The sequence below is a fragment of the Leisingera sp. S232 genome (assembly GCF_049800895.1).
Classification (GTDB): domain Bacteria; phylum Pseudomonadota; class Alphaproteobacteria; order Rhodobacterales; family Rhodobacteraceae; genus Leisingera.
Genome location: NZ_JBNAFX010000028.1, coordinates 1 through 57,671 on the forward strand (window position 1 = coordinate 1; position 57,671 = coordinate 57,671).

Genomic DNA, 57,671 nt, shown 5'->3' on the forward strand with positions numbered 1-57,671 from the left:
CTCCTATTAGAAAACAATGAGTTATCTAATAGGAGGAATATTGCATGGGAACGGTATATACGCAACTGAGCTTACAAGAACGGCGCAGGATCGAAGACTGGTGGCTTGCAAAGGTCCCTGTCGCTGAGATGGCGCGCGTTTTGAAGCGTCACAAGTCGACGATATTCCGAGAGATCAAACGCAACTTCTGGGCCGATGATGCCTTTCCCAAGAAGTACGCGGGATACTTCGGCATGGCAGCACACCAGCGCACGCAGCAACGCCGTTCCACGCAACGCAAGCTGATCAGACATCCCGATCTGTGCAAGCGCGTCATCGAACGGATCAAGCAAGGATGGACGCCCGAGCAGATCGGCAACCGGATGATCTATGAAGGTGCTACGCTACGCGTCTGCCAGGAGACGATCTACCGCTACATCTATTCTAAGGAAGGCATGGACCAAGAGCTCTGGTGGTACTTGCCCGAACATCGGAAATCCCGCAGGCCACGCCGTGCCAGGAAGCGCCAGAAGCCCAAGTTCGACCGTGATGTCAGCATTCTATTCCGGCCAGATGATGTCGCTCACCGTCGCCAGTTTGGGCACTGGGAGGGAGATTTGATGCTGTTCAAACAGAAACTTGGGCAAACCAATGTCACCTCGCTGGTCGAACGTGTCAGCCGCTTCACCGTGCTGCTGAAGAACCCGAACAAGCGCACCAAGCCGGTGATGGGGAAAATTATGAAAGCCGTACGCGACCTGCCTCATCTGGCCCGCAAATCAATCACCTTTGATCGCGGTACCGAGTTCGTCAGCTGGCCACATTTGCAGGCCGAAATCGGGACGCAGACATGGTTCTGCGATCCTTCCAGCCCGTGGCAAAAAGGCACGGTCGAGAACACCAATCGAAGGGGTGCGCGCTACTTTGAAGTGCGGTTTATATATAAAATCAGCAGGTTGGCACCGCAGAAGACAAATTTTGAAATGGCGCTGCAAGCAGTTAAACCCTGTCAAAAAACCAACCACCATGATTTCCAAAAGAAAATGGCTCCCTCTGAACCAGAGGAAGCCAGTTGTCACCGGTCAGGCTCCTTCATTGACTGCCCGAAAGTATTTTCTTACCTGGGCCTTCCCGATGTTCAGAACGGGCGCACCCGTTCCTGATCATTGTCCAAGCGGACCACAGCCCGCTTACGGTGTTTTTTGCGGCACCGCCGGGGGTAAGCCGGTGCCGCAGGCAGAGGTGCCTCAGCTGCAGCCGGAGGTTCCCCCGCAGGTGTTGCATTTCATGCAGGTGCCGTTACGCACCAGTGTATAGTTGCCGCACTCACCGCAGGCTTCCCCCTCATAGCCTTGCATTTTTGCCTTAGTGCGCGCGTCCATGCCGCCTGTGGATTGCGCCAATGCCTCGGATGTCTCCGGTACAAGGGTTTGCAAGGCCGCCACCGGATCGGTGCCGGTGCCAAGCACACCGGCGTCGGTCTGGCCACCTTGCAGGACGACCAGGTCCTGCGGCAGACGTTTGCGCAGATAGCCAGTTGAGGAGATTTGCTTCAGCACTTCCAGAGACCGGGTTGCAGCGGTTTCGCTCAATTCGGTCAGGTTCGAGACGCCTTCTTCCTCGCCGCGGCCGAGATCGTCAAAGGTTGCGCCTTCAGGCTTCACATGCGCCAAATCGGTGCGGTCCAGATAGCTCACCGCCAGTTCGCGGAACACATAGTCAAGGATCGAAGTCGCACTCTTGATCGAGTCATTGCCCTGAACCATGCCAGCAGGTTCGAACTTGGTGAAGGTGAAGGCATCGACAAACTCCTCCAGCGGCACCCCGTATTGCAGGCCGACCGACACCGCAATGGCAAAGTTGTTCATCATCGCCCGGAAACCGGCGCCCTCCTTGTGCATGTCGATGAAGATTTCGCCGAGATTGCCATCCTCATACTCGCCGGTCCGCAGATACACCTTGTGGCCGCCAACAACAGCCTTCTGGGTATAGCCCTTGCGTCGTTGCGGCATCTTGGTCCGATGCGATTTGATGACTTCCTTAATGACCACCTTCTCGACGATCTTCTCGGCCAGAACCACGGCTTTTTCCTGGTTGGAACCGCTCTCCAGCACTTCGGCAGCCTCGTCGTCATCCTCCACCAGCGCCGCCGCCAGTGGCTGGCTCAGCTTGGAGCCGTCGCGGTACAGCGCGTTGGCCTTGACGCCCAGGCTCCAGCTCAGCTCATAGGCTTTCTGACAATCCTCAATGGTGGCATCGTTGGGCATGTTGATGGTTTTGGAAATCGCGCCCGAGATGAAGCTCTGTGCTGCCGCCATCATGGTGATATGGCTGCCAACGCTCAGGAAACGCTTGCCTTTTTTACCGCAGGGATTGGCGCAGTCAAAGATCGCATAATGCTCCTTCTGAAGATGCGGCGCACCTTCCAGAGTCATGGTGCCGCAGACATGGTCGTTGGCCGCCTCAATGTCCTTTTTGGTGAAACCCAGATGGCGCAGCAGATCGAAGGTCGGATCGTTCAGCTTGGTGGCCGGGATGCCCAAAACACCTGTGCAGAAGTCCTCACCCAGGGTCCATTGGTTGAACACAAACCGGATGTCAAAAGCTGCCTCCAGCGCCGCATCCACTTTCGCCAGCTCATTGGGGCCGAACCCGTGACCGGCCAGCGATGTGTGGTTGATGCCCGGTGCATTGCCAATCGAGCCATGGCCAACGGCGTAAGATACAATTTCCTCGATCTGAGAGGAGCTGTAGCCAAGGCCTTCCAGCGCCGATGGGACGGAGCGGTTGATGATTTTGAAGTAGCCGCCGCCGGCCAGCTTCTTGAATTTCACCAGCGCAAAGTCCGGCTCGATGCCGGTGGTGTCGCAATCCATCACCAGCCCGATGGTACCGGTCGGCGCAATCACTGTGGTCTGGGCGTTGCGATAGCCGTGTTTTTCACCCAGTTCCAGCGCTTCGTCCCAGGCGCTGGCCGCCAGATCGGTCAACAGCGCATCAGGACAATTGGCGATGTCCAGTGGCACCGGTTTGACCGCCAAAGCCTCATAGCCCTCGGCCTCACCCTTTGCAGCATTGCGGTGATTGCGGATCACCCGCAGCATATGGTCCGCGTTTTTTGCATAGCCCGGGAAGGCACCCAGCTCCGCTGCGATTTCGGCAGAGGTCGCATAGGCAACACCGGTCATCAGTGCGGTCAGTGCACCGCAAAGCGCCCTGCCCTCATCCGAGTCATAGCCGTAGCCCATGTTCATCAGCAGCCCGCCGATATTGGCATAGCCCAGACCCAGCGTGCGGAAGTCATAGGACCGCTGTGCGATTTCCTGTGACGGGAACTGCGCCATCATCACCGAGATTTCCAGCGTCAATGTCCACAGGCGGCAGGAATGCATGTATTCATCCGCCTGAAACTGCCCATCCTTCAGAAAGCTCAGCAGGTTCAACGACGCCAGGTTGCACGCGGTATCGTCCAGGAACATGTATTCCGAACAAGGGTTTGAGCCGCGAATTTCACCGTCTTCCGGGCAGGTGTGCCAGTCATTCACGGTATCATGAAACTGGATGCCCGGATCAGCGCAGGCCCAGGCCGCATGTCCGACCTTTTCCCACAGGTCGCGAGCCTTCACCACTTTGGCAACCTTGCCGTCAGTGCGGTTGATCAGCTCCCAGTCGGCGTCCTTTTCGACCGCGTGCAGGAAGCTGTTTGTAACCCGGATCGAGTTGTTCGAGTTTTGCCCGGAGACAGAGCTGTAGGCCTCGGAATCCCAGTCGGTATCATAAGTCGGAAACTCAATCGACGTGTGGCCCTGTTTGGCGTAATCCAGCACCCGCTTGATGTAGGTTTCCGGGATCGCGACCTTCTTGGCCTCACGGACCGCCTTTTTGAGCCCCTCGTTAACCGATGGGTCATAAGCATCGGCTTCGGCGCCGTCCCAGCTGCGGATCGCCTCAAAGATACCGTTCAGCATCTTTTCGTGCATCTTGGAGCCTGCAACGATCGACGCGACCTTCTGCTCTTCGATCACTTTCCATTCGATAAACTGTTCGATGTCCGGGTGATCTGCGTCGACAATAACCATTTTGGCGGCCCGGCGGGTCGTGCCGCCGGACTTGATCGCGCCTGCCGCGCGGTCGCCGATTTTCAGGAACCCCATCAAGCCAGAGGATTTGCCGCCACCGGACAGTGGCTCGCCTTCGGCGCGCAGATGGCTGAAGTTGGTGCCGGTGCCGGAGCCATATTTGAACAGCCGCGCCTCGCGCACCCACAGGTCCATGATGCCGCCGTCCTTGACCAGATCATCCGAGACGGATTGGATAAAGCAGGCATGCGGCTGCGGGTGCTCATAGGCGCTGTCCGACTTGGTCAGCACACCGGTCTTGTAGTCGACATAGTGGTGGCCCTGCGCCGGGCCGTCGATGCCATAGGCCCAATGCAGGCCGGTATTGAACCACTGGGGCGAGTTCGGCGCCGAGCGCTGGGTTGCCAGCATAAAGCGCATCTCGTCGTAGTAGGCGCGGGCGTCCTCCTCAGAGGAGAAATAGCCGCCCTTCCAGCCCCAATAGGCCCAGGCGCCCGCCAGACGGTCGAACACCTGCTTGGAGGACGTCTCGCCGCCGAGTTCTGCGCCTTTGTCAGGGACAGAGCGCCACAGGAAGTCAGGAACACCCTTCTCGCGGACTTTCTTCAAACGGGACGGCACACCGGCCTTGCGGAAGTATTTCTGTGCGATGACGTCGCTGGCCACCTGGCTCCAGGACGCGGGAATTTCGATATTGTCGAGCCGGAAAACAATGGTCCCGTCCGGATTGCGGATTTCCGAGGTGGCGGAGACAAAAGCCAGATCAGCATAAGCATCCTGCCCGGGTTTGGTGAATTTCCGTTCGATCTTCATGCTCTGCCCCTTCATCAAGCACACATCGGTCAAATGTCTCAGTGCCCCAGCACCAGCCATCCCGGCTACGAAACACGCAAAGACCTGTCGCACGCCACATATGGTGTGCTTGCGGCCCTCGCCGGCCTTTCTTCACAGGACTGTTTGCTGTTGTCAGCGTAGTTGCTTCGACCTCTGGACCTACCAGATTTAGTGTCGCCGCAACCGGTGTCCACAATTTGACGTATTCATACACAAAGGGTCAACGTAAAATTTACTCCTTCGTAACGATCTTTGCTGTTGACGCAATCCGCGTGTTGAAGCTTCCGGCCGGGCGCATTGATTCATCCACAGGCAGACAAACATGTCCCTCATTTTTCCATGGACGCGGCCAATTCAGATTTCCTTCGCTGACTGAGTGACTTGGCGTGTTGAATGGGGCGAAAACCTGCAGAGCTCCTGTCGAAGATTCACAACTTATGCAGGCTGAGCGTAGGTGCTCTGTCCTTGCCATTTTGCGGTGAAAGATTTCCCGTTTCGCTGCGCCTGTTTTGGCCAAACTCGTGTTGCCGTTAATCATCTGACGCGGGTCCGCAGCAGTTGGTTAAGGGTGTGTTAACAACACATTAAGAAACTATTAATATCTTAGGGTGAGTGGCAGGACTGACCACAACTATAGACACAATGCGATTCCCCGGGATGATTTTCATCAAACCCGGTTCTCACATTTTTTGTAGAGTGAAGTGGTCGGGGCGGCGAGATTCGAACTCACGACCCCCTGTACCCAAAACAGGTGCGCTACCAGACTGCGCCACGCCCCGGACCGTGCGCCTTCCTATCTCCGGCAAAGTGATTTGAAAACCCCTAACAGGGCCAAACTGCACCTTGAGCGGAAAAAACTTTGTGACGCATTTGGGTACCCGCTGAAATTCCATACCGCCGGGACAGCCCACCGTTGATTTCGAGCACTGCGAACACCTGATCACCGCCCGGTATTGGGGTCAGATCGCCGGGTTTGGCGTTTTCGTGAACAGAAGTCACAAGACCGCGTTCATCCAGGAAAATGATATCCAGCGGGATCAGCGTGTTCTTCATCCAAAACGCCGCTGGCTGCGGTTGGTCGTAGACAAACAGCATCCCTGCCCTGCTCGGCATCGATTCCCGAAACATCAGCCCTTGCGCGCGTTCCTGTTCGTCATCAGCTATTTCCACAGAGAATACGGTCTGACCCCAGCTGCCGCGGAGGTCAACCTTGTCTGGCCGACAATCCCCGGCAGAAACCGGGGCTGCAAAAACGGCCATGATTGCGGCGGAACTCCAGGCAAGAAGATGCCGCCGCATGGCTTTATTCCGCGTCTTGGTCGGCCATTGCGGCCTCCCAGGCCAGGACTTCAACCGCCATACGGCCGCGCTTGCCCTCGATCACCCGCATTGCCAGTGCTTCGCCCGGCTGCAGATCGGCAAGGCCCGATTGGCGCAGCACTTCGACATGCAGGAAAACGTCTTCGCCGCGGCCAAAGACATTGGCAAAGCCAAACCCCTTGCCTTTATCGAACCATTTGACCCGTGCCGGCTCCAACGGCTCATTCTGCAGGCTGATCATGTCCAGCTCTGCAAAGTCGCTCAGAACCGGCGTGTCTTCGCGCTCCGGCGGCTGGATGGCAACAACCTCCACGGCCTGAACGCCGCGACCGGTCTGATGCGTCACGATTTCGATCCGGGCGCCGTCTGCGACAGAGCTTTGCCCGAAGTTCCGCAGCACGTTCACATGCAGAAGAATATCCGGTCCTCCAGTGTCGGAGACAACAAATCCGTACCCTTTCGCCGGGTCGAACCACTTCACCAGCCCCTGAACCTGCTGCAAGCTGCTGAGATCTTCTGCCACTGAGTCTTTCCTACCGCATTTCTTGTTTTTTGATGGTGACCTGATGCGCCAAACTGACCTAGGATTTCAAGCAAAAAAGTCTTGAAATTGTCAGGTAAACCCCCTTGACCCTAGGTAAGTTGACGATTCCGGTCAGGGATTCAGACGAATGGCTTTCCAGGCCGCAAATTCGTCATCGCGAAACCAGCGAAATCGGTCATGCAGTCGGAAGGCGCCATCGGCCCAAAACTCAATTTCAACCGGCACCAGCCGGTAGCCGCCCCAGAACGGCGGCCGTTCAGGATTCGGCCCTTTCAGGGCTGTCACTTTGGCAACTTCCGCCATCAGCGAACCGCGGCTGTCCAACGGCTGCGATTGCTTCGAGGCCCAGGCGCCCAGTCGGCTCTTCAGCGAACGGGACTTGTAATACTCATCCGCCTGCGGCCCGTCCTCGCGGGTGATCGCGCCACGGACGCGGATCTGCCGCCGCAGGGATTTCCAATGCATAACGAAAGCAGCCTTGCCTGCATAATCCAGTTCCTGGGCTTTGGCGCTCTCGTAGTTTGTATAGAATACAAAGGCCCTGTCCTCGATTTCCTTCAGCAGCACCATGCGGTTGTTGGGAAGCCCGTTTTCATCCACGGTTGCCAGGGCAATTGCGTTTGGATCGTTGGGTTCGGACTGTTCCGCTTCTGCCAGCCAGGCCCTGGCAATGGCAAACGGATCGTCACCTTCAAAAATACCTGTACGGTCGGACATGTGCACCTCAGACGGGATTTGAGCGCAAACTAGGCAGCTTCCTTACCGCCTGCAAGGGTAAGCACCCTTGAAGCGCCCCGCCCGGCATTATAAACACCGCTAAATTATCAGATCACAGGCGGAGAACCTGCATGTCTAGTCAACTGATGGCCGGTAAGCGCGGCCTCATCATGGGCCTGGCCAACGACAAATCGATTGCGTGGGGCATTGCCAAGGCCTGCGCCGATGCTGGCGCCGAGCTTGCCTTTTCTTTTCAAGGCGATGCGCTGAAAAAGCGTGTCGGGCCTCTGGCCGAACAGCTGGGCAGCGATATCGTCCTGCCGTGCGATGTGTCGGATGAGACGTCGATCGACGCGCTGTTCGCCGCGCTCGAAGCAAAATGGGGCAAGCTGGATTTCGTGGTTCACGCCATCGGCTTTTCTGACAAAAATGAGCTGCGCGGACGTTATGTCGACACCAGCCGCAGCAATTTCCAGATGACGATGGACATTTCGGTGTTTTCCTTCACCGCTGTGGCCAACCGCGCCGAGAAGATGATGGCTGAAGGCGGTTCGCTGCTGACCCTGACGTATTACGGTGCCGAACAGGTGATGCCGCATTACAATGTGATGGGTGTCGCCAAGGCGGCGCTGGAAGCATCGGTCAAATACCTGGCAGAGGATCTGGGTAAGGACGGCATCCGCGTCAACGCGATTTCTGCCGGTCCGATCAAGACGCTGGCCGCCTCGGGCATCGGCGATTTCCGCTACATCATGAAGTGGAACGAGTACAACTCGCCGCTGCGCCGCAACGTGACCATCGATGATGTCGGTAAGTCAGCTCTTTATCTGCTGTCCGATCTCAGCTCTGGTGTCACCGGCGAAAATCTGCATGTGGATGCGGGCTATCATGTTGTTGGCATGAAGGCGGTGGATGCACCGGATATCTCCAAGTAACTGAAATCAGGGGCGCTCGGATGAATTTCCGGGTGCCTGCAAGCTGACGCGACACCGCGGGGAGCAAGAAAATGACCGATCGTCTGCCGCACGAAAAAGGCTTTCATATCAGTTGGGATCAGATCCACCGCGACAGCCGCGCGCTGGCGTGGCGTCTGGACGGGCAAGGTCCCGATGATGGTGCTTGGCGCGCAGTGGTTGCGATCACCCGCGGTGGCATGGCGCCCGCGATGATCGTCAGCCGCGAGCTGGACATCCGCACCGTGGACACCATTTCAGTACGCTCTTATCACCACCAGGCCCAAGGCGAAGCCGAAGTGCTGAAAGCGCCGGATGCAGGTCTGATGGGTGACGGCGAGGGCGTTCTTGTCATCGATGACCTGGTCGACAGCGGCAAAACCCTGGAGCTGGTGCGCCAGATGTACCCCAAGGCCCATTTTGCCACCGTATATGCCAAGCCCAAAGGCCGCCCGATGGTGGATACCTTCATTACCGAGGTGAGCCAGGATACTTGGATCTTCTTTCCCTGGGACATGGCTTTGCAATATGTGGAACCCTACCGCGGCAAGGATTGATCCTTGCCCTGAAGCAGGCATCAAAGGCGCGCTTTACAGTGCGCCTTTTTTCTTGGGTTTCTCATCCCGGACCATTCTTGCTTGAGCCGCACGGGTCACCATGTCAGACATTGCGCGGCACCCTAAACGCCATGTTTGCTGTCTCGCCTCTGCTCCGGAGCTGCCCATGTCCCTGCCCCGCACTCAAACAACTTTTGTGTCTCCCATCGTCGAATCCCGGCGCTGGGTCGATGGGGTGAAATTTCCGCCGGACCGCCCGCTTTTGAACGTAAGCCAGGCAGCGCCGGCCGAAGCGCCGCCCGAAGGGCTGCGTCATGCCCTGGCAGACGCCGCGTTGAACGATGTGAACACCCATCTTTATGGCCCCGTGCTTGGCAATGACCCGCTGCGCCGCGCGCTGGCCCAGCAGATGTGCCGCCACTATCAGGCTGAGATCCGGTCGGAACAGGTGGGTATCACCTCCGGCTGCAACCAGGCCTTTGCCGCCGCCATTGCTGCGCTTTGCGGTGAAGGGGATGAGGTGATCATTCCGGTGCCCTGGTACTTCAACCACAAAATGTGGCTGGATATGGCGGGTGTCAGCGCTGTGCCACTGCATGTTGGCGCAGGCATGCTGCCTGACTTGGCCGCAGCTGAAGCCCTGATTACTGACCGCACCCGCGCCATCGTGCTGGTCACCCCCAATAACCCCTGCGGCGTGGAATACCCGTCCGGGCTGGTGCAGGCTTTTTTCAGCCTTGCCCGAAGCCACGGCCTGGCGCTGATCGTGGATGAAACCTACCGTGACTTCGACAGCCGCGGGGGCGCGCCGCACGGGCTGTTCCGGATGACGGATTGGGACAGCACCCTGATCCACCTTTACTCTTTCTCCAAGGCCTACCGGCTGACCGGCCACCGGGTCGGCGCCATCGCTGCCTCTACAGACCGTCTGTTTGAAATGGAGAAATTCCTGGACACTGTCACCATCTGCCCTTCACAGCTGGGCCAGGTCGGCGCGTTGTGGGGGATCGAAAACTTGCACCACTGGCTGGCAGGTGAACGTCAGGAGATCCTCGACCGTCGCCTCGCGATCGAAGAAGGCTTTCCAGTGCTGGCCGCAAAAGGCTGGAAGCTGTTGGGCTGTGGCGCCTATTTTGCCTATGTCGAACACCCGTTCAAAGACCCTTCCGAACAGATCGCCCGCCAGCTGGTCGAAGCGGCGTCAATCCTGATGCTGCCGGGATCCATGTTCATGCCCGCAGGCGACCCCGACGGCGCCCGTCAGTTCCGTATCGCCTTTGCCAATGTGGATCGCGCGGGCATTCAGACGCTGTTTGAACGCTTGTCTGCCTTTAATCCCTGATCATCCAGCAGTTTGCGCCGCAATCATCTTGCCCCTCTGCGGGCAGCCGCGTATTCAGTCAGCGGCATTTCCCGTCGCAAGGCACTCCCTTGCCCGGCAGAACAAAAAAGAGGGCATCATGGCCGCAGGCATGAAACATCTATCCAAAACCTTTGTCTGGATCCTGATGGGGATGCTGATTGTCGGCCTTGCCGGCTTTGGTGCAGTGAACTTCTCCAGTTCCTCTTCCTCCATCGCACAGGTCGGCGACGAGGATGTCAGCATTGGCACCTATGTGCGTGAACTACAACAGGAACAGCGCGCCTTGCAGGCACAGACCGGCCAAGCCATGCCAATATCGCAGATGACCGCATTTGGTTTGGACCGGGTGGTTCTGAGCCGCTTGATTTCGCTGGCGTCGCTGGATCACGAAGCCAAAAGCCTCGGGCTGTCGCTGGGAGATGACAACCTGATCAAGGAACTTGCCGCCATCGATGCGTTTCAGGGGGTGAACGGCCAGTTCGACCGCGAGACCTACAGTTTTGCCCTGCGCAATGCCGGTCTTTCGGAGAAGGAGTTCGAAGACGACCTGCGCCGCGAGGCAGCCCGTACAATCGTGCAAGCTGCAGTTCTGTCCGGTGCAAAGATGCCGAAAACCCTGACTGAAACCCTGACCGGTTACATCGGCGCCCGCCGCAGTTTCTCCTATGTGCAGATGATGGCATCCGACATTGCACTGATCACTCTGGCGCCCTCGGACGTGGATCTGCAGGCCTTTTATGAGGACAACCAGAATCAGTTCATGCTGCCTGAAACCAAGCGCATCACCTATGTTGCCCTGCGGCCCTCTATGCTGCTGGATGAGATCGAGATTGAAGACGCTCAGCTTCAGCAGCTGTTCCTGGACCGCTCTGATCAGTATCAGGTGCCAGAGCGCCGTCTGGTCGAACGTTTGGTGTTTTCTGACACCGAAACCGCATCCAGCGCCAAGGCGCAGCTGGAAACCGGCGGTGCCACCTTTGAAAGCCTGGTTGGAAACCGTGGCCTGACCCTGCAGGACATCGATATGGGGGATGTCACCATGGGCGACTTGGGCAAGGCAGGCACGGATGTCTTTGCTGCCGAAGTCGGCACAGTGGCAGGGCCCCTGCCCTCGGATCTTGGCCCGGCACTTTACCGTGTCAACGGCCGCCTCGAAGCGCAAATCACCACCTTTGAAGATGCCAAGCCTGAACTGATCGAAGAGCTTGCGTCCGACCGGGCCCGCCGTCTGGTGGAAGCGCAGGCCGAAGACATCGACGACATGCTGGCAGGTGGCGCGACATTGGAAGAACTGGCAACCGAAAGCGGCCTGGAACTCGCCCAGATCAACTGGACCAGCGAGACCGGCGGCGAAATCGCGGCCTACGAAGGTTTCCGCGCCGCAGCCGAAGCCGTCACCATGGATGATTTTCCTGAGGTCGGTTTCCTGGCCGATGGCAGCCTGTTTGCGCTGCGCCTTGATGACGTCCTGCCAGAGCGCCCCGAACCTTTTGCAGATGCCAAGGACAAGGTTCTGACTGCCTGGAATGCCGACCTGCGGGCCAAAACTCTGCAAAAGCAGGGGAATGAACTGCTGGCCCAGTCTGAGACCGCTGGCGCGTTCTCCGAGGATGCGGCGGTAACGGCCGAAACGGGTCTGACCCGCACGGCGTATATTGAAACTGTTCCGGCAGGTCTGCTGGCTGAGGTGTTTGAAATGCAGAGCGGCGAATTCCGCCTGGTGCAGGATGCGGAGTCGGCGGTTGTTGTGCGTCTGGATGCCATTCTGCCGCCGGAGCAGAGCGACGACATGGCGCTGTTGCGCCAAGCCCTTCAGGCACAGTTGGACCAAACCTTGGCACAAGAACTGTTTCAGGCCTATGCGCAGGACACCCAGACCCGTTCCGAACCTCGTGTTGACCAGCAGGCGCTGAACGCAGCGCACGCACACTTCCAGTAACCAAGGCACCTGACACATGGCCCTGACCCCCGATTTCGACACCTTCTCCAAGGCCTATGAGGCCGGCGAAAACCAGGTCGTCTACAGCCGTCTTGCTGCAGACCTCGACACCCCTGTGTCTCTGATGCTCAAGCTGACGGGCGCCCAAAAAGACGCTTTCATGCTGGAATCGGTCACTGGCGGCGAGGTGCGCGGACGCTATTCGATCATCGGCATGAAACCGGATCTGGTCTGGCGCTGCGATGGCGAACAATCCGCCTTGAACCGGTCAGCGCGGTTTGATGCGGATGATTTCGTCCAGCAGGATGGCAATCCGATGGACAACCTGCGGGCGCTGATTGCCGAAAGCAAAATCGACTTGCCGGATGATCTGCCCCAGGCCGCCGCCGGCCTCTTTGGCTACCTCGGCTATGACATGATCCGACTGGTCGAACATCTGCCGGATGTGAACCCCGATCCGCTCGGCCTGCCGGACGCGCTGATGCTGCGCCCCTCTGTCATCGCGGTTCTGGACGGCGTCAAAGGCGAGGTGACCGTGGTCTCCCCGGTCTGGGCCAGCGACGGCCAGACCGCCAAGGCCGCATACGCCCAGGCGGCGGAACGGGTGATGGATGCGGTGCGCGATCTGGAACGCGCCATGCCTGCCGAAAGCCGCGATCTGGGGGATGCCCATGAAGTCGCGCCGCCGGTCTCCAACTTCACCAAAGACGGCTACATGGCCGCCGTGGAGAAGGCCAAGGATTACATCCGTGCAGGCGACATCTTTCAGGTGGTCCCGGCCCAGCGTTGGACCCAGGAATTCCGCCAGCCGCCATTTTCGCTTTACCGCTCGCTGCGGCGCACCAACCCGTCGCCCTTCATGTTCTACTTCAATTTCGGCGGCTTTCAGGTTGTCGGCGCCAGCCCTGAAATCCTGGTCCGCGTTTTCGGGCAGGAGGTCACTATCCGCCCGATCGCAGGCACCCGCCCGCGCGGTGCCACACCCGAAGAGGACAAGGCGCTTGAGGCGGATCTGCTGGCGGACAAGAAAGAACTTGCAGAGCATCTGATGCTCTTGGATCTGGGACGCAACGACACTGGACGCGTCGCCAAAATCGGCACCGTGCGTCCGACTGAAAAATTCATCATCGAGCGCTACAGCCACGTTATGCACATCGTGTCCAACGTCGTGGGTGAGCTGGCAGAGGACAAGGACGCGCTGGATGCCTTCTTTGCCGGCATGCCCGCAGGAACGGTCTCTGGCGCACCTAAGGTGCGGGCGATGGAAATCATCGACGAGCTGGAGCCGGAAAAACGCGGTGTCTATGGCGGCGGTGTTGGCTACTTTTCCGCTGGCGGCGATATGGACATGTGCATCGCGCTGCGCACGGCCATCGTCAAAGATCAGAACCTGTATATCCAGGCCGGCGGCGGCGTCGTATATGACAGCGACCCGGAGGCAGAATATATGGAAACCGTCCATAAATCCAACGCCATACGCCGCGCAGCTGCTGATGCTGCACGCTTTGCCGGCAACGGAAACAGCTAAAGCCGGCCGCTAGCCCACGTCTTCCTGAAGATACTCCAGACAGAGCAAACGGCGCCCGCTTTGGGTGCCGTTTGCCAGCGCCGCCAGTCACTCTTGCGGCAGCAGCGCTTTCAGGCTTGCAGAAACCGGTGCCAGGGCAACGCTCTCTGCCCGGTCCTGAAGCCCCCACAGCAAAAGCGCGGTGATCGTTTCCGGGCGAAGCCGGCCGAGCATGATCACCACCCCTTCCTGGCCGGCCCGGAACGCGGCCTGATCCAGAAACCGCCTGATCGCCCGCGCGTTCTGTCCCGCGCCGTCAAAATCCCGGAAGACCACGCCGGCAGGCACACCGTTTCGCAGCGCCAGTTTCTGAACAGTGTTGAGCCCGCTGTTCTGTGTCACCAGCCCGTAACCAGCAGAAGCCGCCGCAGCCGCGACTTGATCCGCCAGCGGCCTGTTGCCTTGAACACCGGTCTCCACGCCCTCCAGAATTGCCACGGCCTCTGGCAGTTTGCCGCGCCAAACTTCCAAAGCAGTTTCCGCATCCTGCGGCGTTGCCTGCCGTGCCAGATCAGCCAGCATCAGAACCTCGAAACCCGCGGATCGTCTTGCAGCCATTTTTTCAAAGGCGTCCGGTGCGTCGGGATCGATGGCAAACGTCAACGGATATGGAAACTCTGCCAATTCTTCCGTGATGGCCGCATCGCCATCATCGATCAGCACAATGGACATCAAAGGCCGGTCTTCGGGGTTCAGGAATGGCTCTGAATGGGCGGTGAAGGGCGTGCTCTGCGCGCCGGTGGCGTCCGCGTCTGCACCGGCTTCCTGATTGTCCCGCTCTGTCAGCGGCACCACCGGTGTTCCGACCCTGGGTGTCAACGAGGCAGGCTCCGCAGCCACAGTATCCGTAGCCGTCGCATCCACATCTTCGCTGCTGTCGGTGCTGGCCTCAGCAGATGCGTCAGGCGCCGTGCCAATGACGGGCAGCGTGGTCACCAGCGGGGCGCTGCCGATATCCGGAGCCAGCCCGGATCCAGCCACAAGCGACGGCGCAGGTCGGACGGTCGGTTCCGGCGCAGGCTCAGCTTGGACATTCTGTTGTGCCGCAGCGCTGCTTTCGGGAACTGCAGCAGGTTCGGTGGCCGCAATGACCACGCTTTCCGTGCCCGGTGTTTCAGGAGCCGGGGGCAGGTCTGCCTGCGGCTGGCTTTCCGACGGCGCCTCTGCGGCCTCCGGGGCTGGTGCCAGGTCAAGCTGACTTGTCTCCTGGCTGGCATCCAGCAGTCCAACTTGCGGCTTTTCCGCAGGGGCGTAATCCGTGCCTTCCAGAGCGTTCAGATTATCTGCGCCGCTGGCAGTTGGGACATCTGGCTGTGCTTCAGCCAAATCCGCATCCCGGCTTGCATTATTGCCGGGAACAGCCAACTCTGTTCCGCCTCCATTGGGCATGTCCGGCGAACTGCCCGGGTCATTGGCCGCAGGTGCAGGCGCCGCATCAACATTCCCTTGCAGCGGCTTGGCATGCGGCGAGACAGCCTTGTCCGTCAAAGGCACCGACAACGATAGCATCGCCAGCCCGCCCGCGGCCAGCAATGCCCCGACACTCACGCCGCCCAGAAAACCCTGCATGCCCGTTTTGCCTCTCAATCTTTCTGCCGTGCTGCGCCGTACCGGCCTGCCTGCGCGACCCGTATGCCGGTTCGCAATGCATTTGCCTTTCCTGCCCTTGACGCTGCCCCGTATCCCTGAACAAGTATGTTTCAAACACTATACTGCGGCGCGCCCCCTGCCCGCCACCCATAAAAGAGCCCGCAAGATGCTGCTGCTGATCGATAACTATGATTCCTTCACTTACAACCTCGTCCACTACTTGGGTGAGCTTGGCGCTGAAATGGAAGTCCACCGCAATGACGCAATAAACGTGCAGGACGCAATGGCGATGAAGCCCGCAGGCATCCTGTTGTCACCAGGGCCTTGCGACCCGGATCAGGCCGGCATTTGCCTGGCGCTGACAGAAGCCGCAGCAGAAACTCGCACACCGCTGCTGGGCGTCTGCCTTGGCCATCAGACCATTGGCCAGGCGTTCGGCGGCAAAGTGATACGCTGCCATGAGATCGTACATGGTAAGATGGGAGCGATGCACCACAAGGATACAGGTGTTTTCAAAGGTTTGCCGACACCTTTTGAGGCTACTCGTTATCACTCTTTGGTGGTGGAGCGCGAAACCCTGCCTGATTGCCTGGACATCACAGCCGAACTGGAAGATGGGACCATCATGGGCCTTCAGCATAAGGAGCTGCCAATTCACGGTGTTCAGTTCCATCCGGAATCGATTGCCTCTGAACATGGCCACGCATTGCTGAAGAACTTCATCGATGTAATGCAGGTGCCGGCATGAGCGACCAGCTGAAACCGCTGATCGGTGCGGCCGCCGAACGCTCCCTGACCCGCGGCGAAGCCGAAGCAGCCTTTACCCTGCTGTTCGAGGGCGAAGCCACCCCCAGCCAGATCGGCGGTCTCCTGATGGCGATGCGCACCCGCGGCGAAAGCGTCGATGAATACGCCGCCGCAGCTGCGGTCATGCGCGCGAAATGCAATGCAGTCTCAGCGCCGGCTGGTGCGATGGATATCGTCGGCACCGGCGGTGACGGCAAGAATACCCTGAACATTTCCACCGCCACCGCTTTTGTGGTGGCTGGCGCCGGGGTGACGGTGGCCAAACACGGCAACCGCAATCTCAGTTCCAAATCAGGCACGGCAGATATGCAGTCGGAGATGGGCATCAACGTCATGGTTGGGCCAGAAGTCGTTGAAAAGGCAATAAATGAGGCCGGTATCGGTTTCATGATGGCCCCGATGCACCATCCGGCAACCGCCCATGTGATGCCGACCCGTGCGGAATTGGGCACCCGGACGATCTTCAATATCCTGGGCCCGCTCACAAATCCGGCCGGCGTCAAACGTCAGCTGACCGGTGCCTTCAGCCGCGCAATGATCCGACCGATGGCAGAAACGCTCAAGGCGCTTGGCTCTGAACGCGCCTGGCTGGTGCATGGGTCCGATGGCACCGATGAGCTGACCATTACCGGCGTCAGCTGGGTGTCCGCACTGGAGGAGAACGGCGAAATCCGCGATGTGGAACTGCACCCCGAAGACGCAGGCTTGCCGGTGCATGATTTCGAAATGATCATTGGCGGCACCCCGGCAGAAAACGCCATGGCGTTCCGGGTGCTTCTGCAGGGCACGCCCTCAGCCTACCGCGACGCGGTGCTGCTGAACTCGGCTGCTGCGCTGGTCGTTGCGGGCAAGGCTGCGGATCTGAAGACCGGCGTCGCGCTCGCGGCGGAATCGATCGACAGCGGCGCGGCCAAGGCCAAGGTAGAGGCTCTGGCGCGGATCACCTCAGCCGCATGACCAATCTGCCTGACGGGCTGGGCGCCTGGTCCAGTCTGCCCTTTTTCAGCAGCCACTGGCCCGGGATCGCCACCGCGATTGCGACGGATGACCGGGACATCCTGCCGCCAGCGCACCAGCGGTTCGCAGCGCTGGAATTGACCCAGCCGCAGGAAACCCGCGTGGTGATCCTCGGTCAGGACCCCTATCCAACGCCTGGCCACGCTCATGGGTTGGCCTTCTCTGCTGAACCTCAGGTGCGCCCTTTGCCTCGATCTTTGTCAAATATTTACAAGGAATTGCAAGCCGACCTTGATGTCAATCGACCAACAGCAGACCTGCGCGGCTGGGCGTGCCAGGGCGTGCTCTTGCTGAACACCGCGCTCTCTGTCCCGGCCGGAGAGGCAAATGGTCACAAACACCTAGGATGGAAGCATCTGGTGCATCAGGTGCTTGCGCTGACGTCGGAAAAACCGACGGCCTATATTCTCTGGGGAAATTCGGCGCAGAAGCTTGAAAACCATATCAAACCGGGCGATCACCTGATCCTGAAAACCGCCCATCCCTCGCCCCTGTCGGCGCGGCGCGGTTTCTTCGGGTCCCGGCCCTTTTCAAAAGTGAACAATTGGCTCGCCGCCCGCGGTGAAACTGCCATAGACTGGAACGCATGAACGGAGGCACTGGTATGACCCAAAATGTGCTGGACAAGATCAAGGCCTATAAGCTCGAGGAAGTGGCCGTAGACAAGGCCACCAAGCCGCTGGAGGCGGTTGAGGCCGAGGCGCGAGACGCGTCGCCAGTGCGCGGTTTTGCAGACAGCTTGATGCGTGCAAACCGTGATGGCTACGGGCTGATTGCCGAAATCAAGAAGGCCAGCCCCTCCAAGGGCCTGATCCGCCCGGATTTCGCACCGGCGGCATTGGCAAAGGCGTATGAAGACGGCGGCGCAGCTTGCCTGTCGGTTCTGACCGATACACCCAGCTTCCAGGGCGCCAAGGAATTCCTGGTCCAGGCCCGTGACGCCTGCTCTTTGCCGGCTTTGCGCAAAGACTTCATGTATGACACCTATCAGGTGGCCGAGGCCCGCGCGCTTGGTGCCGATTGTATCCTGATCATTCTCGCCTCAGTGTCCGACGCGCAGGCTCAGGAGCTGGAACAAAGCGCCTTTGAGTGGGGCATGGACGTGCTTCTGGAGGTCCATGACGCGGAAGAGCTGGAACGCGCTTGCAATCTGAAATCGCCGCTGATGGGCATCAATAACCGCAATCTCAAGACCTTCGAGACCACATTGGACACCACCCGGACCTTGTCGCGCATGGTGCCGGCAGACCGCACCATCGTCTGTGAAAGCGGCCTGTTCACGCCTGCGGATCTCAGCGATATGGCCCGCTACGGCGCCCGCACTTTCCTGATCGGTGAAAGCCTGATGCGTCAGGACGATGTCGCCGCCGCCACCCGCAGTCTGCTGGCCAACCCGCTGATGCCGGGTGCAATGTAATTCAAGGAGTTAGGTCATGAGCCTCACCCATTTTGACACCAAGGGCGACGCCCATATGGTCGATGTCTCGGACAAGGCCGTGACCTCCCGCATTGCCACGGCAGAAGGCCATGTCACCATGGCTCCGGACACTTTTGCGATCATTTCAGAAGGCCGCGCCAAGAAGGGCGATGTCCTGTCCGTCGCCCGCCTCGCTGGCATTATGGGGGCCAAGAAAACGCCCGACCTGATCCCGCTCTGCCACCCGCTGCCGGTCACCAAGGTCGCAGTAGAATTGACCTTGGACCCGGACTTGCCCGGCGTGCGGATCGAAGCCACCGTCAAGACCACCGGCCAGACCGGGGTTGAGATGGAGGCGCTCACCGCCGTCTCCACTGCCGCGCTCACCGTCTATGACATGGCCAAGGCAGTGGACAAAGAAATGCAAATCGGCGGCATCCGCGTCACGCTGAAAGATGGCGGAAAATCAGGCAGGTACGAGGCGTAGATGATCTCTGTCAGCGAGGCCCGCACGCATCTTCTGTCGCTTGTGCAGCAGTTAGAAACCGAAGAGGTTCCGCTGGCCAAAGCCGCTGGCCGTGTTCTGGCCCGGCCTCTGCAAGCCCGCCGCGACCAGCCGCCGTTCTCTGCCTCTGCTATGGATGGCTATGCGGTGAACGCCGCCGAGGTCGAAATGCACGCCATGTTCAAAGTGATCGGCGAGGCTGCTGCCGGACATGCGTTTGACGGCCGTGTCGGCGCTGGACAGGCGGTGCGGATCTTCACCGGGGCGCCGGTGCCACAGGGCGCAAGTTTCGTGGTTATTCAAGAGGATGTGTCGCGCAGCGGAGATCTCATCACCATCACGGATGAACCGGGCAGCAATCACAATATCCGGCCTCGCGGCGGCGATTTCACGGATGGTCAGTCCATAGCGGCGCCCCGTTTGCTGACGCCGTCCGACATCGCCCTTCTCGCAGCGATGAACATTCCAACGGTCCCGGTCACCCGCCGTCCCGAAGTCGCCCTGATCTCCACCGGTGACGAACTGGTGATGCCCGGCGGCGCGCCCGGGCCGGATCAGATCATCGCCTCCAATACCTTTGGCCTGAAGGCCATGCTCGAAGCACATGGCGCCCGCGCACGCATCCTGCCCATTGCACGCGACACCGAAAGCAGCCTGCGCACCGCGTTTGAGCTGGCGGAGGGCGCGGATCTGGTGGTGACCATCGGCGGTGCGTCTGTCGGCGACCACGATCTGGTTGGCAAGGTCGCGCAGGATCTGGGCATGGAGCGCAGCTTTTACAAAGTCGCCATGCGCCCCGGAAAACCGCTGATGGCTGGCCGTATGGGGGGCGCTGCCATGGTCGGCCTGCCTGGAAATCCGGTTTCAGCCATGGTCTGCGGCCATGTTTTCCTTGCACCGGTTATCCGCGCCTTGCTTGGCCTTCCGGCAGAAACAGATCAACTTAAAACCGCGACCCTTTCTGCTCCGCTGGCCGCCAATGGCCCGCGTGAGCATTACATGCGGGCGAAGGTCGAAAACGGCCACCTGGCCGCCTTTGACAATCAGGACAGCTCTCTGCTCACCATCCTTGCCGAAGCCAACGCCCTGCTGATCCGCGCGCCTGGCGATTGCGCCCGTTCTGCAGGCGAAACCGTGCAATACATGCCGATCTGATTTCACCTCTTCTTTGCAGAAATACATGATCCGCAGGTGCAGACCTGCGGCATTGCTTTTTGCATTGATAAGATACAGATATATTGACACAAAACGTGAACATGCGTAGAACAAAAGAAAACATGAGGCACGGAGGGAGCGGCGATGCTCACAAAGAAGCAACTTCAACTGCTGGAATTCATTCACAAACGCCTGCAGCGTGACGGCGTGCCGCCCAGTTTTGACGAGATGAAGGTTCAGCTGGATCTCAGGTCGAAATCCGGCATCCACCGCCTGATCACCGCATTGGAAGAACGCGGGTTTATCCGCCGCCTGCCGCATCGCGCCCGCGCCATTGAAATCCTCCGCCTGCCGGAGAGCCTGGGCGGCAGCGCAGAACCGCGAGGCTTTGCGCCCAAGGTGATCCAGGGCGGCCAGAGCAGCTCCACCGCTCCAGCAAAGGCTTCGGCAGATCCGCTCCGTCAGGCCGCGGTTGAACTGCCGGTGATGGGCCGCATCGCGGCCGGTGTGCCGATTGAAGCCATCAGTCAGGTCTCCCACCAGGTTACGGTTCCGGGTGGCATGATTGCGCCGACCGGCCAGCATTACGCGCTGGAGGTCAAGGGCGACTCGATGATCGATGCCGGCATCAATGACGGCGACATCGTGGTCATCCGCGAAACCGCTGCCGCGGACAATGGCGACATTGTTGTTGCCTTGGTTGAAGGCCAGGAAGCCACGTTGAAGCGGTTCCAGCGCGAGGGCAGCCTCATTGCACTGGAAGCGGCCAACCCGGCCTATGAAACGCGGCGCTACCCGGAGGATAAGGTGAAGGTTCAGGGCCGCCTTGTCGGCCTGATCCGCACCTACTGATCCGCACCTACTGATCGGCAGCCTGTAGCCACAGCTGCCTCAGGCGGCGGATCCCGGCGCCCTCCGGCTGCCAGTCCGTCCAGGGTCTTTCACCAGCCAGGTCCCGCGCGGTCACCAGCTTACCGCCGCGGGTCAGGGCAAGACTGCCAGTTTGCCGCATAACTTCAGGCGTCAGCAGCAGGCAATGGTTGTCACCTGGAACAGTGGAGACGACAACATCTTCTTCTTTGCAGGTGCTTAGCAGTTGAAGCTTACGTTTGCCCGGCGCATGCACCAGCCGAAACCCTTGCCCCTCCCAGGCCGGTAAAGGGCCCAGCCCGCCGACCCAGCGAGAGGCGGCAACGGGCTGAGCCGACCGGTCGCCATCATTCTCCAGCCAGATTCTGGCCGTAAACCCCTGCCCCTTGGCCCGCGACAATGCACGGCCCTCTGATGTCATCACGCCAACAAGCCCGCCGGAATCGGCAATCAGAATGTCCGGGCGCTCTGCCGTGCTCCACAGCCACATGGCCACCGTAACAGGTACCAGCCCGCCCAGCCGCAGCCGTCCCTGCCACACCACGGCAAAGATCATACCTGCGGCAAAGAGCGGCATCACCCCCGCCCCCGGCGCTGCCACCTGGGATACGGCTCCCTCAAAACCTGACACCGCTTCGGCCACCGCCAAAATCCATCCCATCCCCCAATTCATCACCGTCAGACCGATCCACTCCAATCCGAACAGGGACAGGCACAGGGTCACAACGGCTGCCGGGATCACCACCGTTCCCATAACCGGAACCGACAGTAGGTTCGCAACTAGCCCGTAATGCGGAATAGTGTTGAAATGGGCTGCGGCGAACGGGGCCGTCGCCGCACCGGCCACAGCAGATGAAATCACCAGCGCCGAAACAGGCTTCAGCCAGCGCGGCCCCGGCACGCCGCCTCTGTCTCGGAGCGCTGCAAACACCGCGACCAAGGCTGCAGTGGCCGCAAAGCTCATCTGAAAGCCGGGGCTGAGCAGGCTTTCCGGCCGCCGGAGCAGAACAATCACTGCGGCCACCGCCACCGCCCGCAGAGTGATAGCCCGCCTGTTCAGCAAAACAGCGCCAAACATCACTGCCACCATGACAAAGGCACGCTCGGTCGCCACGTTGCCGCCCGAAAGCAGCAGATACCCTGCCCCGGCGACCAGCGCTGCCGCCGCGGCCAGTTTCTTGATCGGCCAGCGCAAGGCGATCCAGGGAGAAAGGCACATCAGTGTGCGCAGTGCAGCAAAGACAAAGCCGGTCAAAAGCCCCATGTGAAGGCCAGAGATGGCCAGCAGATGCGCCAGATTGCTGCGGCGCAGTGCCGTCAGCGTTTCCGCTCCGACGCCGCTGCGGTCACCGGCGGTTACAGCGGCGGCAAACCCGCCGGTTTTCCCTGGCAGCTGCTGCTGCAGATATTCTGCCATGCGGCGGCGCAGCTGCGCGACCGGAAGCGCACTGCCGGGCGTCTCCATCAGCAGTACCGGAACCCTCGTGTAGCCCAGGCCGCCCAGCCGTTTGAACCAGGCATGGCGGCGAAAGTCGAAACCTCCCGGCTCCACAGGCCCCTGCGGCGGCAGAAGGTGGGCCGTGGTCATCACCCAGGTGCCAGGGAGCGGCGCGTTCTCTTGGGCTTTCAAGGACAAACGGACACGAAAAGGCGTCTTTTCCGGTGAAACCCTGTCCAGCCGTACCTGATCCAGAGTAAGCCGCAGCGCGCCGGTTGACGACCGGTCCACTGCCGCCACCCGCCCCTCGACGGGGCCGTAATAGCGAAAATCAAGCACCGGCGCGGCGATCAGATGTGTCCTGGCGCTGGCCAGGCAAAACCCGCCAGCAATCAATGCCGGGATCCAAAGCAGAAACGCCATGGGCAGACGCTGAACAGCGCCGGCCGCCAGAAACAGTGCCGCCCCGGCAAGCCCTGCAACAAATGCAGGGCCAGGTTCGAATTTCAGATGAAAGTACACCGCGATCCCGGCGCCAAGGAACACCGGCACCCAACAGAAGAAACTGCCGCGCTGTGTATGCAGAACCTCGCTGAAAGCAGTCCAAAGCCGCATGCTTGCCCCCCGCCTTCTGGCCCGGTAGACAGGCGGAAACACTACGCCTCACATGGTTTCCAAAAGGTTAATCCCGCACATGACCCAACCGGTTGTCACCCGCTTCGCGCCTTCTCCCACCGGCTATCTCCATATCGGCGGCGCCCGCACCGCGCTGTTCAACTGGCTCTACGCCCGCGGCCGCGGCGGCAAGTTCCTGCTGCGGATCGAAGATACTGACCGCGAACGCTCCACCCCAGAAGCCACCGCCGCGATCCTGCAGGGGATGGCATGGCTAGGCCTGGATCACGACGGCGAGGTGATCAGCCAGTTCGAACGCGCGGACCGCCACGCCGAAGTTGCCAGACAGCTGCTGGGCGAAGGCAAAGCCTATAAATGCTTTGCCACCCAGGAAGAAATCGCCGCCTTCCGGGACCAGGCCAAGGCTGAGGGCAAATCAACCCTTTATCGCTCTCCCTGGCGCGATGTGGATGAGGCCAGCCACCCGGACGCGCCTTATGTGATCCGCATCAAGGCACCGCAGGAAGGCACCACCGTGATCAAGGATGAAGTGCAGGGCGATGTCTCCATCCGCAATGACCAGCTTGACGACATGATCCTGCTGCGCTCTGACGGCACCCCGGTCTATATGCTGGCAGTGGTGGTGGACGACCACGACATGCAGGTCACCCATGTGATCCGCGGCGATGATCACCTGAACAACGCCGCCCGGCAGATGATGATCTATGAAGCAATGGGCTGGGACATTCCGGTCTGGGCGCATATCCCGCTGATCCACGGCGCCGACGGCAAAAAGCTCTCCAAACGCCACGGCGCGCTGGGGGCGCAGGAATATCAGGCGATGGGGTATCCGGCTGCCGGTATGCGCAACTATTTGGCGCGTCTTGGCTGGTCGCATGGCGATGACGAGTTTTTTACGGACGCCCAGGCCAAGGACTGGTTTAACCTTTCCGGCATCGGCAAAAGCCCCGCCCGGTTCGACACCAAGAAGCTGGAGAATCTCTGCGGCCAGCACATAGCCGTCAGTGATGATGCTGCACTGCGGCAGGAAATCTGCGCCTATCTGGCCGTTGCAGGGGAAACCGCTTTGACTGACGCGCAGTCACAAGGGCTTGAACATGCGATGTATTGCCTCAAGGATCGGGCGCGCACCTTCCCTGAACTCATTGAAAAAGCGCATTTTGTCCTTGCTTCACGGCCTCTTGATCAGGATCAGAAGGCACAAAAAGCACTGGCTTCTGTATCCGACGGTATACTGGAAGAATTGACGCCGCAGCTGCAAAATGCTAGCTGGGTCCGTGACGATCTGGAGGCGCTTCTGAATGCATTTGCAGAAGCCCATGATACCAAGTTCGGCAAGCTGGCCGGCCCTTTGCGGGCTGTGCTTGCAGGCCGGTCGGTAACGCCTTCGGTGTTCGACATGATGTTGATTCTGGGCCGTGAGGAAACCCTCGCCCGGCTCCAGGACGCAACAGGCTGATAGCGGTATTAACACCCGGTAAAGCCTGTTTTGATACGACAACTCCTGCGCGAATCCGCGCAGGCGCTGCCTGCATGAGCGCACTCGAACCGGGTGTCTCTTATGCCCGCAACAGGAAGGGACAATAATGACCGACACACAGAAGTCAGCAACGCTCACGCTTGATGGTGAAAGCTATGAGCTGCCCATTTTCTCGCCGACCGCCGGACCCGATGTTGTCGACATCCGCAAGCTTTATGCCCAGGCGGGCGTGTTCACCTACGATCCGGGCTTTACCTCGACTGCCAGCTGCGACAGCACCATCACCTATATCGACGGTGACAAGGGTGAGCTTTTGCACCGGGGCTATCCGATCGACCAGCTGGCCGGCAAATCGCATTACCTCGAAGTCTGCTATCTGCTGCTGTACGGCGAATTGCCGACCGCCGCGCAGCTGGAGGATTTTGAGGTCCGTGTGACCCGTCACACCATGGTGCATGAACAGATGCACAACTTCTTCCGCGGGTTCCGCCGCGACGCGCACCCGATGGCCACCCTGGTGGGCGTTGTGGGCGCAATGTCGGCCTTCTACCATGACTCTCTGGATGTGACCGATCCCTGGCAGCGCGAGGTGGCTGCGGTCCGCCTGATCGCCAAGCTGCCGACCATCGCCGCGATGGCCTACAAGTATTCGATCGGCCAGCCGTTTGTGTACCCGCGCAACGATCTGGATTATGCTGCCAACTTCCTCCACATGTGCTTCTCTGTTCCGGCAGAGGAATACCACGTGAACCCGATCCTCAGCCGGGCGATGGACCGTATCCTGACCCTGCACGCGGATCATGAACAGAACGCTTCCACCTCGACCGTGCGGCTGGCGTCCTCCTCCGGCGCGAACCCCTTTGCCTGTATTGCAGCGGGCATTGCCTGCCTGTGGGGTCCGGCGCATGGCGGCGCCAACCAGGCCTGCCTGGAAATGCTCAAGGAAATCGGCACCGTCGACCGCATCCCGGAATATATTGAACGCGCCAAGGACAAGAACGATCCGTTCCGCCTGATGGGCTTTGGCCACCGGGTGTACAAAAACACCGACCCGCGCGCCAAGGTGCTGAAGCAATCCGCAGATGAAGTGCTGGAGCTGCTGGGCGTTGAGAACAATCCGCTGCTGCAGGTCGCCAAGGAGCTGGAGCAGACCGCGCTCAACGATCCCTACTTCATCGAGAAGAAGCTGTTCCCGAATGTCGACTTCTACTCCGGCATCATTCTGGAGGCGATGGGCTTCCCGACCTCGATGTTCACCCCGATCTTTGCGCTGTCGCGCACCGTCGGCTGGATCTCCCAGTGGAAGGAAATGATCGCCGATCCGCAGAACAAAATCGGCCGCCCGCGCCAGCTGTATCTGGGCGAAACCATGCGCGACTACACTGATATCGAACAGCGCTGACCGTCTCCTGTTCCAAGTAACGAAACGCCCCGCCGGCCGCGGGGCGTTTTCTTGTCTGCCCCCAGCGAACTTCCGGCTGAAGGATTGGGTAAAGTCCGTGGAGTAGGCAATAAAACGGAAACAATACCGCAGAACTGCGGGAATCGTTCTTCCAAAAAGTTCAATATTTAAGAGTATTTGACCGAGCTGGCACAACCGAATAGTGATCTGTTGAGCTTTCTTTTTTGGCGGTCCAGCCTGCGCCTTGATTGCACAGCGCGGCCCGCCAGACAGCAATGGATTGGTGACATGGAACTTTTGATTTTGCTAGGCATCGGCCTCACCATTGGCGGCGTGGCACTGGCGTTGGACGATGACGATGATAGCATTGAAGGCGATAAAATTACCGGCACTGAGGAAAACGACGATATTGCCGGAGCAGAGGGCGACGACACGGTTTTTGCCGGAGACGGCATCGACATTCTCGACGGAAACGGAGGCGATGACCGCCTCTTTGGCCAGGATGGGGAAGATTTTCTGGTCGGCGGCGAGGGGGATGACTTCCTGCGCGGTGGTTCAGACTCCGACCTGATCATTGACGGTAGCGGCAATGACACCTTGATAGGTGACCTGGGGCATGATCTGATTGTTGCCACCACAGCGGTTGATCCGGACGACACCATTCAACTTGTCAGGGATTGGATAGACAATGAAGACCCTGATGAAACGATACAGCTGCAACGCGACCTAAGCTCCCCGGATACAGACGATGATGCGGATGTAATTCAGGCGGGCTATGGCAACGATGAAGTTTACGCTGGCAACGGCGACACTGTAAGCTTGGGCGAAGGGAACGATGAACTGGTTCTAGGCGATTGGATCGAAGCCGGAGATGAGCCTGTGGTCTTGACCGACTACAGCCCGCTCGAAGACATGATCGTTTACTATTATGACGGTTCCGGTCCAGCCCCTGAAATCACAGTTGAAACCACGGTGGACGAACTGGGTGATGAAGATGATGCTCTTCTTATGGCTGACGGAAACGTCTTTGCCCGGATCGAGGGTGCCGGTGGCCTGATTGCGCCGCACAACATCTGGGTTCTCGAACGCGAGTAACGGTTGCCGAAAGGTGGCTCCGGCAACCCCAGTCCTTTTTCTTCCTCAGCGCCCCTCAAACTTCGCGGGGCGCTTTTCCATGAAGGCGGTGACCCCTTCCAGAAAGTCACGGGTCTTGCCGCATTGCCCCTGCAGATGCGCTTCCTCCGACAGCTGTTCCGCCAGCGTGCGGCCATAGCTTTCGCGCAGGGCGGTTTTGGTTGCAGCCAGCGCCTTGGTCGGCCCTTCTGCCAAATAGGCCGCGCGTGCGCGCCAATGGGCGTCGAACTCCGCGTCCGGCACCGCTTCCCAGATCATGCCCCAGTCGCTGGCTTGCTGCGCGCTGATGCGGTCGGCAAACAGCGCTGCCCCCATCGCCTTGGCCAGACCGATCTGGCGCGGCAGGAACCAGGTGCCGCCAGCATCCGGGATCAGGCCGATCTTGGTAAAGGCCTGCATGAAGAACGCGCTTTCGGCCGCAATCACCACATCCGCCGCCAGCGCCAGATTGGCGCCCGCACCGGCTGCAGCACCGTTGACGGCAGCCAGCACCGGCACCGGGCAGTCATAGATCGCCTGCAGCATCGGCAGGTATTCATCGCGCAGCGTGCGCTCCAGATCCAGCTTGCCGCCGTTATTGCCCGCATCGCTCAGGTCCTGGCCCGAGCAGAAAGCATCGCCGGCGCCGGTCAGCACCACTGCGCGCGCATCGCCTGCGGCCATCCGCATCGCATGGGTGATCTCGGAGCGCATCCGGCTGGTCAGCGCATTCTTGCGTGCTTCCCGGTTCAGCGTAATCACCGCAAGCCCGTCCTGCAGCGTAAACAGGATTTCTTTGTATTCCATCGGATTGCCCTATCTAACAAATGCCTTGGGCCGCGCGGCAGAGCTGCCGCACAGGCCGGTTGGCAGACATCGTGACGCAAAGGCTGCAAGCCGGAAAGACAGACCCCGCGTCAATCCTCCAGGATTTCCCTCAGCCGCTGCTGCTCTTCTGCGCTCAAACCCTGCTCGGATGCCTTGGGCTTGCGGGCACGGCCGCGGACATAAAAGACGCCAATAGCTAGCGCGGCCAGCAGCATCAGGGGGCCTGCTGCCCACAGCAGCAGATTGGCACCCCGCACGGTTGGTTTCAGCAACACGTATTCACCATAGCGGTCAACAATAAAGCCGATGGCCTCGCTGTTGCTGTCGCCAGCCACCAGCCGCTCACGTAGCAGCACCCTCAGGTCGCGGGCCAGATCCGCATTGGATTCATCGATGCTTTCATTGCGGCAGACCAGGCAGCGCAGCTCTTCGGACAGCTCCCGCGCGCGGGCTTCCAGCGCCGGGTCCTGCAGCACTTCATCGGGTTCCACCGCAAACACTGGTGCCGGAACCATAACAACCGTGGCCATGATCGCGACCAGCGCAAGGAACAGAAGACGCATGTGTTTCATTCCGCAGGCACTCCTGCCGATGGTGTTTTACGCGCCCCCGCAGCCACCCTGAACCGCCGGTCGCTAAGGCTGAGAAGCCCGCCGATGGACATCAGGATGCAGCCAGCCCAGATCCAGTTCGCAAAAGGCTTGATATAGGTGCGCATGGTCCAGCTGCCGTCTGCCTGCTGATCCCCCAGCACCACATAAAGATCGCGGGTCACGCGATAGTCGATGGCCGCCTCGGTGGTCGGCATCCGAGCGACGGGATAGTCGCGTTTTTCCGGGAACAACACAGCTTCCGGCTGCCCATTGCGGGTGACCTCAACCCGGCCTCTGGTGGTGAAATAGTTCGGCCCCTGCTCGCGGCTGACGTCCCTGAGCACGAGGGTAAAGGCGCCAACGTCAAACGGTTCGCCAATACGGGCAACACGGATATCTTCCTGCTCCCAGGCTGTCAGCCCGGCGATGGCAAAGATGGTGATGCCAACGCCGCCATGGGCAACGGCCTTGCCCCAGTCGGCCCTGGGCAAACGCAGCATGCGCTGAAGACGGTTTGATCTTCCGCTGCGCAGCCACAGATCGGCCAGCGCGCCAAACACCAGCCAGGAGCCAAGAAACAGTCCCACCGGACCCAGCGCGGACTTGCCGGTCTGCAGGGCCCAGGCCAATACGCCCAGCGATACTGCAAGCAGGAACACATAGCGCAGCTGCCAGGCGGCGCGGCCAATGCGCCCGCGCTTCCACGGCAGCATGGCGCCCACCGGCAGCAAAAGCCCCAGCACCACCATGAACGGCGTAAAGGCTGCGTCAAAGAACGGCGCGCCGACGCTCAGCTTGCGGTCAAAGACCATCTCCGCAACAATCGGCCAGACGGTGCCAAAGAAGACCACAAAACAGCTCACAGCCAGCAGGATGTTGTTGGCAACCAGCGCGGTTTCGCGGCTGACGATGCCAAACAGCCCCTTGGCTTCCATCGCTTGGGCGCGTGCGGCAAACAGCGTCAGCGCGCCGCCGGTGAAAAAGGCCAGGATGAACAGGATGAACACCCCGCGTTCCGGGTCATTGGCAAAGGCGTGCACACTGGTGATGATGCCGGAACGCACGATGAAGGTGCCGATCAGCGAGAAACCGAACGCCAGGATCGCCAGCAGGATGGTCCAGCTTTTCAGCGCTTCGCGTTTTTCCACCACGATGGCAGAATGCAGCAGCGCCGCCGCCAGCAGCCAAGGCATAAAGGAGGCGTTCTCGACCGGGTCCCAGAACCAGAACCCGCCCCAGCCCAGCTCGTAATAGGCCCACCAGGACCCCAGCGCGATGCCGATGGTCAGAAACACCCAGGCGGCCAGCGTCCAGGGACGCACCCAACGGCCCCAGGCGGCATCGACCCGGCCCTCAATCAATGCGGCGACGGCAAAGGAAAACGCCATCGAAAGCCCCACATATCCCAGATAGAGGAACGGTGGGTGGAAGGCGAGGCCGGGATCTTGCAGCAGCGGGTTCAGGTCTTGGCCGTCAAACGGCGGCACGGTCAGCCGCAGGAACGGGTTGGAGGTGAACAGGATGAAAGCAAAGAAGGCAACACCAATCGCGGCCTGCACCGACAGCACCCGCGCCTTCAGCGTTGGTGGCAGTCCGCCGCCAAAGACAGAGGCCATGGCGCCGAACAGGCTGACAATCAACACCCACAGCAACATCGAACCCTCGTGGTTGCCCCAAGTTCCGGAGATCTTGTACAGCATCGGCTTGGCCGAATGGCTGTTCAGCGTCACCAGCTTCAGCGAGAAATCAGAGGTGATGAACCCCCACATCAGCGCGCCAAAGGCAAAGGCGGTAAACAGGAATTGCGCCTGTGCCGCAGGCTCTGCCACGGCCATCCAGCCGGGCCAGCGTTTATGAGCGCCGATCAGGGGAACAACAGCCTGCACGATGGCAATCATGAAGGCGAGAATTAGGGCGAAGTGTCCGAGTTCTGTGATCATGTGCCGATATGTCCATGCATGCTCAGTCAGGATGGCTTTCCTATACGCCTGTCTGCCGGCAGGGCCAATGGCAAACCCCGCGCCATGCCGCCGCAGTGGGCAAATTGTGATTAGCCCCGACTGGTTTTCCAGTCCCGCAATGCCGGGTTGGCTTCCGTTTCAGTGGCATCCAGCTGCGCGTCTGCATCGGTGCCGGTGGAAGCTGCCGCAGGAGTGTCTGCTCGCAAGGCTTCCAGCGCGGCGATGTTCCGGGTGACCCTCGGCACCTGCGCAATACTGGCAGCCAGCCCCTGCTGGAACGCCAGGCTTTTGATCTGATGACGTGCTCCGAAATAAAAGGAGACGATGACCCCAAGGAGCCACCACAAGGGTTCCGGCACCAGCGCCAGCCCCTGCATCCGGGCGGCAAACCAGACTGGATCGCTCAGAGCAGAGATCAGCAGCGCCATTGTGCCAAGCGCCAGCATGGGCCGCGGCAGCCGGTTGACGCCGTCCATGAAGTGGTCGAACCGGCTTTTGCCGCCATATTGGAATTCGGCTGCCAACTGGGTCAGCGCTGCGTCCTGCAATTGATGGTCGCGGGCAGCCCCGGCCTCGGCGTTTTCCCTGAACACTTCAACGGTTTCCCGCAACACGTTGCGCGGACTTCCAAAAACCATCCCCAGGATATCCGTGATCAGCCCCATGCCGCTGTCCTCCGCTGAAATGCCTGCTGGCTCAGATGGTATTGAGCAGAAATGAACTCCTCAGCCCGTTTGATCCAGCCGCCTTTGGTTCCGTCGCGGGCGCGGGCAAATTTGCGGCTGGCCGGGCGGCGGTCTGCCAGGCGAAAGTAGTAGTTGCGGCGGGCAATGCCGTAGGCGTCGCGCAGGGCGCTTGCGTCAACCAATGCCGCCTGCTCAGCCGCAGAGGCAGTCAGCGGGCCAATGGCGCCATCGGCTGCCACATCAAACCCCATTTCGGTCAACAGCCGCTGCAGGATACGCACCGCATTGCTGCCTGCATTCACATACATGTCAAACACCGATGCCTGCAGGCAGGCCGGCAGGGTTGCGATGCGGGGCGCCTCGAAATAATGGCGGATGAAAATCTCTACCGCCTGCGGTCTGCTCAGCGCCTGCACGTCTTGCACATTCACCGCCCCGTCGCCGGTCAGATCCAGCCCAAGGCGTCGCATGGTGGCGATGGTCACCCCGTATTTGGTGGCGCCGCCCGGATCGTCCGGATCATTCACAAAGCCGCCTTCGCGGGCCACGATTGCTTCAGCGATTTGAGTAACTGTCTGCATGCCACCTCACCGTTTTTGGTTTGGCTCATGCTGCCGTAAGGGACCTAAGATCCCCTGACACCACCGTACGCAGGCTGTGCAACACCCGCGAAATGCGCTGCCGCGCCGCGCATCGCGCGGCGCCGGGCCCAACGCAAAACGCCTCCCCAAAGGGAGGCGTATCTGCGGCGGGAGCACCCCGCTCTGACACCGCGTCTCAGGCCTCGGGCTCCTGATAGACCCCCTGCTCTTTCAGCGCATCCATGACTTCCTTGGGCATATAGGTTTCATCGTGTTTGGCCAGAATTTCAGAGGCTTCGAATACGCCGTTCACGTAACGTCCAGTGCCGACCATGCCCTGGTTTTCCTCAAACAGATCCGGCAGCACGCCGGTATAGGCGACCTGCACCGTGGCGCCGCCGTCGGTGACGGCAAAGCGCACGGTTTCTCCCTGGCCGCGCTGCAGCGAACCTTCGGCCACCAGCCCGCCGATGCGGAACACTTCCGTTGGCTGCGGCGGTTCTTCGGCCACCTGACTGGGCGAGCGGAAGTAGTTGATGCCGTCCTGCAGGGCATAGCCGATCAAAGACGTAGCTGCGATCAGGGCCACCGCGGCAATCGCGATGACCTGGATACGGCGCTGTTTCTTCAGGTTTTTCATGGTGTCCTCATATCAAGCCCAAACCAGCGCCGCGCCCCGGTCAGGGGAACAGCGGCGCCATCATCAGGCCTTCGGTCTCTTTCTCACCTAACATCAGGTTTGCGTTCTGCAAGGCCTGGCCACTGCTTCCTTTTGTCAGGTTATCCAGGGTTGCGATCACAATGGCGCGGCCGTCGATCCGGTCCTGCGCCACGCCGATATGGCAGAAGTTGGAGCCGCGCACGTGGTGGGTGCTGGGCGCCTCGCCAAACGGCAGCAGTTTAATGAAGGGCTCATCCGCATAGGCTTTGGCAAAGGTTTCGTGGATCACCTGCGCGTCGCCCTTCACATAGACGGTTGCCAGAATGCCCCGGTTGGCAGGAAGCAGATGCGGAGTGAATTGTACCTTCACCGGACGGCCTGCGACTTTGCTGAATTCCTGGTCGAACTCACCCAGATGCCGGTGGGTGCCGCCAATGGCATAGGCGTTGTAGCCTTCGCTCAGCTCTGCATGCAGCAGGTTTTCCTTCAGCGACCGGCCGGCGCCAGAGACAGCGCATTTCAGGTCCAGAATGATGTCATCCAGATCAATCACACCCGCCGCAATCAGCGGCCGCAAAGCGAACTGGCCGGTGGCGGCATTACAGCCGGTGCCGGCAACCAGCCGTGCGGATGTGATCTCATCCCGGTAGAATTCGGTCAGCCCGTAGACCGCCTCTTCCTGCTGCGCCAAAGCGCTGTGCGGATTGCCGTACCATTTTTCATATTCCGCCGGGTCGCGCAGCCGGAAATCGGCGGATAGGTCAACCACCTTCAGGTTCTTGGGAAGTGCTGCGATCACTTCCTGACTGGTCTTATGCGGCAGCGCGCAGAAGCACAGGTCGATACCGGCAAAATCGATCTCGTCGATTTTGCACAGCACCGGCAGCTCCATATGGCGCAGATGCGGGAACACCTGGGCCATGGTCATGCCGGCCTTGCGGTCGGCGGACAGGGCCGCAATGTCGATATTCGGGTGCTGGGCAATCAGCCGCACCAGTTCGGCGCCGGTATAGCCGGAAGCACCAAGGATAGCCACTTTGTGGGTCATGTCAGACCTCGTCTTTCGATGTGATATGCCGGTTCCGCAGCCATCTGCGGAGAGAACTATGGGAACATGCGCCGCAGCGCTTTGACCTGGAACAAGGTTCCGGGTCCTTTGCGCTCAGGCTGCCTGAAAGGTGATTTCCCGTCGGAGAAACTGCGCCGCACGGTCACTGACACGGCCGGGATCTCCGGTGGTGAAGAACCCCCCTTCGCCGTCGCCGTGCATGCCGGGATGGCGCGTCAGGTAATCGGCCAGACTGTCCGCCACCAGGCTGCCCTGGCTGAACACCTGGACATTCGGGCCAAGTGCTGTCTGAAAGGTCTGCTCCATCAGCGGATAATGGGTGCAGCCCAGAATCGCGGCCTGCGGATGCGGCATCTTGCGTTTCAGAGCATCCACATGGGACCGCACCAGCGCCTCGGCCAGGATCATGTCGCCGTCTTCAATGGCATCGACAACGCCGCCGCAGGCCTGCGCCTCGACATCCACACCAATGGCGCGAAAGGCAAGCTCGCGCTGAAAGGCACGGCTGGCGACGGTGGCCGGCGTGGCAAACAGCGCCACATGCTTCACCTCAACCTCGCGGGGGGGCGAATTGTCACCCCACTGGCGTTCGGTCAGTGCCTCAATAAGCGGTACAAACACACCCAGCACCCGCTTGCCCTGGGGCAGCCCGCCTTCCTGCATCCGCCGCAGCGCAGCGGCAGAGGCGGTGTTGCAGGCCAGGATCACCAGATCGCAGCCCTTGTCCCACATGTCATGAACGGCGGATTTTGTTAGCTGATAGACATCATCTGCATCGCGCACACCATAAGGCGCGCGGGCGTTGTCGCCGTAGTAAAGAAAATCCACATCCGGCAGGCGCCTTTGCGCCGCGTCCAGAACGGTCAGCCCGCCCAGGCCTGAATCAAAGATGCCAACAGCCATTTCTGTTTTCCCGCGGTGTTCTGCTTCGCGCCCAAACCCTGGAATGCCGGATCTGAACAGTACTGAAAATGCTCTTACGTGGCTTTTTGCGGGAAATCCATCATTGCTTTTGAACTTTGCACAGGCAAGCAAGGCGCAACGCCCGGCGCCGCGCGTCAGCGCGGCGCCGGGCCCAACGGCTCTGGGCCTTTCTTCGAAAGGATCGGAGCCGGCGGGAGCGCCCGCCTGCCCCGGTTACTCCGCCGCCTGCTTGAGCGGCACAGCCCCCTGACGCAGGGCAGCCAGCAGTTCTTCGCGGCGTTTGGCGGCCTTTTGCTCGTTTGCCTGTTTGACCGGACCAAAGCCGCGGATTTGCAGCGGCAGTTCGGCCAGTGCTGCCAGCTGCTCCATGATCTCAGGTGCTGCCTTGGGCAGCCATTCTTTCATGTCGCGCTCAAACTGCTTGATCAGGGCACGTTCCATCTTGCGCTCTGCAGTATAGCCAAAGACGTCAAGCGGCGTTGCGCGCAGGAATTTCAGCCTGGCCAGCAGGCGAAAGCCACGCTCCATTCTGGCGCTGAATTTGCGCTTTTTCGGGCGGCCATCCGGATCGGTGCCGCCCAGCATCGGCGGCGCCAAATGATAGGACAGCGTCAGATCGCCCTCGAACTCCGCTTCCGCCTTGGCGCGGCTGCCAAGAAGCAAACGGGCAACCTCGTATTCGTCCTTATAGGCCAGAAGCTTGTGATAGCCCTTTGCAACCGCCTCTTTCAGTATGGGGTCGCTGATGCTGTCCAGAAGCCTGCCATAGCGTTTCGCCAGCCCTTTGCCCTGATAGGCAATCAGATGATCCTTGCGGAAGGCAATTTTCTCTTCCAGCGTTTTGGGTTTGTTGGAAACCTCGGGCGCGGTCAGCTTGGCAGCTTCCTGCGGATGCAGCACCGCCCAGCGGCCAATGTCGAAGGCACGTTTGTTGCGTTCCACCGCAGCGCCGTTCATCTCGATCGCCTGTTCGATCGCTTCAAAGCTGACAGGCACCAGCCCCATCTGCCAGGCTCCGCCGAATACCATCATGTTTGAGAAGATCGAGTCGCCCATGGCGGCGCGGGCCAGTTCTGATGCATCAAACAGGTTCAAACGCTCGCGCAACCGCGCCTGCAAGGCCACCTCCAGACGGTCCACCGGCACCTTGAATTCGGTGTTTTTGGTGAATTCACCGGTGATGATTTCATGGCTGTTCACAACCGCCCCGGTTTTGCCAGTGGTGGTCAGGCCCAGCGTCTTGGCGCCGGCACTGACCACCAGGTCGCCGCCGATCAGCGCATGCGCCTCGCCGGTGGCGACGCGGATTGCCGAGATGTCCTCGGGGGCATTGGCGATCCGGCAATGAATATGCACCGCGCCGCCCTTTTGGGCGAGGCCCGCCATTTCCATCAGCCCGGCACCCTTGCCGTCAATCTGGGCAGCTTGCGCCAGCACCGCGCCGATGGTCACCACACCGGTGCCGCCGACGCCGGTGATCACCACATTATGTGTGCCGTCGATGGCCGGCAGCTCCGGCATCGGCAGATGCGGCAGGTCGATGTCGGCGGTTGCTTCCTTGCGGATCTTGGCGCCTTGGACGGTCACGAAAGACGGGCAAAATCCGTTCAGGCAGGAGAAATCCTTGTTGCATGACGATTGATCGATGGCGCGTTTGCGGCCCAATTCGGTGTCCTTGGGCACGATGGAAACACAGTTTGACTGCACCCCGCAATCGCCGCAGCCTTCGCAGACGTCGGTATTGATGAACACCCGTTGATCCGGGTCCGGGAACAGGCCCCGTTTGCGGCGACGGCGTTTTTCGGCGGCGCAGGTCTGGATGTAGATGATGGCAGAGACGCCTTCGACCTGTTCGAACGCGCGCTGGACCGTCATCAGCTCGGCGCGCTCATGCATTCGCATGCCGGCCGGGAACTGCGCGGCGTCCACGTCTTCCTTTTCGTCATAGACCACGGCCATGGTCGCCACCCCCATCGCCTTCAATTCATGGGCGATCCGGTAGGCGGTCAGCCCGCCTTCAGCCTGCTGGCCGCCGGTCATCGCAACCGCGTCATTGAAAAGGATCTTGTAGGTGATATTGGTGCCTTCGGCCAAGGCGGCGCGGATCGCCTGCACACCGGAATGGTTATAGGTACCGTCGCCCAGGTTCTGGAACACATGTTTGCGGGTGGAGAACGGCGCCTCGCCGATCCAGTTCGCCCCTTCGCCGCCCATATGGGTAAAGCCCACCGTCTCGCGGTCCATCCACTGCACCATGAAATGGCAGCCGATGCCGGCATAGGCGCGCGACCCGTCCGGCAGGCGAGTAGAGGAATTATGCGGGCAGCCAGAGCAGAAGTAGGGCAGCCTGCTGGCGATTTCGTCGGCGTTGTCAGCGCGGCGCGCCTCTGCCAGGCCTTCCAGGCCCGCCTTGATCGCCTCTGTCTCGCGCCCTTCCTCAATCAGGATGCCGCCCAGTTTCTCGGCAATCATGATCGGGTCGAGGGCATATTTTGTCGGGAACAGCTCCTCGCGGTGCATGCCGCCGGCACCACCCTTGTACCAGCCATAAACCCGGCGGCCGCGGCGATCGTCAAAAATCGCTTCCTTGATCTGGATTTCGATCAGCTTGCGTTTTTCCTCGACCACGACGATCAGGTCCAGCCCTTCGGCCCAGTCATGGAAGCCTTTCATGTCCATCGGGAAGGTCTGCCCCACCTTGTAGGTGGTGATGCCAAGCCGTTCAGCCATGTTTTCGTCGATGTTCAACAGCTTCAGCGCATGAACAAGGTCGAGCCAGTTCTTGCCCGCAGCCACAAGGCCGATCTTGGCGCCGGGTTTGCCCCACATGCGCCTGTCCATCTTGTTGGCGTGGCTGAAGGCCTCTGCCGCAAAGCGTTTGTAGTCGATGATGCGGTTTTCTTGCCGGAACCGGTCGTCGTCCAGCCGGATGTTGAGCCCGTCCGTCGGCATGTCAATTTCCGGCGTAACGATGTCCATCCGGTCCGGGCGGGCATCGACAACCGACGTCACCTCGATGGTGTCTTTCATGGTCTTGAGCCCGGTCCAGAGCCCCGAGAACCGGCTGAGCGCATAGCCATAGATGCCGTAGTCCAGAATTTCCTGCACGCCGGCCGGGCTGACGATGGGCAGGTAGCAATCCAGCAGCGACCATTCCGACTGGTGCAGCACGGTCGAGCTTTCGCCAGTGTGGTCGTCACCCATCGCCAGCAGCACACCGCCATGTTTGGACGTGCCTGCCATATTGGCGTGACGGATCGCATCGCCAGAGCGGTCCACGCCCGGCCCCTTGCCGTACCACAGGCCAAAGACACCGTCGTATTTGCCTTCGCCGCGCAGTTCGGCCTGCTGCGCCCCCCACAGCGCGGTGACCGCGAGATCCTCGTTCAGACCGTATTGAAAGGTGACGTCGGCCTCTTTCAGCTGCTTTTCGGCGCGCGACATCTGCAGATCCACTGCCCCCAAGGGCGAGCCGCGATAGCCAGTGACCAGCCCGGCAGTGTTCAGCCCCGCCGCCGTGTCACGGTGTTTCTGCATCAGCATCAGGCGCACCAAGGCCTGTGTCCCGTTCAAAAGCACCGGGGACTTGGACAGGTCGTATTTGTCATTCAGCGTGATTTTCGGCGTGCTCATCATGGCCTCCTCAACCGGGATTAGCTTGCACTTTCTCGCCCTAACAATAGGTCATAATTGCTGACCTGAATAGCTGGATAATTTTGTTTTTTACTCGCTTGCGCCGTAAAAACTGATACATAACTAAGATTTCATACTGTCGGCGCCGAACGGATAGAAAGTAACGCATATGGATTGGGATAAGCTTAGAATATTTCACGCGGTGGCCGATGCGGGCAGCTTGACCCATGCGGGCGACAAGCTGAATCTGTCGCAATCAGCGGTCAGCCGCCAGATTCGGGCACTGGAGGAAAGCCTGAATGCGACGCTTTTCCACCGCCATGCGCGCGGACTGATTCTCACAGAGCAGGGTGAGCTGCTGTTCGACGCCACACAATCCATGTCAGCCCGGCTTGAGGCGGCCTCTGCCCGCATCCGCGACAGCGAGGAAGAAGTGTTCGGCGAGCTGCGGGTGACCACCACGGTTGGGTTCGGGACCCTGTGGCTGGCACCGCGTCTGACCAAACTGTATGAGCAATACCCGAACCTCAAGATCGACCTGATGCTGGAAGAACGGGTGCTGGACCTGCCGATGCGCGAAGCCGATGTGGCAATCCGCATGAAGGAACCCAGCCAGGCAGATCTGGTGCGCAAGCGGCTGATGACGGTGCGGATGGGGCTTTATGCAACGCCGGCCTATCTGGAGGCACAGGGCAACCTGGAAACCTTCGCCGATATCGCCAACCACCGGCTGATCTGCCAGAACCAGCGGTCTGCGCAGGTGGGATCTGCTGCCGTGCTTGGTAAAAATCTGATGGCGCAGAATCCCGGGTCGCTGCTGACGGTCAACAATTACTTTGGTGTTATGCAGGGGGTTCTGCATGATCTGGGCGTGGGTATTCTGCCGGACTATGTGACAGAAGAATTCCCGGAACTGGTTGAGGTGCTGCCGGATGAGTATCAGAATGAGGTTCCGGTCTACCTAGCCTACCCGGAGGAGCTGCGGCATTCCCAGCGCGTCGGCGCCTTCCGTGATTTCGTGCAAAGCGAGATCATGGCGCACCGCAAACACATGAAGGAGCTGGGCAAGCTCTGATCCCGCTGTATCAGGGCTGTGCTTAAAACCCAGCCGCTCTGCCGCGGGTTCAGGAAATACGGACGAAATATCCGTCTGGCTGCGCTCCAGCTATGCAAAAACTGCATAGCAGCATTGACGCCGAAATGGCGTATCTCCCCTTGAAGGAACGGGCTTGCGGCCCTAAATGAAATCTCATGAAGGCGGCGGCTTCGCCCCCCTTCATACCTCCCTGTTGGACTTCGGCCGAGCTTAGTGCTCGGCCTTTTTTTGGCAGCACGGCTGCTGGCGGCCCAGTAACGCACTGTCAGAAACTCTCTTTTTTCTTTGACCTGAATACAACTCATCGGTTCAACTGGGCCGATCGATACCCGTACCCAGTCCGGTTTCCTGACACAGGAGGTTTCGTTGAAGTTTGTTTTTCAGCACTATGCCCGCGTTTTGACCGTGTTTTTCACAGTTCTTGCGCTGGGAATTGCCGGAACACCGCCGGTGATGGCGCAAACAGCCCCCGCCTCTGCCCCCGCCCTGCCCGATCCCCTGACCGAGGACGCCATTCATGAAATGGTTGCCCGGATGTCTGATGATCAGGTCAGAGCCCTGCTGCTGGAACGGCTGGACGCAGTTGCGGCCCGGCAGGAGGAAGCTGCACCACCGCCCACTCTGACCGGGCGTGTTGTGCAGTTGTGGACCGCCTTCACGCTGCCGGTGACCGATGCGGTGCGCAAGCTGCCGGTGCTGCCGGAAGGTCAGGCCCGCGCGATCGGAAATTTTGTTCACAAACACGGCGGCCCGGGCGGCGTGCTGACGATGCTGGGACTTATTGCCCTGACCCTTGCGATTGGTCTGGCGGCGGAAATTGCCGTGCGCAAACTGATCGCCCGCTGGCGCAATCTGGACATGATCAGCGGGTCTGCCGACACGCTGGCGGGCGCGCTCAGCTTTCTGGGCCGCCGTTTCCTGCGCGAGATGATCGGCCTGGTGGTGTTTTACGTGGTGATCCGTGCTGTAGGCCGGACGCTGCTGGACGCACAAATGCTGCTGTTTGCGGCGCCGATGGTCACCTATCTGATCTGGCTGCCACGGGTGGGAGCTGCGGTGTCCCGCTTTATCATGGCGCCGGAACGGCCCGACAGGCGGCTGGTGAATGCCAGCGACCGATGGGCCGACTTTCTCTATTTGCACACCATTGGTCTGGTCTTTCTGGCTGGGCTGGCAATTTTCTCCGTCCGTTTCAACGCCGCCAATGGGGTTGCGCCGGAATCCATCCGGCTGGCCTATTGGCTGGACAGCCTGGTCTATGTCTACATCATCTGGATTGCCTGGACCGCGCGCGAAGGCCTGTCCGACATGATGCGCGGGACCGACCCTGACCGCACGCGATATGACAATCTCGCGGCCCATTACTATCCCTATTTCGCGATGGCTGTGGCCGCGCTGACATGGGTGGTGGTTGGAACAATGGTCGGGCTGGGCAAGGTGGCACAGCTGATCTACGGGGCGCATTACATTACCATGTTCTGGCTTCTGGCCGCCCCGGCGCTGGATACGGCCATCCGCGGGCTGGTCAAGCATCTGGTGCCGCCGATGTCCGGCGAAGGAGACCTGGCCGAGGCAGCCTATGTCTCGACCAAGCGCAGCTACATCCGGATCGGCCGGGTTCTGGTGGCAGGCATCGTGCTGGTGATCATCTCAAATGCCTGGGACGTCGACCTTATGGCCATTGCCTCCGGCGCTGAAGGCATTGCAGGAAACCTGATCGGCTGCCTGATGACCATCGCGGTCGGCTATGTGATCTACGAAGGCGTGTCGCTCTGGATCAACCGGCGGCTGGCCAGGGAGCAGACCTCTGGCGAGGAGGCCGAGGCTGGCAGTGAAGGTGGCGGCGCTGGCGGGTCGCGGCTGGCAACCGTGCTGCCGCTGTTGCTGGTAACCGCCCAGATCGCCATTGCGGTGATTTTCGGGCTGCTGGCCGTCGGCGCGCTGGGCATCGACATTACACCGCTACTGGCCGGGGCCGGGATTCTGGGGCTTGCCATCGGCTTTGGCGCACAAAAGCTGGTGTCGGATGTGGTTTCCGGCATTTTCTTCCTGGTCGATGATGCCTTCCGCGTCGGCGAATATGTCGAGGTCGAAGGCACCCGTGGCGCGGTTGAGAAGATCTCGATCCGCTCCATGCAGCTGCGCCACCACCGCGGGCCGATCAACACCATTCCTTATGGCGAGATCCCCAAGCTGACCAATTACAGCCGTGACTGGGTAATCATGAAACTGCGTTTCACGGTGCCATTTGATACCGACCCGAACAAGGTCAAGAAGATCTTCAAGAAAATCGGCGCCTCGATGCTGGAGGATGAATTGTACAAGGATGATTTCCTGCAGCCGTTCAAAAGCCAGGGTGTTTTTGACTTTGATGACGTTGGCATGATCATGCGAGGCAAGTTCATGGCCAAGCCGGGCACCCAGTTCACCATCCGCAAGGAGATCTACAACCGTGTAAAGGCAGCCTTTGCTGAAAACTGCATCGATTTTGCCCGCCGCGAGGTCCGGGTGGCTATTCCCGGACTGGAGGATGCAGACCAGATGAACAGCGGCGAAAAGGCCGCTGTGGCTGCCGCGGCAGGCGCTGCCGCACAGCAGCAGACGTCTGAAGAAGGCAAAGACGGTGCCACGCCAAAGACGTAGTTCGGTGCGGCGCGCTGCGGGCTGTGCTGCCCTGGCGACAATGCTGGCAAGTCTGGCCACGGTCGGTAAAACAGCGGGCCCAGAACAGACGGAACGGCACCTTGGCCACATCGAGACGGTGCAGAAAACCGAAAGCTATGGTTTTCGCAACGGATCGGTCGTGGTGGCACCGGTGCCGTTTTCCAGCCCGATGATCGGCTCTGGCCTGGGCCTGGGCGCGGGCTATCTGTTCAAGACCGGCCCGGATGCCAATACATCAGTGATCGGGCTGGGCGGTCTCAGGTCCGACAACGGCAGCCAGGCGGCGGCAGTCATGGTCAACTTTGCCCTTCCCGGCAACCGCTGGCAGGTCAAGGCGCTCGCCGCGCGTGCGGATGCGGTTTATGATCTTTACACCGGGGCGGGCATTCTGCCTGTCAGCCAGGTTGGGGCGCTGGCGCGAATAAACGTGGCCTATGGCGTGACCCCTGATCTGTCCGCAGGTGTTGCGCTGCGCTACCTGGAGACAGATATTTCGACAAACGGCGCTGTGCTGCCGCCCTCGCTGCAGCCGGATGCCGACCTGGCAATCGGCTCCTTCGGGGTCAGCCTCGACTGGGACCGGCGCGACAACAGCGATTACCCGACCATAGGCACCCGTTTCACGGCCTATGCGACACGATCCCATACGCTGGGCGGGATCAGTCGGCGCTATGACAAGACCTATACCATTCTCGACGGCTACCGTCCCATTGGCCGCCAGGGCGTTCTGGCCCTGCGCGGAACCCTGTGCGCCGCCTCCGGTAACACGCCATTCTTCGACCAGTGTTCGATTGGCGCCACCGACAATATGCGCGGGTTCAACAGCACCCAATACACCGGGCCGCGCTCTGCCTCCATTCAAGCCGAATACCGCAGGCGATTTTCCAAGCGCTGGGGCGGTGTGGTTTTTGCCGGTAGCGGCTGGACCGGGCCGGAGTTCGGCGATTTGACGCAGGGCGGTCGCCACAGTGCGGCGGGTGCAGGCGTGCGTTACCGGGTCTCCAGGAAGTTTCCGCTGGATTTCTCCATTGATATCAGCCGCAACAATGAACAGAAGACACAGCTCTATGTCTATGTCGGGCAGCGCTTCTGACCCTGCGGCTGCGCTGCATGCATCCATTTGCGCAACCCCTCTTTCCCAATGGCAAAGCTTGCTCTAAAAGGCGCACAATCGCAGCCATTGGGGACGTTTACGGATGCAGGAACCCGCCATCACGCCTGAACTGATCGCAAATCACGGGCTGAAGCCCGACGAATACGATCTGATTCTCGAAATCATCGGGCGGGAGCCGACCTTCACCGAGCTGGGCATCTTCTCGGCCATGTGGAATGAGCACTGCTCCTACAAATCCTCCAAGAAATGGCTGCGCACCCTGCCGACCGATGGCCCGCAGGTCATCTGCGGCCCCGGCGAAAACGCGGGCATTGTGGACATCGGCGACGGCGATGCCGTGGTTTTCAAAATGGAAAGCCACAACCACCCTTCTTACATCGAACCCTATCAGGGCGCGGCAACCGGGGTTGGCGGCATTCTGCGCGACGTGTTCACCATGGGCGCACGCCCCATCGCTTCGATGAACTCGCTGTCCTTCGGTGAACCGGGCCACCACAAGACCCGCCAGCTGGTCAATGGCGTGGTCGAAGGCATCGGCGGTTATGGCAACTGCTTTGGCGTGCCTTGCGCCGGCGGCGAAGTCCGGTTCCACCCGGCTTATAACGGCAACTGCCTGGTAAACGCTTTTGCGGCGGGCCTGGCCAAGACCGACTCGATCTTCTATTCCGCCGCCTCTGGCGTTGGCATGCCGGTTGTATACCTGGGCGCCAAAACAGGGCGCGACGGCGTCGGCGGTGCCACCATGGCGTCGGCAGAATTCGACGATACCATTGAGGAAAAGCGCCCCACCGTTCAGGTTGGCGACCCTTTCACCGAAAAACGCCTGATGGAAGCCACGCTGGAGCTGATGCAGACCGGCGCGGTGATCTCGATCCAGGATATGGGTGCTGCGGGCCTGACCTGCTCCGCCGTGGAAATGGGCGACAAGGGCAAACTGGGTGTACGTCTGGACCTGGAAAACGTCCCCCAGCGCGAAGAGAACATGACAGCCTATGAGATGATGCTGTCGGAATCTCAGGAACGCATGCTGATGGTGCTGAAGCCGGAGCTGGAAACCGAAGCCCGTGCTGTGTTTGAGAAATGGGACCTGGATTTCGCCATCGTTGGCGAGACCATCGCAGAAGACCGCTTCCTGATCATGCACAACGGCGAAGTGAAGGCCGATCTGGTGCTGTCGAAACTGTCCTCCACAGCGCCGGAATACGACCGCCCGTGGAATGAGCCGGTGATCCCCGAGGCCCTGACCGACGCCGATGTGCCGACCATCGACCCGATTGACGGCCTGAAGGCGCTGCTGGCCTCGCCGAACTATGCCGGCAAGCAGTGGGTCTATGAGCAGTACGACACCACTGTCATGGGCGACACCCAGCGCCGTCCGGGTGCAGGCTCCGGTCTGATCCGCGTGCATGGCACCGACAAGAAGCTGGCCTTCACCTCCGACGTGACCCCGCGCTACGTCAAAGCAAACCCGGTTGAGGGCGGCAAGCAGGCAGTAGCCGAAGCCTACCGCAACCTGACCGCCGTTGGCGCCAAGCCGCTGGCGACAACCGACAACCTGAACTTTGGCAACCCCGAAAAGCCCGAGATCATGGGCCAATTCGTTGGCGCCATCAAAGGCATCGGCGAGGCCGTGGCTGCATTGGACATGCCGATCGTCTCTGGCAATGTGTCGCTGTATAACGAAACCGACGGCAAAGGCATCCTGCCGACCCCGACCATCGGCGCGGTTGGCCTGGTGGCGGCTGGCGAGGAACCGATCATCGGCGAAGCCCGCGACGGCCATGTCGCCCTCTTGATCGGCGATACAATCGGCCACCTGGGCCAGTCGGCACTGCTGGCCGAAGTCTTCAACCGCGAAGACGGCGACGCACCGGCAGTGGACCTGGAGGCAGAAAAGCGCAACGGCGAGTTTATCCGCGCCAACCGCGATTTCATCAAAGCCTGCACCGACCTGGGCGATGGCGGCCTGGCGCTGGCCGCGTTTGAGATGGCCGAAGAAGCCGGCGTCGGTGTTCAGATTGATGCTGGCGACACCCAGACCGTCTTTGGCGAAGATCAGGCGCGCTATCTGATTGCCTGCAACTTCGATCAGGCCGAGGCGCTGATGATGGCCGCAGGCCAGGCCGGCGTGCCGCTGACATCGGTTGGCAAGTTCGGCGGTGACAGCGTGAAGATCGGTGGCTCCGAGGCGCCGCTGGCTGAGCTGAAGGAGATTTTCCGCTCCAGCTTTGCCGCTGCCGTCGCCTGACGCAGGATGGACCCCGCAAGGGTGCCAGCAAGATGATCCAGGGCGGGATGGCATTGCCGTCCCGCCTTTTCCTTTGCCCTGCGGAGCCGCGCATGACACTGCCTGACCTGACAGAGGATTGCAGCCGCTGTGCAGCCCTGTGCTGCCTGGCTTACCCGTTCGAGGCGCACGAGGATTTCGGCCTGTTGAAACAGGCAGACACGCCCTGCCCCAACCTCGCCGCGAATTTCCAATGCTCCATTCACAAGGATCTTGCCGCCTGCGGTTTCGGCGGCTGCGTGGCCTATTCCTGTGCAGGCGCCGGCCAACGCGTGACGCAAGATCTGTTTGAAGGCGAAACCTGGCGTGACGATCCGGATCTTCTGACCCATATGACCCATGCCCTGCGGGTTCTGCGTCCGATCCACGAGGCGCTTCTGGTTCTGCAGGAAGCAGCCGCGCTGCCGCTGCCACGGGATCTGCAGCAACGCTGTGCAGGTCTCACCCAGGCGCTTTGCCCCGGCAATCCTTCATCAGTCTGGGATTTTCAGGAAGACAGCGTGCAACAGGCCCTCGCAGAGGTTCCGGAATTTGTCGGGCGCGTTGCGCCTTTTGCGCAGCGCCAAGGCTAATCCCGCTTGCACAGCTCCAGCCGCACACCTACATTTTTACCAAATCAGACAAAGGACTTCCCCGGATGCCCATGCAAGCCCATGAAATCGAAGAACTGCTGCGCCAATCCTTCCCGGATGCCGAAATCCAGGTCGGCGGCTCTGACGGCGTGCACATGTCGGCGATGGTCGTCGACGAAAGTTTCCGCGGCAAGAACCGCGTCCAGCAGCAGCGCGCTGTATATGCCGCGTTGAAGGGCAAGATGGACGGCCCCGATGGCGAGCTGCACGCCTTGGCGCTGACCACCAAGGCGCCGGAATAGACCGGGATGTCGCTGTTTTCCTCCATTCTGGTGATTGGCATTGTGATCATGACCGCTGTTGTGGCGGTCGTGTCCCAGCGCCGCCGCCCGCTGGAGGATGACAACGAAGACCCGGAATACCACACCCTGCGCTCGGATTATCAGTCCGGCATGGGCGGCGGCGCTGCCCGGAGCTGGAAAGTCCCGAAAGACCCGCAGGAATACGCCCGTTTCTTTGTGCCCAAGGGGCAGCGGAAATAGCCTCTATCCGCTTTTGAAATGCCCGGGGTGACGGATTGGCAAAACCCGCAATACTGCCTATATGACGGCCAACGGAAAACGGCGCAGCTGCCGAAAGGAAATGCAGACATGACTGACGCAAAGACCCGCATCGACGAAACCGTTAAAGCCAACGACGTGGTGCTCTATATGAAAGGCACCAAGGAAATGCCGCAATGCGGCTTCTCTTCGCGCGTGGCAGCAGTGCTGAATTATATCGGCGTCGACTATACCGATGTGAACGTGCTGGCGGATGAAGAGCTCCGCTCGGGCATCAAGGACTATTCCGACTGGCCAACCATTCCCCAGCTTTACGTGAAGGGCGAATTTGTCGGCGGTTGTGATATCATCACCGAGATGGCGCTGTCGTCAGAGCTGGATACCCTGTTTGATGACAACGGCATCGTCTTTAACAAGGAAGCCGCCGACAAGATCCGCGAAGCCAACGCCTGATTGCAGGTCTCGCGTACGGCACTAAAAAAGGCGCCCTGAACGGCGCCTTTTCTTTTTTCGCAACGGGTTCCGGCCCCGGCCATCCGCTCAGCCTGCGGCCTGTTCTTCGATTTCCTGAGCCAGCGCCTCGGTGCGGGCGGCCAGTTCGGCCAGGCTTTCATTCACCTGCGGCGGCACAACCGGGATCTCGATACGCTCCGGCTCCGGGGCGGGCGCCGCCTTCAGCGCTTCCAGTTCCTGTATGCGTTCGGCCAGTTCAGCCTCAATTTCCTTGTTTCGGTCCTCAACGGCGGCGGTTTTGTCTGCCAGCATCAGCCCGGCCATCAGCAGCATCCGCGCTTCCGGCATCCGCCCGATCTGATCCGACAACACCTGCGCCTCGTCATCCAGCATTTTTGCGGCGGAATGCAGATAGCTTTCTTCGCCCTCCTGGCAGGAGACCTCAAAGCCACGGCCACCGATATGAATTGTCACCTCGGGCATTAGACTTCCTCTCCTTCAGGCAGGTTGTGGGCATTCGCCAAGAGCGGCTCCAGTTTGGCCAGCACTGCGTTGACCTGTGCCTGATCGCTGGCTTGCGCGGCGCGCAGACCTTCGATCTCTGCCTCCATGGCGGTGTTGATCAGCCCGGCGTCGCCCAGACCCTGGGCATTGGCTTCACGCAAGGACGCATTGGAAGCGCGCAGCTCCTCATTGGCCTGGCGCAGCTGCTGCAGCTCGCCGTCAAGCCGCACCAGAGCTTCGTTCTGGCGTTCCAGTTCGGCGCTCATGTCCGCCGCGGCAGGCAGTTGTTCTTCTGCCGGGGCGGAATTCGCGTTCTGGGCGTCTTCCAGCTGCGCCCTCAGGGCGTCATTGGCCGTTTTGGCTTCGTTCAGCTCGGCTTCCAGGGCGTCCTTGTCGCTGGCTGCCGTATTGGCTGTCGCTTCCAATTCGCCCTTCAAGCGTGAGACTTCAGACCGCAGAGCTTCTTTCTCAGCCGGATCGCCTGCCTCGTTGCGCAGAAGCTGAAGCTCGGCTTCCATTGCCGCCACGTCTTCATTGCTGGCCGATCCGCCGCTGCCTGCGTTGCTTTCCGCCTCCTGCAGCCGGGCGCGCAGTGTTTTCACCCGCTCTTCCAGCTGGGCGTTGGCGGTCTTTTCCTCGTCCAGCGCCTGCTCAAGCTCTGCATTGGCGGCACCGGCTGCGGCGGCCTCAGATGCTTGCGCGGCCTCGGCGATGGCCTCTTCTGCCCTGGCCTTGTCCGCTGTGCGTGCGTCTTGCAGCGCAGCGGACCCCGCGCTGATGCGTTCCAGCGCGGCCTGGATGCGGCCTTGCAGTTCTTCAATCTGGTTCATGCCCGTCCCTCACCCGTACCCGGCCGTTCCATTTTCATTGCTGCACACACCCGAATCGCGTGGGTGCAGCTGTCATGGGCCAGTTCTTCCTCAACAGGAATAAAACACCCCCCTTTGCGTTTCAACCACTTGCCGCGCTTACTTCGCGCAGAATGCACCGCATAGGCGCAAGCATGCTTGATCTTTGGCTCATCGCTGCTATTGAGCGCAGCAAATGCCTGTTAACGCCAAAGGACAATCCAAGTGGACCTGACAGCCCTGCGCACCGCCAATCCCGAACATTGGAACAAAGCCGCCGCCATCCGTGCGCTGGCGCTGGACGCCGTTGCCGCCGCCAATTCCGGCCATACCGGCATGCCGATCGGCATGGCCGATGTCGCCACCGTGCTGTTTGAAAAGCACCTGAAGTTTGACGCTGCCAACCCGCAGTGGCCGGACCGCGACCGGTTTATCCTGTCGGCGGGCCATGGCTCGATGCTGATCTATGCGCTGCTGTACCTTGCCGGCGACAAACAGGTCACGCTGGAGCAGATCAAGAACTTCCGCCAGTCCGGCGCGCTGACCGCTGGCCACCCGGAAAACTTCCTGCTGGATGCAGTGGAAACCACCACCGGCCCGCTGGGCCAGGGGATTTCCAACGCTGTCGGCTTTGCCATGGCAGAGGAAATGCAGCGCGCCCATTACGGCAAGAAGGTTGTGGATCACCACACCTATGTCATCGCCGGCGACGGCTGCCTGATGGAAGGCATCAGCCAAGAGGCCATCGGTCTTGCCGGCCGCCACCAGCTGGGCAAGCTGATTGTCTTCTGGGACAACAACAACATCACCATCGACGGCACCGTTGAACTCAGCGACCGCACCAATCAGGTGCAGCGCTTCAAGGCTTCCGGCTGGCAGGTGATCGAAATCGACGGCCACGACCCGGTTGCGATTGACGAGGCCATCGTGGCGGCGAAGAAGTCGAAGAAGCCGTCGATGATCGCCTGCAAAACCCATATCGCCCTGGGCCACGCCGCACAGGACACCTCCAAGGGCCACGGCGCGCTGACCGATGCAGACCAGCTGCAGGCAGCCAAAGACGCCTATGGCTGGACCGGCGGCGCCTTTGAGGTTCCGGCAGAGATCAAATCCCAATGGGAAGAAATCGGTGCTCGCGGCCAGACGGAACGCGCCGCCTGGGAGGCCCGCTTTGCCGAGCTGTCGTCGCAAAAGCAGGACCGTTTCAACCGCGCCTATGCATTGGATGCGCCCAAGAAACTGTCGGCCGCCATCAAGGTGCTGAAAAAGCAGGTAAGCGAAGAGCAGCCCAAAGTCGCAACCCGCAAATCCTCGGAAATGGCGCTGGCCGTCATCAACCCCTTGATGCCGGAAACCGTGGGCGGCTCGGCCGATCTCACCGGCTCCAACAACACCAAGACCGGCGATCTGGGCGTCTTTGACACCGACAACCGCAAGGGCCGCTATGTCTATTGGGGCATCCGCGAGCACGGCATGGCTGCCGCGATGAACGGCATGGTGCTGCACGGCGGCGTGCGCGCTTACGGCGGCACCTTCTTCTGCTTCACCGATTATGCCCGCCCGGCGATGCGTCTGGCCGCGCTGTCGAAAATCCCGACCGTGTTTGTGATGACCCACGACTCGATCGGCGTTGGCGAAGATGGCCCCACCCACCAGCCGGTGGAACATCTGGCAATCTGTCGCGCCACCCCGAACACCTATGTGTTCCGCCCCGCCGACACCGTGGAAACCGCCGAGGCCTGGGAAATTGCCCTCACCTCCAAGGACACCCCGTCGGTGATGACCCTGACCCGACAGAACCTGCCGACCGTCCGGACTGAGCACAAGCTGACCAACATGGTCGAAAAAGGCGCCTATGTGCTGGCCGAGGCCGAAAACAAGCGCCAGGTGATCCTGATCGCCACCGGTTCCGAGGTCTCCATCGCAATGGAGGCCAAGGCCAAGCTGGAAGCCGAAGGCATCGGCACCCGCGTCGTCTCCATGCCCTGCATGGAGCTGTTTGCTGCGCAGGACGAGGCCTACCGCCGCAAGGTCCTGCCCGCAGGCCCGGTGCGTGTCGGCATCGAAGCAGCCGTGCGCGACGGCGGCTGGGACCGCTGGCTCTTGGGCGAGCGCGGCCAGGAGAAAAAGGCTGCATTCGTCGGCATGGACCGCTTCGGCGCCTCTGCCCCGGCAGGCGAGCTGTTCGAGCGCTTCGGCATTACGGCTGAGGGCACAGTAGCGAAGGTGAAAGAACTGCTGGGCTGACTTGGCCAATGAAAAATAGAACGAAGGGCGCCCAATTGGGCGCCCCTTTCAATTCTTGAATAGAAATTGTGCGGTCTATCCTGACCATGCGCTACTGACTATTTGGTCGGGAGCCAAAAAAGGTTTTTGATACTCCTATCTGCATCCAGTCCGTTCACGAGCTTCGCGAATTCGCTCCATTTTAACCATTCTTGCCCTGCCAAGTGGTGGTCGATAGCAGTCTGGCGGAAATTAATGTAGGCGTTATAAAAACGCTTGTTGCGAGATGACATCTCAGTGCTCGATTTCACAAACTCTTTGCACCGTTCATAGCGCTCCAATGCACTTTTGGTGTCTCCAGAGAACAAATCAATGTCAGCAGCAAACAAGTTGTAGCCTACCGATCTCGGAAATTTCGAGATGAGGGTGCTGGCGATATTCTTTGCCCTGATGAAGTCGCCCTTCACGGCTAGCCGTTGGGCTCTGAGAATCTGGTAGTTTCTTAGAAACTTCATGGTAGACGGCTCGTTTTCAGTTCATCAATAACTCTGACAGTTGTAAAATCAGGGTCAACATGGTCTCGGAGTGGGCATTGGTCCAGCCGGACAGACAAACTCTCAGATGCCTGAAGACTTGCCGGACACAACTGCAATCACCGGCCCGATCACCTTGGTTGCCAGAGGGATCAGCACCAACCCCCAGGCCACACCAAATACCCCGTCCATCGCAGCCTTGGCGGTCCACTCGGCAAAGCCCTCCCAGGCGGCAGGCACTGCGTGGCCCACGGCATAGGCCCAGTCGTGGATCAGATGGCCCAGCCAGCCAAAGCCCAGCACCTCCAGCCCGTGAATAACGATGGAGCCGCCGACCCACAGCATCGCGGCTGTACCGACCACGGACAGGATCCACATCAGCACTGGCATGAACTTGACCAACCCGCGCCCCAGCCCACGCCCCACAGGCGTCGGTGCATTGCCTGCCAGATACAGGCCTACGTCGTCCATCTTCACAATCACCGCGACCGAGCCATAGACCGCAACCGTCACGCCAATGGCCACCACCGCTAGCGTCGCCGCCTGCATCCAGACATTCGGCGCCTCAATGGCGGCCAGCGCAATGGTCATGATCTCAGCCGACAGGATGAAATCGGTCTTGATCGCGCCCTTGATCTTCTGTTCCTCCAGATGGCCAGGATCTTTGACGCTCATGTCCTGCTCAATCTCGTGGCTCGCATGCGGAAACAGCACGTGAAAGACTTTCTCGGCGCCTTCAAAACACAGGTATGATCCGCCCAGCATCAGTAAGGGCGTAATCAGCCAAGGCGCAAAATTGGCCAGCAGCATGGCAACCGGCATCAACAGGATCAGCTTGTTGAATAGTGACCCGCGGGTGATACGCCAGATGATCGGCAGCTCGCGCGCAGGGGCAAAACCCTGCAGATACTTGGGCGTCACCGCCGCATCGTCAATGATCACCCCTGCGGTCTTGGCCCCGGCCTTGCCCGCAGCCGCTGCCACATCGTCGACCGAGGCCGCTGCAACCTTGGCAATTCCTGCCACATCATCCAGAAGCGCCAGTAAACCGCTCATGCCAAATCCCTCAAATCCTGTCCGCGTTTTGCGGGCCAATCTGCCTGCTTCCGCGCCGCAGCACAAGCGTTAGCGCCACCGCCTGCGGGTCGTAAAATTCCGTTACCGCCACCGGCGAAAACCGTTAGCGCCACCGTGCGCATTTTGCGCTAACAGTTTCATTTAATGCCGCTTTTACCCCTTTAGACCACATCCGCCCCGGTCTATATGGCGCCAAAGGTTTTGCTCGCTTGGAGACGTACTCATGACCATCAAAGTCGGGATCAACGGTTTTGGCCGCATCGGCCGCTGCACCCTGTCGCACATTGCCGCCTCGGGCCGCGACGACATCGAAGTGATCAAGGTGAACGCCACCGGCCCGCTGGACACAGCCGCGCATCTGATCAAATACGACTCCGTGCATGGCCGTTTCCCCGGCGAGGTCACCCTCGGCGACGGCACCATGAACCTGGGCCGCGGCGACATGCAGATGTTCTCGACCTACGACATGGCTGAACTGGACTGGTCGGGCTGCGACGTGGTTCTGGAATGCACCGGCAAATTCAACGACGGCGAAAAAGCCAAGGCGCATCTGGAGCGTGGTGCAAGGAAAGTGCTGCTGTCCGCCCCCGGCAAGAACGTCGACAAAACCATCGTTTACGGCGTCAACGACGACCAGCTGGAAGCCGGCGACACCATGATCTCCAACGGCTCCTGCACCACCAACTGCCTGGCGCCGCTGGCCAAAGTGCTGGATGAGGCCTTTGGCATCGAACATGGCATCATGACCACCATCCACGCCTACACCGGCGACCAGCCGACTCTGGATCGCCGCCACAAGGACCTGTACCGTGCCCGCGCTGCCGCCATGTCGATGATCCCGACCTCGACCGGCGCTGCCAAGGCGCTGGGTGAAGTGCTGCCGAACCTGAAAGGTCGCCTGGACGGTTCCGCCATCCGCGTGCCGACCCCGAATGTCTCCGCCGTGGACCTGACCTTCCGCGCCGGCCGTGACGTGACCGCTGAGCAGATCAACGCCGCCGTTCAGGAAGCCGCTGAAGGCCCGATGAAGGGTGTTCTGGGCTATGAGCCGGCGCCGCTGGTCTCCACCGACTTCAACCACTCCCCGGAAAGCTCGGTCTTCGCGCCGGACCAGACCCGCGTGGTCGAGGACCGTATGGTGCGCGTGCTGGCCTGGTATGACAACGAATGGGGTTTCTCGGTGCGCATGGCCGATGTCGCCGTCGCCATGGGCAAACTGGGCTAAACGCCCACTCCCCCTTGAGACTTCGCGCCCGCTCAGGTTATCTGGGCGGGCGTTTTCATTTGCGGCGGAGCTTTCATGACCAACCGGATTGCCATCTACCTCGGGCTGTTCTTGATCGCGGCCACTGTTTTTGACATCGCCCTGTTCGGCGACCAGCATATGATCTTTCTCGGCAAGAAATTTTTTGCCCTGATCGACTGGATCGCCTTCTGGCGCTGATCGCCCATCTGCCACCCGCCGACGATTTCGGGGCCATCAATTCCGGATTTTCTTCTTTCTGGTGCAAAATACCCCGGGGTGAATTGGCCTGCGGCCAAGAGGGGCAGCGCCCCTCCCCCCGTGTCAGCCTGACGAGCGCGCGGCGCTCAGCAGGGGGCGCCACGCCAGTTCAGCTGGTCTTGCCCAGACGCTCCAGCAGCCTGTCCTTGACCAGCGGGGTGACGAATTTCGACACGTCGCCGTCAAGCCGGGCGATTTCCTTGACCAGTTTCGAGGCAATCGCCTGATGCCGCGCTTCCGCCATCAGAAAGACTGTCTCAACCGAACTGTCCAGCGCCCGGTTCATCCCGACCATCTGAAACTCATACTCGAAATCGGCAACAGCACGCAGGCCGCGCACGATGATCTGGGCGCCGACATCGCGGGCGCAGTCGATCAGCAGATTCTCGAACGGATGCGCGATGATCTCTGTTCCGGTTTCCCGGCTCAGCTTGGCGCATTCCGCCTCGATCATCTCGACCCGCTCTTCCAGTGTGAACAACGGACCTTTGTCGCGGTTGATGGCGACGCCGATCACCAGTTTGTCCACCAGCGCGCTGGCGCGGCGGATGATGTCGATATGCCCGATGGTGATCGGGTCAAAAGTGCCGGGATACAGACCAACGCGCATGGGCGGCCTCCTGCCTTGTCAGTAATTTCTGCACACGCAAACATATTTGCCGCCGCGGATGCAAGAGGGCAGAATTGCGTAAATCGCGCCTGCGGCCGTGTGACCCACGTGGGCTCAGTGGCCCATGATCATATCCTGCAGCGCGTCTTTTTCCATCGCAACCTGGGCCAGCTGCGCCTTGACAGCATCGCCCAGGGTAATAATCCCGACAAGCTTTCCGTCGATTTCTACAACCGGCATATGCCGGAACCGGCCTTCGGTCATCTGCTTCAGAACTTCCGCGACGTTGGACTGGCTGGTGCAGGTGACCAGCTCTTTGGTCATGTAACCGCTGACCGGCTCCTCAAGACAGGCAGCCCCGGCCTTGGCAAGCTCTCGCACGATGTCACGCTCCGACAAGATACCGTCCGGGTATTCGCCATCAGCAGAGACCACCACGGTGCCAAAACGGTTGTCCGCTAAAACTTTTGCAGCTTCAGCGAGGCTCGCATGCAGTGCAACGGTGACAACACCCGTTCCGGCCTTTGACTTTAAAATCTCTTGAACAAGCACTCTGGGCTCCTCCGGGAAAAAATGCATTACAAATAACTGTGCCGCAACACAGCTTTAAGTCAAGGCTTCCAGCCGGGCCACCTCGTCGCGGATCCCCTTGGACAAAGCTTGGGCAAAACGGTTCAGCCGCTCGCTGCGCTGGTCACCCTGATGGCGCACCAGATGGAAACTGCGGGTCAGGCTCACCTTATCGGTCAGGATCTTGCGCAGCATCCGGTGGGCCGGCAGGCTGAAATCATGCGCCACACAGATCGCGGTGCCCTGTGCCGCCATCTTGATCTGTACCGACACAGAATTGGAGGCCAGCGCCACCCGTTCGACACCGATGTCGTTCAGATAATCCAGTTCCTTGTCAAAGATCATGTCGGGGATATAGCCGATCATCTTATGGCCCTTCAGGTCCTCCAGCCTTTCGATCGGCGGCCGGTCCTTCAGATAATGACGCGAGGCAACCAGATGCAGCCTGTAATCACAAATCTTTTGCACCAGCAATTTGCCGGCCGTTGGCGCACTGACCGTAACCGCCATATCCGCTTCACGGCGGCTGAGGTTGATCACCCGCGGCAGCGCAACGATCTGGATATCGAGGTCCGGATTGGCTTCTGCAATCTGCGCGCAGACCTGGGGCAGAATGTAATTCGCGCTACCGTCTGGCGCACCGATGCGGATCTGGCCGGACATGGTGTCGCTTGGCCCGCTCAGTGCTTCCGCCCCTGCCCGCATCGCCTGTTCTGCAGCTTCGGCATGGACCAGCAACCGGTCGCCGGCCGCGCTGAGCGCATAGCCCTGCGGGGATTTCACGAACAGCGGCGTTTCCAGCGCCGCCTCGAACCGGGCGATCCGGCGGCCAACAGTGGCGGGGTCCATCTTGAGCACACGGCCAGCTCCCGACAGGCTCGCCTCCCGTGCCACCGCCAAAAACACTTTCATATCATCCCACTGCGGATCCATCGGCCCGGGTCCTCCGTTTATTCTGTTAACGCCACGTTAACCTTTTGCGTTCCTGCAAAGCCTCTTTGAAATGTTTCCTCTTTTCCGATGTTTTTTGCAAGCCTACGATAGACCCAAGATGAACACAGGAGGATCCGATGAAAGAACTCGGCCATTTTATTAACGGCAAACTGGTCTCCGGCACCTCGGGCCGTTTTGACGATGTTTTCAATCCCGCAACCGGTGAGGTGCAGTATCAGTGCCCGATGGCCAGCGCTGCGGAAACCACCGATGCGATCGAAAAAGCCGCCGCCGCGCAGCCTGCATGGGGCGCCACCAACCCGCAGAAACGCGCCCGTGTGATGATGGCGATGGTCGGTCTGATGAACCGCGACATGGACAAGCTGGCAGAGGCGCTGAGCCGCGAGCACGGCAAGACCATCCCGGACGCCAAGGGCGACCTGCAGCGTGGCCTGGAAGTGATCGAATACTGCATCGGTGCGCCGCAGATGCTGAAGGGTGAATTCACCGACAGCGCTGGCCCCGGCATCGACATGCATTCCATGCGCCAGCCGCTGGGCGTTGTCGGTTCGATCATGCCCTTCAACTTCCCTGCGATGATGCCGCTGTGGCACGTCGGCCCGGCGCTGGCCTGCGGCAACGCCGTGGTTCTGAAACCCTCCGAGCGCGACCCTTCCGTGCCGCTGATGCTGGCGGAACTGTTCATCGAGGCCGGCCTGCCCGATGGCGTTTTCCAGGTGGTGAACGGCGACAAGGAAGCCGTGGATACCATTCTGGACAGCGAAATCATCCAGGGCGTGTCCTTTGTGGGCTCCACCCCGATTGCGCAGTACATCTATTCCCGCGCCACCGCCAACGGCAAGCGCGCCCAGTGCTTCGGCGGCGCCAAGAACCACATGATCGTGATGCCCGATGCCGACCTGGACCAGGCTGCCGACGCGCTGGTCGGTGCCGGCTTCGGCGCGGCAGGCGAACGCTGCATGGCGATCTCGGTTGCCGTTCCGGTCGGCGAGGAAACCGCCGACAAGCTGATCGAAAAGCTGATCCCGCGTATCGAGAAACTGAAGGTCGGCCCCTATACCGCCGGCAATGATGTTGATCTGGGCCCGGTTGTCACCGCAGCCGCCAAAGAGCGCATTCTGGGTCTGATCCAGTCCGGTGTTGATCAAGGCGCCAAATTGGTGGTCGACAACCGCGACTTCAAACTGCAGGGCTACGAGGACGGTTTCTTTGTTGGTGCTCACCTGTTCGACCATGTCACCACCGACATGGAAATCTACAAGCAGGAAATCTTCGGCCCGGTTCTTTCGACAGTGCGCGCAGGCACTTACGAGGAAGCTTTGAAGCTGGCGATGGACCATGAGTACGGCAACGGCACCGCGATCTTTACCCGGGACGGCGATACTGCTCGCGATTTCGCAAGCCGCGTGAACATCGGCATGGTTGGCATCAACGTGCCGATCCCGGTGCCGCTGGCCTATCACACTTTTGGTGGCTGGAAGAAATCCATGTTCGGTGACCTGAACCAGCACGGCCCTGATAGCTTCAAGTTCTACACCCGCACCAAAACCGTGACCTCCCGCTGGCCCTCAGGCATCAAGGAAGGCGGCGAGTTTAACTTCAAAGCCATGGACTAACCAACGGTTATATAACAAGAAAAGGCCCCAGATCTTCCGGGGCCTTTTGGCGTTTGTGGGCCTTCCAACAGCCGCCCCGCCACATTCATGCCCCCCAGAAGATGGGCATAGACCTGCCCCCGCAACAGCTCGCAATTCTGCGTTTCAATGCCCAAAGACGGCGGCCACAATCGCTGTCTGACAGTGCGGCGTAACGGCGACCGCGCCCAAAAACACAACGCTGAAGGCAAAGCCTCCTTCCAAATCCAGGCAGCTGAAAAAGCCC

49 protein-coding genes, 1 tRNA gene and 1 pseudogene are annotated in these 57,671 nt (G+C 60.3%); 28 read left to right on the plus strand and 23 right to left on the minus strand.

All coding sequences use genetic code 11. The features are described from left to right. Positions 1-44: 44 nt before the first annotated feature. Positions 45-902 (plus strand): annotated as a pseudogene (locus ACP151_RS15560) (IS30 family transposase); the annotation flags it as partial. A 324-nt stretch (positions 903-1,226) separates the two neighbouring features. On the opposite strand, the gene ACP151_RS15565 reads toward ACP151_RS15560, so the two are convergent. From ACP151_RS15565 to pdxH, 5 genes are all read right to left on the minus strand, one after another. After that, positions 1,227-4,871: a vitamin B12-dependent ribonucleotide reductase gene (locus tag ACP151_RS15565; protein WP_424979818.1), complete on the minus strand. Its 3,645-nt coding sequence runs from the start codon at positions 4,869-4,871 to the stop codon at positions 1,227-1,229. Between the two features lie 723 nt (positions 4,872-5,594). Further along, a tRNA-Pro gene (locus ACP151_RS15570) sits at positions 5,595-5,671 on the minus strand. A 43-nt stretch (positions 5,672-5,714) separates the two neighbouring features. Further along, positions 5,715-6,152, minus strand: coding sequence for a DUF192 domain-containing protein (locus tag ACP151_RS15575; protein ID WP_424979819.1), 438 nt, complete (start codon positions 6,150-6,152; stop codon positions 5,715-5,717). A gap of 43 nt (positions 6,153-6,195) precedes the next feature. Next, a complete protein-coding gene (locus ACP151_RS15580) occupies positions 6,196-6,735 on the minus strand; it encodes a cold-shock protein (protein WP_424979820.1) in 540 nt (179 codons plus the stop codon). Positions 6,736-6,867: 132 nt separating this feature from the next. Further along, positions 6,868-7,473: a pyridoxamine 5'-phosphate oxidase gene (gene pdxH / locus ACP151_RS15585; RefSeq protein ID WP_424979821.1), complete on the minus strand. Its 606-nt coding sequence runs from the start codon at positions 7,471-7,473 to the stop codon at positions 6,868-6,870. A 131-nt stretch (positions 7,474-7,604) separates the two neighbouring features. On the opposite strand from pdxH, the gene fabI reads away from it, so the two are divergent. The 5 genes from fabI (at position 7,605) to trpE (ending at position 13,813) form a co-directional block, all read left to right on the plus strand. Continuing rightward, positions 7,605-8,408 carry an enoyl-ACP reductase FabI gene (gene fabI / locus ACP151_RS15590; RefSeq protein ID WP_424979822.1) on the plus strand — a complete coding sequence of 268 codons (804 nt, stop codon included), beginning with the start codon at positions 7,605-7,607 and terminating at the stop codon, positions 8,406-8,408. A 71-nt stretch (positions 8,409-8,479) separates the two neighbouring features. Next, the gene (gene gpt / locus ACP151_RS15595) at positions 8,480-8,983 is read left to right on the plus strand and encodes a xanthine phosphoribosyltransferase (RefSeq protein WP_424979823.1); all 504 of its coding nucleotides are present in this window, start codon (positions 8,480-8,482) and stop codon (positions 8,981-8,983) included. A gap of 166 nt (positions 8,984-9,149) precedes the next feature. Then, positions 9,150-10,325 (plus strand): aminotransferase, encoded by a 1,176-nt coding sequence (locus ACP151_RS15600; protein ID WP_424979824.1) that lies wholly within the window; start codon positions 9,150-9,152, stop codon positions 10,323-10,325. Positions 10,326-10,443: 118 nt separating this feature from the next. Next, a complete protein-coding gene (locus ACP151_RS15605; RefSeq protein ID WP_424979825.1) occupies positions 10,444-12,285 on the plus strand; it encodes a SurA N-terminal domain-containing protein in 1,842 nt (613 codons plus the stop codon). Between the two features lie 16 nt (positions 12,286-12,301). Next, positions 12,302-13,813, plus strand: a complete 1,512-nt coding sequence (gene trpE, locus ACP151_RS15610; protein ID WP_424979826.1) for an anthranilate synthase component I — start codon at positions 12,302-12,304, stop codon at positions 13,811-13,813. 87 nt (positions 13,814-13,900) lie between these two features. Here trpE and ACP151_RS15615 read toward each other — a convergent pair whose 3' ends face one another. Then, positions 13,901-15,421 (minus strand): divergent polysaccharide deacetylase family protein, encoded by a 1,521-nt coding sequence (locus tag ACP151_RS15615; RefSeq protein WP_424979828.1) that lies wholly within the window; start codon positions 15,419-15,421, stop codon positions 13,901-13,903. Positions 15,422-15,608: 187 nt separating this feature from the next. On the opposite strand from ACP151_RS15615, the gene ACP151_RS15620 reads away from it, so the two are divergent. The 7 genes from ACP151_RS15620 (at position 15,609) to lexA (ending at position 21,195) form a co-directional block, all read left to right on the plus strand. Then, a complete protein-coding gene (locus tag ACP151_RS15620) occupies positions 15,609-16,190 on the plus strand; it encodes an anthranilate synthase component II (RefSeq protein WP_424979829.1) in 582 nt (193 codons plus the stop codon). After that, positions 16,187-17,206, plus strand: coding sequence for an anthranilate phosphoribosyltransferase (gene trpD / locus ACP151_RS15625; RefSeq protein ID WP_424979830.1), 1,020 nt, complete (start codon positions 16,187-16,189; stop codon positions 17,204-17,206). The genes ACP151_RS15620 and trpD overlap by 4 nt, the downstream gene beginning before the upstream one ends. Next, positions 17,203-17,856 carry a uracil-DNA glycosylase gene (locus tag ACP151_RS15630; RefSeq protein ID WP_424979831.1) on the plus strand — a complete coding sequence of 218 codons (654 nt, stop codon included), beginning with the start codon at positions 17,203-17,205 and terminating at the stop codon, positions 17,854-17,856. Before trpD ends, ACP151_RS15630 begins: the two co-directional genes overlap by 4 nt. Positions 17,857-17,870: 14 nt before the next feature. Continuing rightward, positions 17,871-18,683 (plus strand): indole-3-glycerol phosphate synthase TrpC, encoded by an 813-nt coding sequence (gene trpC, locus ACP151_RS15635; protein ID WP_424979832.1) that lies wholly within the window; start codon positions 17,871-17,873, stop codon positions 18,681-18,683. A gap of 16 nt (positions 18,684-18,699) precedes the next feature. After that, positions 18,700-19,170 carry a cyclic pyranopterin monophosphate synthase MoaC gene (moaC, locus tag ACP151_RS15640; protein WP_424979833.1) on the plus strand — a complete coding sequence of 157 codons (471 nt, stop codon included), beginning with the start codon at positions 18,700-18,702 and terminating at the stop codon, positions 19,168-19,170. Then, positions 19,171-20,343, plus strand: coding sequence for a gephyrin-like molybdotransferase Glp (gene glp, locus ACP151_RS15645; protein WP_424979834.1), 1,173 nt, complete (start codon positions 19,171-19,173; stop codon positions 20,341-20,343). Between the two features lie 144 nt (positions 20,344-20,487). After that, on the plus strand, positions 20,488-21,195 hold the full coding sequence (gene lexA / locus ACP151_RS15650; RefSeq protein ID WP_424979835.1) for a transcriptional repressor LexA: 708 nt from the start codon (positions 20,488-20,490) through the stop codon (positions 21,193-21,195). A gap of 7 nt (positions 21,196-21,202) precedes the next feature. Here the strand turns inward: lexA and ACP151_RS15655 are convergent, their stop codons facing one another. Continuing rightward, on the minus strand, positions 21,203-23,266 hold the full coding sequence (locus tag ACP151_RS15655) for a ComEC/Rec2 family competence protein (protein ID WP_424979836.1): 2,064 nt from the start codon (positions 23,264-23,266) through the stop codon (positions 21,203-21,205). Between the two features lie 79 nt (positions 23,267-23,345). Between ACP151_RS15655 and gltX the strand changes: the two genes are divergently transcribed. From gltX to ACP151_RS15670, 3 genes are all read left to right on the plus strand, one after another. Then, on the plus strand, positions 23,346-24,746 hold the full coding sequence (gene gltX / locus ACP151_RS15660; RefSeq protein ID WP_424979837.1) for a glutamate--tRNA ligase: 1,401 nt from the start codon (positions 23,346-23,348) through the stop codon (positions 24,744-24,746). Positions 24,747-24,873: 127 nt separating this feature from the next. After that, positions 24,874-26,169 carry a citrate synthase gene (locus ACP151_RS15665; RefSeq protein ID WP_424979838.1) on the plus strand — a complete coding sequence of 432 codons (1,296 nt, stop codon included), beginning with the start codon at positions 24,874-24,876 and terminating at the stop codon, positions 26,167-26,169. Between the two features lie 288 nt (positions 26,170-26,457). Beyond that, complete coding sequence (locus ACP151_RS15670) at positions 26,458-27,264, plus strand: calcium-binding protein (RefSeq protein ID WP_424979839.1); 807 nt, start codon at positions 26,458-26,460, stop codon at positions 27,262-27,264. A 45-nt stretch (positions 27,265-27,309) separates the two neighbouring features. Here the strand turns inward: ACP151_RS15670 and ACP151_RS15675 are convergent, their stop codons facing one another. From ACP151_RS15675 to ACP151_RS15715, 9 genes are all read right to left on the minus strand, one after another. After that, entirely contained in the window at positions 27,310-28,089 is a 780-nt protein-coding gene (locus tag ACP151_RS15675) for an enoyl-CoA hydratase-related protein (protein WP_424979840.1), read from the minus strand. Positions 28,090-28,199: 110 nt separating this feature from the next. Next, positions 28,200-28,673, minus strand: a complete 474-nt coding sequence (locus tag ACP151_RS15680; RefSeq protein WP_424979870.1) for a cytochrome c-type biogenesis protein — start codon at positions 28,671-28,673, stop codon at positions 28,200-28,202. 5 nt (positions 28,674-28,678) lie between these two features. Beyond that, the gene (locus ACP151_RS15685) at positions 28,679-30,643 is read right to left on the minus strand and encodes a heme lyase CcmF/NrfE family subunit (RefSeq protein ID WP_424979841.1); all 1,965 of its coding nucleotides are present in this window, start codon (positions 30,641-30,643) and stop codon (positions 28,679-28,681) included. A gap of 110 nt (positions 30,644-30,753) precedes the next feature. After that, positions 30,754-31,329 (minus strand): holin family protein, encoded by a 576-nt coding sequence (locus tag ACP151_RS15690; protein ID WP_424979842.1) that lies wholly within the window; start codon positions 31,327-31,329, stop codon positions 30,754-30,756. Then, positions 31,320-31,931, minus strand: a complete 612-nt coding sequence (locus ACP151_RS15695) for a holin-associated N-acetylmuramidase (protein ID WP_424979843.1) — start codon at positions 31,929-31,931, stop codon at positions 31,320-31,322. The genes ACP151_RS15690 and ACP151_RS15695 overlap by 10 nt, the downstream gene beginning before the upstream one ends. A 196-nt stretch (positions 31,932-32,127) precedes the next feature. Then, positions 32,128-32,571: a cytochrome c maturation protein CcmE gene (ccmE, locus tag ACP151_RS15700; protein WP_424979844.1), complete on the minus strand. Its 444-nt coding sequence runs from the start codon at positions 32,569-32,571 to the stop codon at positions 32,128-32,130. Between the two features lie 40 nt (positions 32,572-32,611). Next, a complete protein-coding gene (gene argC, locus ACP151_RS15705; protein WP_424979845.1) occupies positions 32,612-33,640 on the minus strand; it encodes an N-acetyl-gamma-glutamyl-phosphate reductase in 1,029 nt (342 codons plus the stop codon). A 114-nt stretch (positions 33,641-33,754) separates the two neighbouring features. Further along, entirely contained in the window at positions 33,755-34,564 is an 810-nt protein-coding gene (locus ACP151_RS15710) for a glutamate racemase (protein ID WP_424979846.1), read from the minus strand. 234 nt (positions 34,565-34,798) lie between these two features. Beyond that, the gene (locus tag ACP151_RS15715) at positions 34,799-38,218 is read right to left on the minus strand and encodes an indolepyruvate ferredoxin oxidoreductase family protein (protein WP_424979847.1); all 3,420 of its coding nucleotides are present in this window, start codon (positions 38,216-38,218) and stop codon (positions 34,799-34,801) included. Between the two features lie 169 nt (positions 38,219-38,387). On the opposite strand from ACP151_RS15715, the gene ACP151_RS15720 reads away from it, so the two are divergent. The 8 genes from ACP151_RS15720 (at position 38,388) to grxD (ending at position 46,964) form a co-directional block, all read left to right on the plus strand. Further along, complete coding sequence (locus ACP151_RS15720; protein ID WP_424979848.1) at positions 38,388-39,293, plus strand: LysR family transcriptional regulator; 906 nt, start codon at positions 38,388-38,390, stop codon at positions 39,291-39,293. Positions 39,294-39,680: 387 nt separating this feature from the next. Beyond that, positions 39,681-41,957: a mechanosensitive ion channel domain-containing protein gene (locus tag ACP151_RS15725; protein ID WP_424979849.1), complete on the plus strand. Its 2,277-nt coding sequence runs from the start codon at positions 39,681-39,683 to the stop codon at positions 41,955-41,957. Positions 41,958-41,997: 40 nt separating this feature from the next. Continuing rightward, the gene (locus ACP151_RS15730) at positions 41,998-43,071 is read left to right on the plus strand and encodes a BamA/TamA family outer membrane protein (RefSeq protein ID WP_424979850.1); all 1,074 of its coding nucleotides are present in this window, start codon (positions 41,998-42,000) and stop codon (positions 43,069-43,071) included. Positions 43,072-43,174: 103 nt separating this feature from the next. Continuing rightward, positions 43,175-45,340 (plus strand): phosphoribosylformylglycinamidine synthase subunit PurL, encoded by a 2,166-nt coding sequence (purL, locus tag ACP151_RS15735; RefSeq protein ID WP_424979851.1) that lies wholly within the window; start codon positions 43,175-43,177, stop codon positions 45,338-45,340. 92 nt (positions 45,341-45,432) lie between these two features. Beyond that, positions 45,433-45,951, plus strand: a complete 519-nt coding sequence (locus ACP151_RS15740) for a hypothetical protein (RefSeq protein ID WP_424979852.1) — start codon at positions 45,433-45,435, stop codon at positions 45,949-45,951. A 65-nt stretch (positions 45,952-46,016) separates the two neighbouring features. Next, complete coding sequence (locus ACP151_RS15745; RefSeq protein WP_424979853.1) at positions 46,017-46,253, plus strand: BolA family protein; 237 nt, start codon at positions 46,017-46,019, stop codon at positions 46,251-46,253. 6 nt (positions 46,254-46,259) lie between these two features. Continuing rightward, positions 46,260-46,493 carry a hypothetical protein gene (locus ACP151_RS15750; RefSeq protein WP_424979854.1) on the plus strand — a complete coding sequence of 78 codons (234 nt, stop codon included), beginning with the start codon at positions 46,260-46,262 and terminating at the stop codon, positions 46,491-46,493. Between the two features lie 108 nt (positions 46,494-46,601). Continuing rightward, a complete protein-coding gene (gene grxD, locus ACP151_RS15755) occupies positions 46,602-46,964 on the plus strand; it encodes a Grx4 family monothiol glutaredoxin (RefSeq protein WP_424979855.1) in 363 nt (120 codons plus the stop codon). Between the two features lie 87 nt (positions 46,965-47,051). Here the strand turns inward: grxD and ACP151_RS15760 are convergent, their stop codons facing one another. Then, on the minus strand, positions 47,052-47,447 hold the full coding sequence (locus ACP151_RS15760; protein WP_424979856.1) for a cell division protein ZapA: 396 nt from the start codon (positions 47,445-47,447) through the stop codon (positions 47,052-47,054). Then, the gene (locus tag ACP151_RS15765) at positions 47,447-48,298 is read right to left on the minus strand and encodes a colicin transporter (protein ID WP_424979857.1); all 852 of its coding nucleotides are present in this window, start codon (positions 48,296-48,298) and stop codon (positions 47,447-47,449) included. The genes ACP151_RS15760 and ACP151_RS15765 overlap by 1 nt, the downstream gene beginning before the upstream one ends. A 243-nt stretch (positions 48,299-48,541) precedes the next feature. Here ACP151_RS15765 and tkt point away from each other — a divergent pair, with 243 nt between their 5' ends. Then, positions 48,542-50,563 carry a transketolase gene (gene tkt / locus ACP151_RS15770; protein WP_424979858.1) on the plus strand — a complete coding sequence of 674 codons (2,022 nt, stop codon included), beginning with the start codon at positions 48,542-48,544 and terminating at the stop codon, positions 50,561-50,563. Between the two features lie 98 nt (positions 50,564-50,661). Here the strand turns inward: tkt and ACP151_RS15775 are convergent, their stop codons facing one another. Next, a complete protein-coding gene (locus ACP151_RS15775) occupies positions 50,662-51,057 on the minus strand; it encodes a hypothetical protein (protein WP_424979859.1) in 396 nt (131 codons plus the stop codon). Positions 51,058-51,159: 102 nt separating this feature from the next. Then, positions 51,160-52,131, minus strand: coding sequence for a DUF808 domain-containing protein (locus ACP151_RS15780; RefSeq protein ID WP_424979860.1), 972 nt, complete (start codon positions 52,129-52,131; stop codon positions 51,160-51,162). A 244-nt stretch (positions 52,132-52,375) separates the two neighbouring features. Between ACP151_RS15780 and gap the strand changes: the two genes are divergently transcribed. Continuing rightward, entirely contained in the window at positions 52,376-53,377 is a 1,002-nt protein-coding gene (gene gap / locus ACP151_RS15785; RefSeq protein WP_424979861.1) for a type I glyceraldehyde-3-phosphate dehydrogenase, read from the plus strand. 75 nt (positions 53,378-53,452) lie between these two features. Further along, complete coding sequence (locus ACP151_RS15790) at positions 53,453-53,596, plus strand: hypothetical protein (RefSeq protein WP_424979862.1); 144 nt, start codon at positions 53,453-53,455, stop codon at positions 53,594-53,596. A 169-nt stretch (positions 53,597-53,765) separates the two neighbouring features. Here the strand turns inward: ACP151_RS15790 and coaD are convergent, their stop codons facing one another. From coaD to ACP151_RS15805, 3 genes are all read right to left on the minus strand, one after another. Continuing rightward, positions 53,766-54,266 (minus strand): pantetheine-phosphate adenylyltransferase, encoded by a 501-nt coding sequence (gene coaD / locus ACP151_RS15795; RefSeq protein ID WP_424979863.1) that lies wholly within the window; start codon positions 54,264-54,266, stop codon positions 53,766-53,768. Between the two features lie 114 nt (positions 54,267-54,380). After that, entirely contained in the window at positions 54,381-54,818 is a 438-nt protein-coding gene (locus ACP151_RS15800) for a CBS domain-containing protein (protein WP_424979864.1), read from the minus strand. 54 nt (positions 54,819-54,872) lie between these two features. Beyond that, entirely contained in the window at positions 54,873-55,769 is an 897-nt protein-coding gene (locus tag ACP151_RS15805; RefSeq protein WP_424979865.1) for a LysR family transcriptional regulator, read from the minus strand. 137 nt (positions 55,770-55,906) lie between these two features. On the opposite strand from ACP151_RS15805, the gene ACP151_RS15810 reads away from it, so the two are divergent. Further along, positions 55,907-57,406: a CoA-acylating methylmalonate-semialdehyde dehydrogenase gene (locus ACP151_RS15810; protein ID WP_424979866.1), complete on the plus strand. Its 1,500-nt coding sequence runs from the start codon at positions 55,907-55,909 to the stop codon at positions 57,404-57,406. Positions 57,407-57,671: the final 265 nt, after the last annotated feature.

Excerpts from the sequence above, each read along its gene's own strand:
- ACP151_RS15565 (WP_424979818.1), bottom strand. The coding sequence starts at position 4,871 with ATGAAGATCGAACGGAAATTCACCAAACCCGGGCAGGATGCTTATGCT.
- ACP151_RS15575 (WP_424979819.1), bottom strand. The coding sequence starts at position 6,152 with ATGGCCGTTTTTGCAGCCCCGGTTTCTGCCGGGGATTGTCGGCCAGAC.
- pdxH (WP_424979821.1), bottom strand. The coding sequence starts at position 7,473 with ATGTCCGACCGTACAGGTATTTTTGAAGGTGACGATCCGTTTGCCATT.
- fabI (WP_424979822.1), top strand. The coding sequence starts at position 7,605 with ATGTCTAGTCAACTGATGGCCGGTAAGCGCGGCCTCATCATGGGCCTG.
- gpt (WP_424979823.1), top strand. The coding sequence starts at position 8,480 with ATGACCGATCGTCTGCCGCACGAAAAAGGCTTTCATATCAGTTGGGAT.
- ACP151_RS15600 (WP_424979824.1), top strand. The coding sequence starts at position 9,150 with ATGTCCCTGCCCCGCACTCAAACAACTTTTGTGTCTCCCATCGTCGAA.
- ACP151_RS15605 (WP_424979825.1), top strand. The coding sequence starts at position 10,444 with ATGGCCGCAGGCATGAAACATCTATCCAAAACCTTTGTCTGGATCCTG.
- trpE (WP_424979826.1), top strand. The coding sequence starts at position 12,302 with ATGGCCCTGACCCCCGATTTCGACACCTTCTCCAAGGCCTATGAGGCC.
- ACP151_RS15615 (WP_424979828.1), bottom strand. The coding sequence starts at position 15,421 with ATGCAGGGTTTTCTGGGCGGCGTGAGTGTCGGGGCATTGCTGGCCGCG.
- ACP151_RS15620 (WP_424979829.1), top strand. The coding sequence starts at position 15,609 with ATGCTGCTGCTGATCGATAACTATGATTCCTTCACTTACAACCTCGTC.
- trpD (WP_424979830.1), top strand. The coding sequence starts at position 16,187 with ATGAGCGACCAGCTGAAACCGCTGATCGGTGCGGCCGCCGAACGCTCC.
- ACP151_RS15630 (WP_424979831.1), top strand. The coding sequence starts at position 17,203 with ATGACCAATCTGCCTGACGGGCTGGGCGCCTGGTCCAGTCTGCCCTTT.
- trpC (WP_424979832.1), top strand. The coding sequence starts at position 17,871 with ATGACCCAAAATGTGCTGGACAAGATCAAGGCCTATAAGCTCGAGGAA.
- moaC (WP_424979833.1), top strand. The coding sequence starts at position 18,700 with ATGAGCCTCACCCATTTTGACACCAAGGGCGACGCCCATATGGTCGAT.
- glp (WP_424979834.1), top strand. The coding sequence starts at position 19,171 with ATGATCTCTGTCAGCGAGGCCCGCACGCATCTTCTGTCGCTTGTGCAG.
- lexA (WP_424979835.1), top strand. The coding sequence starts at position 20,488 with ATGCTCACAAAGAAGCAACTTCAACTGCTGGAATTCATTCACAAACGC.
- ACP151_RS15655 (WP_424979836.1), bottom strand. The coding sequence starts at position 23,266 with ATGCGGCTTTGGACTGCTTTCAGCGAGGTTCTGCATACACAGCGCGGC.
- gltX (WP_424979837.1), top strand. The coding sequence starts at position 23,346 with ATGACCCAACCGGTTGTCACCCGCTTCGCGCCTTCTCCCACCGGCTAT.
- ACP151_RS15665 (WP_424979838.1), top strand. The coding sequence starts at position 24,874 with ATGACCGACACACAGAAGTCAGCAACGCTCACGCTTGATGGTGAAAGC.
- ACP151_RS15670 (WP_424979839.1), top strand. The coding sequence starts at position 26,458 with ATGGAACTTTTGATTTTGCTAGGCATCGGCCTCACCATTGGCGGCGTG.
- ACP151_RS15675 (WP_424979840.1), bottom strand. The coding sequence starts at position 28,089 with ATGGAATACAAAGAAATCCTGTTTACGCTGCAGGACGGGCTTGCGGTG.
- ACP151_RS15680 (WP_424979870.1), bottom strand. The coding sequence starts at position 28,673 with ATGCGTCTTCTGTTCCTTGCGCTGGTCGCGATCATGGCCACGGTTGTT.
- ACP151_RS15685 (WP_424979841.1), bottom strand. The coding sequence starts at position 30,643 with ATGATCACAGAACTCGGACACTTCGCCCTAATTCTCGCCTTCATGATT.
- ACP151_RS15690 (WP_424979842.1), bottom strand. The coding sequence starts at position 31,329 with ATGGGGCTGATCACGGATATCCTGGGGATGGTTTTTGGAAGTCCGCGC.
- ACP151_RS15695 (WP_424979843.1), bottom strand. The coding sequence starts at position 31,931 with ATGCAGACAGTTACTCAAATCGCTGAAGCAATCGTGGCCCGCGAAGGC.
- ccmE (WP_424979844.1), bottom strand. The coding sequence starts at position 32,571 with ATGAAAAACCTGAAGAAACAGCGCCGTATCCAGGTCATCGCGATTGCC.
- argC (WP_424979845.1), bottom strand. The coding sequence starts at position 33,640 with ATGACCCACAAAGTGGCTATCCTTGGTGCTTCCGGCTATACCGGCGCC.
- ACP151_RS15710 (WP_424979846.1), bottom strand. The coding sequence starts at position 34,564 with ATGGCTGTTGGCATCTTTGATTCAGGCCTGGGCGGGCTGACCGTTCTG.
- ACP151_RS15715 (WP_424979847.1), bottom strand. The coding sequence starts at position 38,218 with ATGAGCACGCCGAAAATCACGCTGAATGACAAATACGACCTGTCCAAG.
- ACP151_RS15720 (WP_424979848.1), top strand. The coding sequence starts at position 38,388 with ATGGATTGGGATAAGCTTAGAATATTTCACGCGGTGGCCGATGCGGGC.
- ACP151_RS15730 (WP_424979850.1), top strand. The coding sequence starts at position 41,998 with ATGCTGGCAAGTCTGGCCACGGTCGGTAAAACAGCGGGCCCAGAACAG.
- purL (WP_424979851.1), top strand. The coding sequence starts at position 43,175 with ATGCAGGAACCCGCCATCACGCCTGAACTGATCGCAAATCACGGGCTG.
- ACP151_RS15740 (WP_424979852.1), top strand. The coding sequence starts at position 45,433 with ATGACACTGCCTGACCTGACAGAGGATTGCAGCCGCTGTGCAGCCCTG.
- ACP151_RS15745 (WP_424979853.1), top strand. The coding sequence starts at position 46,017 with ATGCCCATGCAAGCCCATGAAATCGAAGAACTGCTGCGCCAATCCTTC.
- ACP151_RS15750 (WP_424979854.1), top strand. The coding sequence starts at position 46,260 with ATGTCGCTGTTTTCCTCCATTCTGGTGATTGGCATTGTGATCATGACC.
- grxD (WP_424979855.1), top strand. The coding sequence starts at position 46,602 with ATGACTGACGCAAAGACCCGCATCGACGAAACCGTTAAAGCCAACGAC.
- ACP151_RS15760 (WP_424979856.1), bottom strand. The coding sequence starts at position 47,447 with ATGCCCGAGGTGACAATTCATATCGGTGGCCGTGGCTTTGAGGTCTCC.
- ACP151_RS15765 (WP_424979857.1), bottom strand. The coding sequence starts at position 48,298 with ATGAACCAGATTGAAGAACTGCAAGGCCGCATCCAGGCCGCGCTGGAA.
- ACP151_RS15775 (WP_424979859.1), bottom strand. The coding sequence starts at position 51,057 with ATGAAGTTTCTAAGAAACTACCAGATTCTCAGAGCCCAACGGCTAGCC.
- ACP151_RS15780 (WP_424979860.1), bottom strand. The coding sequence starts at position 52,131 with ATGAGCGGTTTACTGGCGCTTCTGGATGATGTGGCAGGAATTGCCAAG.
- gap (WP_424979861.1), top strand. The coding sequence starts at position 52,376 with ATGACCATCAAAGTCGGGATCAACGGTTTTGGCCGCATCGGCCGCTGC.
- ACP151_RS15790 (WP_424979862.1), top strand. The coding sequence starts at position 53,453 with ATGACCAACCGGATTGCCATCTACCTCGGGCTGTTCTTGATCGCGGCC.
- coaD (WP_424979863.1), bottom strand. The coding sequence starts at position 54,266 with ATGCGCGTTGGTCTGTATCCCGGCACTTTTGACCCGATCACCATCGGG.
- ACP151_RS15805 (WP_424979865.1), bottom strand. The coding sequence starts at position 55,769 with ATGGATCCGCAGTGGGATGATATGAAAGTGTTTTTGGCGGTGGCACGG.
- ACP151_RS15810 (WP_424979866.1), top strand. The coding sequence starts at position 55,907 with ATGAAAGAACTCGGCCATTTTATTAACGGCAAACTGGTCTCCGGCACC.